The sequence below is a fragment of the Rhizobium sp. GR12 genome, from assembly GCF_036596185.1.
In the GTDB taxonomy this organism is placed as follows: Bacteria; Pseudomonadota; Alphaproteobacteria; order Rhizobiales; family Rhizobiaceae; genus Agrobacterium; species Agrobacterium nepotum.
Window position 1 is genome coordinate 57,672 of sequence record NZ_JASXTH010000004.1, and the last position, 57,671, is coordinate 115,342.

At 59.6% G+C, this 57,671-nt stretch carries 49 protein-coding genes (1 of these 49 only partly in view); 30 read left to right on the forward strand and 19 right to left on the reverse strand.

The genetic code is table 11. The features are described from left to right. The 5 genes from QSK43_RS08135 to ligD form a co-directional block, all read left to right on the forward strand. Positions 1-726 carry the final stretch of a bifunctional diguanylate cyclase/phosphodiesterase gene (locus tag QSK43_RS08135; protein WP_332303022.1) on the forward strand. Its footprint begins 1,617 nt before the window's first position, so the window shows 726 of its 2,343 coding nt (coding positions 1,618-2,343); its start codon lies off the left edge, out of view; it ends in the stop codon at positions 724-726. A 195-nt stretch (positions 727-921) separates the two neighbouring features. Continuing rightward, the gene (locus QSK43_RS08140; RefSeq protein ID WP_332303023.1) at positions 922-1,815 is read left to right on the forward strand and encodes an SDR family oxidoreductase; all 894 of its coding nucleotides are present in this window, start codon (positions 922-924) and stop codon (positions 1,813-1,815) included. A 32-nt stretch (positions 1,816-1,847) separates the two neighbouring features. Beyond that, the gene (locus tag QSK43_RS08145; RefSeq protein ID WP_332303024.1) at positions 1,848-2,135 is read left to right on the forward strand and encodes a hypothetical protein; all 288 of its coding nucleotides are present in this window, start codon (positions 1,848-1,850) and stop codon (positions 2,133-2,135) included. After that, the gene (gene ku / locus QSK43_RS08150; RefSeq protein ID WP_332303025.1) at positions 2,132-2,962 is read left to right on the forward strand and encodes a non-homologous end joining protein Ku; all 831 of its coding nucleotides are present in this window, start codon (positions 2,132-2,134) and stop codon (positions 2,960-2,962) included. The genes QSK43_RS08145 and ku (QSK43_RS08150) overlap by 4 nt, the downstream gene beginning before the upstream one ends. Positions 2,963-2,965: 3 nt before the next feature. After that, entirely contained in the window at positions 2,966-5,458 is a 2,493-nt protein-coding gene (ligD, locus tag QSK43_RS08155) for a DNA ligase D (protein ID WP_332303026.1), read from the forward strand. A gap of 4 nt (positions 5,459-5,462) precedes the next feature. On the opposite strand, the gene ku (QSK43_RS08160) is transcribed toward ligD, so the two are convergent. The 3 genes from ku (QSK43_RS08160) to QSK43_RS08170 form a co-directional block, all read right to left on the reverse strand. Continuing rightward, complete coding sequence (gene ku / locus QSK43_RS08160) at positions 5,463-6,254, reverse strand: non-homologous end joining protein Ku (protein ID WP_332303027.1); 792 nt, start codon at positions 6,252-6,254, stop codon at positions 5,463-5,465. 99 nt (positions 6,255-6,353) lie between these two features. After that, positions 6,354-7,358 (reverse strand): inorganic phosphate transporter, encoded by a 1,005-nt coding sequence (locus QSK43_RS08165; RefSeq protein ID WP_332303028.1) that lies wholly within the window; start codon positions 7,356-7,358, stop codon positions 6,354-6,356. Continuing rightward, on the reverse strand, positions 7,358-8,002 hold the full coding sequence (locus QSK43_RS08170) for a DUF47 domain-containing protein (protein WP_332303029.1): 645 nt from the start codon (positions 8,000-8,002) through the stop codon (positions 7,358-7,360). Before QSK43_RS08170 ends, QSK43_RS08165 begins: the two co-directional genes overlap by 1 nt. A 113-nt stretch (positions 8,003-8,115) precedes the next feature. On the opposite strand from QSK43_RS08170, the gene QSK43_RS08175 reads away from it, so the two are divergent. Continuing rightward, positions 8,116-8,652, forward strand: a complete 537-nt coding sequence (locus QSK43_RS08175) for an NUDIX hydrolase (protein ID WP_332303030.1) — start codon at positions 8,116-8,118, stop codon at positions 8,650-8,652. Between the two features lie 240 nt (positions 8,653-8,892). Here QSK43_RS08175 and QSK43_RS08180 read toward each other — a convergent pair whose 3' ends face one another. Continuing rightward, positions 8,893-12,051, reverse strand: a complete 3,159-nt coding sequence (locus tag QSK43_RS08180) for an efflux RND transporter permease subunit (RefSeq protein ID WP_332303031.1) — start codon at positions 12,049-12,051, stop codon at positions 8,893-8,895. A 1-nt stretch (position 12,052) separates the two neighbouring features. Then, positions 12,053-13,210 (reverse strand): efflux RND transporter periplasmic adaptor subunit, encoded by a 1,158-nt coding sequence (locus QSK43_RS08185; protein ID WP_332303032.1) that lies wholly within the window; start codon positions 13,208-13,210, stop codon positions 12,053-12,055. Between the two features lie 173 nt (positions 13,211-13,383). Here QSK43_RS08185 and QSK43_RS08190 point away from each other — a divergent pair, with 173 nt between their 5' ends. The 3 genes from QSK43_RS08190 (at position 13,384) to QSK43_RS08200 (ending at position 16,375) form a co-directional block, all read left to right on the forward strand. Continuing rightward, positions 13,384-14,055: a response regulator transcription factor gene (locus QSK43_RS08190; RefSeq protein WP_332303033.1), complete on the forward strand. Its 672-nt coding sequence runs from the start codon at positions 13,384-13,386 to the stop codon at positions 14,053-14,055. Continuing rightward, the gene (locus tag QSK43_RS08195) at positions 14,055-15,389 is read left to right on the forward strand and encodes a sensor histidine kinase (RefSeq protein ID WP_332303034.1); all 1,335 of its coding nucleotides are present in this window, start codon (positions 14,055-14,057) and stop codon (positions 15,387-15,389) included. Before QSK43_RS08190 ends, QSK43_RS08195 begins: the two co-directional genes overlap by 1 nt. A gap of 200 nt (positions 15,390-15,589) precedes the next feature. Continuing rightward, positions 15,590-16,375 carry a DUF3313 domain-containing protein gene (locus QSK43_RS08200; RefSeq protein WP_332303306.1) on the forward strand — a complete coding sequence of 262 codons (786 nt, stop codon included), beginning with the start codon at positions 15,590-15,592 and terminating at the stop codon, positions 16,373-16,375. A 41-nt stretch (positions 16,376-16,416) separates the two neighbouring features. Here QSK43_RS08200 and QSK43_RS08205 read toward each other — a convergent pair whose 3' ends face one another. After that, a complete protein-coding gene (locus QSK43_RS08205) occupies positions 16,417-17,325 on the reverse strand; it encodes a hydrogen peroxide-inducible genes activator (RefSeq protein WP_332303035.1) in 909 nt (302 codons plus the stop codon). Between the two features lie 219 nt (positions 17,326-17,544). On the opposite strand from QSK43_RS08205, the gene katG reads away from it, so the two are divergent. Beyond that, positions 17,545-19,716, forward strand: coding sequence for a catalase/peroxidase HPI (gene katG, locus QSK43_RS08210; RefSeq protein ID WP_332303036.1), 2,172 nt, complete (start codon positions 17,545-17,547; stop codon positions 19,714-19,716). A gap of 529 nt (positions 19,717-20,245) precedes the next feature. Here katG and QSK43_RS08215 read toward each other — a convergent pair. After that, on the reverse strand, positions 20,246-20,515 hold the full coding sequence (locus QSK43_RS08215; protein WP_442967799.1) for a helix-turn-helix domain-containing protein: 270 nt from the start codon (positions 20,513-20,515) through the stop codon (positions 20,246-20,248). 120 nt (positions 20,516-20,635) lie between these two features. On the opposite strand from QSK43_RS08215, the gene QSK43_RS08220 reads away from it, so the two are divergent. Further along, complete coding sequence (locus QSK43_RS08220) at positions 20,636-21,322, forward strand: hypothetical protein (protein WP_332303037.1); 687 nt, start codon at positions 20,636-20,638, stop codon at positions 21,320-21,322. Continuing rightward, a complete protein-coding gene (locus QSK43_RS08225; RefSeq protein WP_332303038.1) occupies positions 21,303-22,214 on the forward strand; it encodes a HEPN domain-containing protein in 912 nt (303 codons plus the stop codon). Before QSK43_RS08220 ends, QSK43_RS08225 begins: the two co-directional genes overlap by 20 nt. Before the next feature lie 140 nt (positions 22,215-22,354). Here the strand turns inward: QSK43_RS08225 and QSK43_RS08230 are convergent, their stop codons facing one another. Then, the gene (locus QSK43_RS08230) at positions 22,355-22,531 is read right to left on the reverse strand and encodes a hypothetical protein (protein WP_332303039.1); all 177 of its coding nucleotides are present in this window, start codon (positions 22,529-22,531) and stop codon (positions 22,355-22,357) included. A gap of 252 nt (positions 22,532-22,783) precedes the next feature. Here QSK43_RS08230 and QSK43_RS08235 point away from each other — a divergent pair, with 252 nt between their 5' ends. Further along, positions 22,784-23,677, forward strand: a complete 894-nt coding sequence (locus QSK43_RS08235) for a helix-turn-helix domain-containing protein (RefSeq protein WP_332303308.1) — start codon at positions 22,784-22,786, stop codon at positions 23,675-23,677. A gap of 144 nt (positions 23,678-23,821) precedes the next feature. Here the strand turns inward: QSK43_RS08235 and QSK43_RS08240 are convergent, their stop codons facing one another. Beyond that, entirely contained in the window at positions 23,822-25,942 is a 2,121-nt protein-coding gene (locus tag QSK43_RS08240; protein WP_332303040.1) for a TonB-dependent siderophore receptor, read from the reverse strand. A 223-nt stretch (positions 25,943-26,165) separates the two neighbouring features. On the opposite strand from QSK43_RS08240, the gene QSK43_RS08245 reads away from it, so the two are divergent. From QSK43_RS08245 to QSK43_RS08260, 4 genes are read left to right on the forward strand one after another with little or no spacing between them, the layout of a single operon-like run. Then, positions 26,166-27,176 carry an iron-siderophore ABC transporter substrate-binding protein gene (locus QSK43_RS08245; protein WP_332303041.1) on the forward strand — a complete coding sequence of 337 codons (1,011 nt, stop codon included), beginning with the start codon at positions 26,166-26,168 and terminating at the stop codon, positions 27,174-27,176. Then, positions 27,173-28,216: a FecCD family ABC transporter permease gene (locus tag QSK43_RS08250; protein WP_332303042.1), complete on the forward strand. Its 1,044-nt coding sequence runs from the start codon at positions 27,173-27,175 to the stop codon at positions 28,214-28,216. The genes QSK43_RS08245 and QSK43_RS08250 overlap by 4 nt, the downstream gene beginning before the upstream one ends. A 2-nt stretch (positions 28,217-28,218) precedes the next feature. Further along, positions 28,219-29,253 carry a FecCD family ABC transporter permease gene (locus QSK43_RS08255; protein ID WP_332303309.1) on the forward strand — a complete coding sequence of 345 codons (1,035 nt, stop codon included), beginning with the start codon at positions 28,219-28,221 and terminating at the stop codon, positions 29,251-29,253. Continuing rightward, a complete protein-coding gene (locus QSK43_RS08260) occupies positions 29,250-30,068 on the forward strand; it encodes an ABC transporter ATP-binding protein (protein ID WP_332303043.1) in 819 nt (272 codons plus the stop codon). The genes QSK43_RS08255 and QSK43_RS08260 overlap by 4 nt, the downstream gene beginning before the upstream one ends. Before the next feature lie 64 nt (positions 30,069-30,132). Here the strand turns inward: QSK43_RS08260 and QSK43_RS08265 are convergent, their stop codons facing one another. Next, positions 30,133-31,029 (reverse strand): choline sulfate utilization transcriptional regulator, encoded by an 897-nt coding sequence (locus QSK43_RS08265; RefSeq protein WP_332303044.1) that lies wholly within the window; start codon positions 31,027-31,029, stop codon positions 30,133-30,135. 94 nt (positions 31,030-31,123) lie between these two features. Between QSK43_RS08265 and QSK43_RS08270 the strand changes: the two genes are divergently transcribed. Then, positions 31,124-32,077, forward strand: a complete 954-nt coding sequence (locus tag QSK43_RS08270; protein ID WP_332303045.1) for a choline ABC transporter substrate-binding protein — start codon at positions 31,124-31,126, stop codon at positions 32,075-32,077. 14 nt (positions 32,078-32,091) lie between these two features. Further along, positions 32,092-33,606: a choline-sulfatase gene (betC, locus tag QSK43_RS08275; RefSeq protein ID WP_332303046.1), complete on the forward strand. Its 1,515-nt coding sequence runs from the start codon at positions 32,092-32,094 to the stop codon at positions 33,604-33,606. 16 nt (positions 33,607-33,622) lie between these two features. On the opposite strand, the gene QSK43_RS08280 is transcribed toward betC, so the two are convergent. Genes QSK43_RS08280 through QSK43_RS08305 form a run of 6 tightly spaced genes read right to left on the reverse strand, consistent with a single transcriptional unit; the run spans position 33,623 to position 40,140 of the window. Further along, complete coding sequence (locus QSK43_RS08280; protein ID WP_332303310.1) at positions 33,623-34,516, reverse strand: carbohydrate kinase family protein; 894 nt, start codon at positions 34,514-34,516, stop codon at positions 33,623-33,625. 2 nt (positions 34,517-34,518) lie between these two features. Next, entirely contained in the window at positions 34,519-35,559 is a 1,041-nt protein-coding gene (locus QSK43_RS08285) for an ABC transporter ATP-binding protein (RefSeq protein WP_332303047.1), read from the reverse strand. Further along, positions 35,559-37,073, reverse strand: coding sequence for an argininosuccinate lyase (argH, locus tag QSK43_RS08290; RefSeq protein WP_332303048.1), 1,515 nt, complete (start codon positions 37,071-37,073; stop codon positions 35,559-35,561). Before argH ends, QSK43_RS08285 begins: the two co-directional genes overlap by 1 nt. Positions 37,074-37,077: 4 nt before the next feature. After that, a complete protein-coding gene (locus tag QSK43_RS08295; protein WP_332303049.1) occupies positions 37,078-37,920 on the reverse strand; it encodes a carbohydrate ABC transporter permease in 843 nt (280 codons plus the stop codon). Further along, the gene (locus QSK43_RS08300; RefSeq protein WP_045021442.1) at positions 37,917-38,858 is read right to left on the reverse strand and encodes a carbohydrate ABC transporter permease; all 942 of its coding nucleotides are present in this window, start codon (positions 38,856-38,858) and stop codon (positions 37,917-37,919) included. The genes QSK43_RS08295 and QSK43_RS08300 overlap by 4 nt, the downstream gene beginning before the upstream one ends. Positions 38,859-38,874: 16 nt before the next feature. Continuing rightward, entirely contained in the window at positions 38,875-40,140 is a 1,266-nt protein-coding gene (locus QSK43_RS08305) for an extracellular solute-binding protein (protein ID WP_332303050.1), read from the reverse strand. A 245-nt stretch (positions 40,141-40,385) separates the two neighbouring features. Between QSK43_RS08305 and QSK43_RS08310 the strand changes: the two genes are divergently transcribed. From QSK43_RS08310 to QSK43_RS08320, 3 genes are read left to right on the forward strand one after another with little or no spacing between them, the layout of a single operon-like run. After that, positions 40,386-41,612: an ROK family transcriptional regulator gene (locus QSK43_RS08310; RefSeq protein WP_332303051.1), complete on the forward strand. Its 1,227-nt coding sequence runs from the start codon at positions 40,386-40,388 to the stop codon at positions 41,610-41,612. Between the two features lie 19 nt (positions 41,613-41,631). Next, on the forward strand, positions 41,632-44,031 hold the full coding sequence (locus QSK43_RS08315; RefSeq protein ID WP_332303052.1) for a PIG-L family deacetylase: 2,400 nt from the start codon (positions 41,632-41,634) through the stop codon (positions 44,029-44,031). Then, a complete protein-coding gene (locus QSK43_RS08320; protein WP_332303053.1) occupies positions 44,028-44,942 on the forward strand; it encodes a DMT family transporter in 915 nt (304 codons plus the stop codon). Before QSK43_RS08315 ends, QSK43_RS08320 begins: the two co-directional genes overlap by 4 nt. On the opposite strand, the gene QSK43_RS08325 is transcribed toward QSK43_RS08320, so the two are convergent. Both QSK43_RS08325 and QSK43_RS08330 read right to left on the reverse strand, forming a co-directional pair. Beyond that, entirely contained in the window at positions 44,939-45,400 is a 462-nt protein-coding gene (locus QSK43_RS08325; RefSeq protein WP_332303054.1) for a hypothetical protein, read from the reverse strand. The two genes, QSK43_RS08320 and QSK43_RS08325, sit on opposite strands and share 4 nt — an antisense overlap. An 83-nt stretch (positions 45,401-45,483) precedes the next feature. Beyond that, entirely contained in the window at positions 45,484-46,371 is an 888-nt protein-coding gene (locus tag QSK43_RS08330) for an AraC family transcriptional regulator (protein ID WP_332303055.1), read from the reverse strand. A gap of 198 nt (positions 46,372-46,569) precedes the next feature. Here QSK43_RS08330 and QSK43_RS08335 point away from each other — a divergent pair, with 198 nt between their 5' ends. The 8 genes from QSK43_RS08335 (at position 46,570) to QSK43_RS08370 (ending at position 56,718) form a co-directional block, all read left to right on the forward strand. Then, a complete protein-coding gene (locus QSK43_RS08335) occupies positions 46,570-48,036 on the forward strand; it encodes an alpha-glucosidase/alpha-galactosidase (protein WP_332303056.1) in 1,467 nt (488 codons plus the stop codon). Positions 48,037-48,142: 106 nt separating this feature from the next. Next, entirely contained in the window at positions 48,143-50,230 is a 2,088-nt protein-coding gene (locus QSK43_RS08340) for an ABC transporter substrate-binding protein (RefSeq protein ID WP_332303057.1), read from the forward strand. Positions 50,231-50,317: 87 nt separating this feature from the next. After that, the gene (locus tag QSK43_RS08345) at positions 50,318-51,325 is read left to right on the forward strand and encodes an ABC transporter permease (protein ID WP_332303058.1); all 1,008 of its coding nucleotides are present in this window, start codon (positions 50,318-50,320) and stop codon (positions 51,323-51,325) included. Between the two features lies 1 nt (position 51,326). Then, entirely contained in the window at positions 51,327-52,463 is a 1,137-nt protein-coding gene (locus tag QSK43_RS08350) for an ABC transporter permease (RefSeq protein ID WP_332303059.1), read from the forward strand. A gap of 12 nt (positions 52,464-52,475) precedes the next feature. Continuing rightward, the gene (locus QSK43_RS08355) at positions 52,476-54,143 is read left to right on the forward strand and encodes an ABC transporter ATP-binding protein (protein WP_332303060.1); all 1,668 of its coding nucleotides are present in this window, start codon (positions 52,476-52,478) and stop codon (positions 54,141-54,143) included. Positions 54,144-54,165: 22 nt separating this feature from the next. Further along, positions 54,166-55,539 (forward strand): alpha-glucosidase/alpha-galactosidase, encoded by a 1,374-nt coding sequence (locus QSK43_RS08360; protein WP_332303061.1) that lies wholly within the window; start codon positions 54,166-54,168, stop codon positions 55,537-55,539. Between the two features lie 217 nt (positions 55,540-55,756). After that, positions 55,757-56,356 carry a hypothetical protein gene (locus QSK43_RS08365; RefSeq protein WP_332303062.1) on the forward strand — a complete coding sequence of 200 codons (600 nt, stop codon included), beginning with the start codon at positions 55,757-55,759 and terminating at the stop codon, positions 56,354-56,356. A 215-nt stretch (positions 56,357-56,571) separates the two neighbouring features. Beyond that, complete coding sequence (locus QSK43_RS08370) at positions 56,572-56,718, forward strand: DUF1127 domain-containing protein (protein ID WP_006312411.1); 147 nt, start codon at positions 56,572-56,574, stop codon at positions 56,716-56,718. Positions 56,719-57,162: 444 nt separating this feature from the next. Here the strand turns inward: QSK43_RS08370 and QSK43_RS08375 are convergent, their stop codons facing one another. Continuing rightward, on the reverse strand, positions 57,163-57,606 hold the full coding sequence (locus QSK43_RS08375; protein WP_332303063.1) for a response regulator: 444 nt from the start codon (positions 57,604-57,606) through the stop codon (positions 57,163-57,165). Between the last annotated feature and the right edge of the window lie 65 nt (positions 57,607-57,671).

Here is a 57,671-nt window from a genome sequence, read left to right on the forward strand (position 1 = left end):
AATGAGTTGCTGCTGAACTACCAGCCGGTACTTTCCGTAGAATGCGGTCAGGTCGTCGGGTACGAGGCGCTGGTGCGCTGGCAGCATCCGACAAGGGGCGTGGTGCCGCCGGATATCTTCATTCCGATTGCCGAGGAAAGCGGGATCATCATCTCGCTCGGTGAATGGGTGCTGCGCGAGGCCTGCCGTCAGGCAAGCACCTGGGCGCCACATCTGAAAATCGCCGTCAATGTCTCGCCGTTGCAGTTCTCGCTGGCAAATCTCGGCCATGTCGTCTGCTCCGTCCTGATGCAGACCGGCCTCTCGCCGAACCGGCTGGAGCTCGAAATCACCGAAGCAGCGTTACTGAAGGACCGCAAAGCGACGCTGACCATTCTCAACCAGCTGAAGGCGCTCGGTGTCGCCATCGTCATGGACGATTTCGGCACCGGTTACTCCTCGCTCAGCAATTTGCAGAGTTTCCCCTTCGACAAGATAAAAATCGACCGCAGCTTCATCGCCGCCATGAGCGAGGATGACAATGCCCGCGCCATCGTGCGTGCGGTGATCGGCCTTGGCCGCAGCCTCGATCTGCCGGTGACGGCGGAGGGTATCGAAACCGATGAACAATACCGCATGGTGGTCGATGAGGGTTGCGCTCAGGCGCAGGGCTATCTCTTCGGCAAACCGGGTATGGTGCCCGCCGAGGCCAAAAGCGCTGCCAAGCGGAACAAATATTCCGTTTGAAGAAGAGTGCGGTGAGTTGACGCCGTTGCCGTCATTCCCAGAGCCCATGGAACGAGAGCCGGTCAAGATCGTTAGGTTAGCGTGTGGCGCGACCGTGTTGCGGGCGCCGGCCCGACACCAGACGACGGACCCGATCCGAGTACGTTTGTTACGGAACGCGCCACAGATGGACATTCTATCTATGGAGAAACCGCGATGACAGACCGCCTCGAGCCGCAGGATCCACGCAGCCAGTATCCGCGCCCGCCCTTTTCGACACCGGCACAGGAAATGCCGGGTCTGGTAACGAACATGACGCCTTTCCCGGATCACGGGGAAAAGACTTATCGTGGTACGGGTAAACTTGCCGGCCGCAAGGCGCTGATAACCGGCGGTGATTCCGGCATCGGCCGCGCTGTGGCCATCGCCTTTGCAAGAGAAGGCGCGGATGTGGCTATTTCCTATCTTCCGGAAGAGGAAAGCGACGCAGAGGAGGTCGTGGCGCTTATCGAGAAAGAGGGCAGGGTAGCGGTGGCATTGCCAGGCGACGTCACCAACGAATCCTGGTGCCGCGAACTGGTCGAAAAAGCCGTTGGCGATCTCAATGGCCTGGACATACTGGTGATCAACGCCGCAAGGCAACAATATCGCGAGGAGATAGACGAACTGTCGAGCGATGATTTCGATCGCACCATGAAAACCAATCTCTACGCGCTGCACTGGATTGCGCAGGCCGCTGTGCCCTATCTGAAGCCGGGAGCATCGGTCATCACCACGGCGTCCATCCAGGCATACGAGCCCTCCGCGATCCTGCTCGACTATGCGACCACCAAAGCCGGCATCGTCGCTTATACGAAAGCGCTTGCCAAACAGCTCATCGAAAGGGGAGTTCGGGCCAATGCGGTCGCGCCCGGTCCTTTCTGGACGGTTCTGCAGCCGAGTGGCGGACAACCGGATGAGAAGGTCAGGAATTTCGGCAAGGACAGCGATTTCGGCCGTCCGGGACAACCGGTGGAACTGGCGCCCGTTTATGTGCTGCTCGCCTCGCAGGATGCGAGCTTCATCAACGGCGAGGTTTACGGTGTGACCGGGGGCAAGGGCATCGCCTGAGGTGATGTTTCGTCCCCCTTTGAGGATTTGATATGAGACCGCAGGCAGAACGTTCAGACAGAGATGTAACGTCCTTCGATGTTCGTGACCGGCTGATACTTGCGCTTTACGCCCAGCTGAAGGCCGAGCGCCAAACGCGCGAGGCCATGGAATGGGTCATTCGCAACGGCGGGCTTTCACCGGAGGTACTGGAGGCGATAGTATCCGACCCGGTGCCGGTGCTGACGGAAGCGGACGTTCCCGCAATCGAGCGCATTCTCGCTGCCGACCGGGGTGGCGAACGTTTCTCCCGCAACGACGATCACGGACGGCGATCATGAACCGCAGGGCAAGCTGGAAAGGCCATCTGGCATTCGCCGATTTCAGCTGCGAAATCGGCCTTTATTCCGCGCTCACCTCATCCGAGAAGATCTCCTTCAACATCGTCAACCGCAAGACCGGGCACCGGGTGGAGCGGCAATATGTCGACGGTGATACCGGCGAGGCCGTCGATCGCGAAGATCAGGTCAAGGGATACGAACTCGACAACGGCGATCATATCGTCATTGAGGGAGACGAGATCGCAATGCTGATGCCGGAAAACGACAAGATCATTCGCGTCAGGCATTTTCTGGGCCGCGACGAGATCGACAAACTCTATTTCGACAAGCCCTATTATCTTGCGCCGACGCAGGAAGGCGGCGAGGAAGCCTTGACGCTGCTGGCAAAGGCCATGGACGACGAGGAGGTCGTCGCACTCGGCGAGGCGGTGCTTTTCCGCCGCAACCGCGTGGTGCTGATCCGGCCGAGCGGCAAGGCGCTCGTCGCGACGACGCTGAATTTCGGCTACGAGGTCCGTTCGCAAACCACTGTCTTCAAATCCATTCCCGATATTCAGTTCGATGACGAGATGCTGGAACTCGCCGGTCATATCATCGAGAAACGGGCGGGTACGTTCGATCCAGCGGAATATACCGACCGTTACAATGAAGCCCTGGCGGAGCTGGTGAAGGCCAAAATCGAAGGCCGGGAAATCCGCAAAACACCGCCGCGGAAAGAGGACAACGTCATCGATCTCAAGGAGGCCCTGCGTCGTAGCGCCGGTGTTGGAAAGAGCAGGAAATCCGCCTCTGGTACGAGACGTAAATCCTCCCGGAAAGCGGGCTGATCCATGGGCTTGCAGACCTATAACGCTAAGCGTCGCTTTGACAAAACGCCCGAACCCAGAGGGGCGAAAGCCGAAACGGAAGGGTCGAGCTTCGTTGTGCAAAAGCACGATGCTCGCCGGCTGCACTATGATTTCCGGCTGGAGATGGATGGCGTGCTGAAAAGCTGGGCGGTAACGCGCGGTCCAAGCCTCGATCCGGAGGACAAGCGCCTTGCCGTACATGTCGAGGACCATCCCTTGAGTTATGGCAGTTTTGAAGGTGTCATTCCGAAGGGCCAATATGGCGGCGGCACCGTCATTTTGTGGGATCGCGGCGTCTGGCATCCGATTGGTGACGCGAGGAAGGGCTATCGAAAAGGTCATCTGGAATTCGAACTGGAAGGCGAAAAGCTGAAAGGTCGCTGGCATCTGGTGCGCATGCATGGGAAACCCGGCGAAAACCGTGAGAACTGGCTTCTCATCAAGGGTGACGACGAAGAGGCAAGGCGCGATGGTGGTGCCGATATTCTGGAGGAACGGCCGGAATCCGTATCTACCGGACGCAGTGTCGAGGAGGTCGCCGCCAGGCCGAAAGACACCTGGAATTCGAAGCCCGTATCAAAAAAGGCTGTCGCTTCATCCTCCGGCAAAAAACAGGCGCATGCTCTGCCCAAAGGTGCGCGCAAACAGGCTATGCCGTCCTTCGTGCCGCCGGCGCTTGCAACATTGAAACCAAAGCCGCCCGATGGTTCGCGTTGGCTGCATGAAATCAAATTCGACGGCTATCGGCTGCAAGCCCGTCTCGATCACGCTGCGCTTCAGCTTCTGACGCGCAGCGGGCTGGACTGGACGGAGAAGTTCGGCGATGCGGTGGCAGGAGCGCTAAAGGCGCTTCCGGTGGAAACGGCGCTGGTCGACGGCGAAATCGTCGTGGAGCGCGATAGCGGCGCGTCCGATTTCTCGGCCCTGCAGCAGGATCTGAGCGAGGGGCGCAGCGACCGTTTCGTGTTTTACGCTTTCGACCTCCTGCATCTCGACGGAGCTGACCTGCGTGGCGCGGCGCTGAGCGACCGCAAGGCGCTGCTCGAAAAGCTGCTGCCAGCCGGTGACCCGCATCTCCGTTACAGCCAGCATTTCGAGGAAAGCGGTGCGCTTGTGCTTGATCATGCCTGCCGTCTCAGTCTCGAGGGTGTCATTTCCAAGGTCAGGAGCAGTAAATACGTCTCCGGCCGCAAGGGGGACTGGGTAAAGTCCAAATGCTCCATGCGGCAGGAATTCGTCATCGGCGGTTACACGCTGTCCTCGACCTCGGACCACGCCATCGGTTCGCTGGCCCTCGGCGTTTATGAGGAAGGCAAGCTGCGGCATGTCGGCCGTGTCGGCACCGGTTATTCCGGTGAAATGGCCGAGATGCTGCTCGGCCGCCTGAAGCCGCTGGAAAGCAGGGAAAGCCCCTTTGCCGAAAGGCTCACAGCACTTGCCCGCCGCGACCTCATTTTCGTCAAGCCGGAACTGGTGGCGGAAGTGGAGTTCCGTGCCTGGTCGGCGGATGGCAATCTGCGCCATTCATCTTTCCGGGGCTTGCGGGAAGACAAGCCGGCGGTTGAAATCGAACGCGAGGAAAAAGTTGTGTCCGAAACCAAGGCAGCGCAGAGCAACATCAAGTTCACCCATCCGGACCGCCTCTATTGGCCGAAGGATGGGGTGACCAAGGAAGGGCTGGCCGATTATTATGCGCAGGTCTGGCGCTACATGGCCCCCTTTGTCGTCAACCGTCCGCTGGCGCTGCTGCGCTGCCCGGAAGGCATCGATGGACCGCGTTTCTTCCAGAAACATGCATGGCGCGGGATCAACAAAGCGGTGGAGCAAATAGCCGATCCGAAGAACAAGGGCGGTGATCCGCTGATCCGCATCAGCGATTTCGACGGTGTCATGGCGCTGGTCCAATCCGCAGCACTTGAAATCCATCCCTGGGGTTCGACGACTGCGAGTTGGGAGAAACCCGATATCATCACCATGGACATCGATCCCGGCGAGGATGTTTCCTGGGAAGAGGTGATCGAAGCGGCGCTGGAACTGAAACGGCGTTTCGAAGATGCGGGACTTGCCGCCTTCGTGAAAACATCCGGCGGCAAGGGCCTGCATGTCGTCGCTCCGTTGAAACCACAGGCCAGCTGGGCCGCCGTAAAAGCCTTTGCCAAAGCCATGGCAGCCGACATGTCGAAGGCTGAACCCGATAAATATCTGGCGGTGGCGACGAAATCGAAGCGGACCGGCCGCATCTTCATTGACTATCTGCGCAACGGCAGGGGCAATACGGCGGTCGCGCCCTATTCGACCCGCGCCCGGCCGGGAGCCGCGATTTCAGCGCCGCTTGAGTGGCGGGAGCTGTCGTCGGAAATCGGCCCCGCATATTTCACCGTCAATAACTTTGGCGCCCGGCTTTCTGCTCTGAAGAAAGATCCATGGGACGGTTTTTTTGCGGCGGCCCGGCCGTTGCCGAAAAAGGCGCGCTGAACCTTCAGCGTCTTTTGTCTGCGGCAAGGCTTTTCTTCAGGGCATCCATGATGTTGATGACGTTGCCGCCTGTGCGCGCCTTCGTGCCGGTCTTCTTTTCGGGGGAAGGCGCCGTTTTACTCTTGGTTTTCAGCAAGGCGCTGATTTTTTTCTGGATCGGGTCCTGTACCAGCGCCGGTTTCCATGCCGTCATCTGTTTGCCGATGCGTTTTTCCATGGCCTCCAGCAGCGGCTTTTCTATTTTCGTCCTGGGGTCCAGCGCGTCGATGCTTTCGCGCACCTCCTCGCCATAATGCAGCGTCCACAGGATGATTCCCTTGCCGGAAGGTTCCAGCAGAACCGCCCGTTCGCGGCGGTAAATCACCAGTCGCGCAATGCCGAAAACGCCGTTCGCCGTCATGGCTTCGCGAATGACGCTGAAGGCTTCCGTGCCGATCTTGTCCTCCGGGCGCAGAAAATGCGGACGGTCGTACCAGATCCAGTCGATCGAACCGGCGGGAACGAAAGTCTTGATGTCGATGGTGCGGGTGCTTTCCAGCGCCACCGCGTCGATCTCGTCGTCTTCCAGCAGCACATAGTCATCCTCGGAACGGGGAAAACCCTTTACCTGATTTTTGACAGTCACCGGCTTGTGGGTGACGCTGTCGACATAGCGGCTTTCGACGCGATTGCCGGTTTTTCGGTTGAGAATGTGGAAGCGGTATTTGTTGCTTTCGGTGGTGGCGGGCGTCAGCGAAACGGCGGCCGTTACCAGCGACAGCTTCAGATAGCCTTTCCAGAAAACCTGCCGTGCCATGATCTGCGATCCGCTTCGTCGCCAGTGGTCTCCCGGATCAAACGGCCGCAGGGCGGGTTTTGTTCCGGGAGCACTGTCAAATCCGGCGAGGTCAGCGTGTCAGCCGAACAGCGACGTCAGCCCATAGACGGCTGCGGATATGAGGGCGGCGGCCGGCATGGTCACGATCCAGGCGATGACGATGTTGCCGGCAAGGCCCCAACGCACTGCTGACACACGGCGGGCGGCACCGACGCCGATGATGGCGCCCGTGATGGTGTGGGTGGTCGATACCGGAATGCCGAGCCAGGTCGCGCCGAACAGCGTCAGCGCACCGCCGGTTTCAGCGCAAAAACCCTGCATCGGGTTCAATCTGGTGATTTTCGAGCCCATGGTGTGCACGATCCGCCAGCCGCCGAACAGTGTGCCGAGCGCCATGGCTGACTGGCACGAGATGACGACCCAGAACGGCACGTAAAAGCTCTCTCCCAGATACCCCTGGCTGAAGAGCAGCACAGCGATGATGCCCATGGTTTTCTGTGCGTCGTTGCCGCCATGGCCCAGCGAATAGAGCGAGGCGGAGATGAACTGCATGACGCGGAAAGTGCGGTCCACCGCGAAGGGCGTCTGGCGCACGAACAGCCAGGAAACGGCGAGCACCAGCAGCAGCGCCAGGAAGAAGCCGATTGCCGGCGACATGAAGATCGCGCCGACGGTTTTCAGAAGACCCGACCAGACGATGGAATTGAAACCGACCTTTGCAAATCCCGCACCGACGAGACCGCCGATCAGCGCGTGCGACGAGCTGGAGGGGATGCCGAAAACCCAGGTGACGATATTCCAGACGATAGCGCCCATCAGCGCCGCAAAGATGATCTGCGGAGAAACGATGGCCGGATCGATGATGCCGGTGCCGAGCGTTTCGGCCACATGCAGGCCGAAAAACAGGAAGGCGATGAAATTGAAGAAGGCTGCCCATGCCACGGCATATTGCGGGCGCAACACGCGGGTGGAGACGATGGTGGCGATGGAGTTTGCGGCGTCGTGGAGACCGTTCAGAAAATCGAAGAACAGGGCGATGGCTATGAGGCCGATAAGCAGCGGCAGTGCAAGCGCGACATCCATCAGACGTTCTCGATAACGATGCCGCTGATCTCGTTCGCCACGTCCTCGAAGCGGTCGACGACCTTTTCGAGTTCGCCGTAGATCTCGCTGCCGATCATATAGGCCATGGCATTGCCGGCGACGCCGTGGCACCGGAAGAGGTCTTTCAGACCCTGATCATAAAGTTCGTCGGAACGGCCTTCGACACGGGTGACTTCTTCGGCAATGACGGACAGGCGATGCGCATTGGTGCCGACCTTTTCCAGGAGCGGAATGGCTTCGGCAATCAGGTTTGCGGCGCGCACGATCTCATGGCCCATCTCCTGCATCAGCGGGTCGAATTCCGTTTGCTCGAACAGACGGATGGTCTTGACGGTCTTGTGCATCATGTCGATCGCATCATCCATGGACTGGATGAGATCCTTGATGTCGCCGCGGTCGAAGGGGGTGATGAAGCTGCGCCGCACCGCAAGCAGCACATCGCGGGTAATATCGTCCGCCTGATGTTCCAGCGCGACGATGAGGTCGCAATTCTTCTCGACGTCGACGCCGCTCAATAGGTGGTCCAGAGCGGCGGCGGCTTTGACGACGGTTTCCGAATGTTTGCTAAACATGTCGAAGAAACGGTCCTCGCGCGGCATCAGCTTGCGAAAAATGCTCATCATGCGAATTGGCCCTCAATGGCGCTTTATCGGTTGTGGGGGGTGATTGTCATAAAACTGTCATAAATGCACGCGGGGCATTGATGCAACCCGGAAAATCAGCACTATCAACGGATATGAAATCCACGAAGAAAAGCCGGAAAGCCCGTCCGGCCCGTTCCCTGACATTGCTCCAGCAGCTTGCTGCGGTTCCAGAAAAGCTTTTCACCGGGGCTTTCCGGCAGCAATATGCTGCTTTGTGCTTCCGTTATGCCGGCAGCGGCGAAGATATCGAAATCCTCGTCGTCACCTCCCGCATCAGTGGCCGCTGGATCATTCCGCGCGGCTGGCCGATGAAACGCAAGCGGCCGCATGAGGCCGCCGCGATTGAGGCGCGGGAAGAAGCCGGCGTGCGCGGCCGGGTAAGAAAGGATGCGGTCGGCCGCTACACCTATCTTAAGATGCTCGACAATGGCGATGTCGCGCCCTGCATCGTCGATGTCTTCCAGATCGAGGTGACGGGAGCGGAAACAAGTTTCAAGGAGCGCGGCGAACGCCTGATGGAGTGGGTTCGCCCGGATGAGGCGGCAAGGCGCGTTCGCGAAATCGAGCTGAAGTCGCTTCTGGTCGACTTCCGCCCGAAGGGCAAAAGAAAGCGCCCGGCCGACGAGTGACAGCGGCCTGCGGGGTTGGAGCACCATCTCCGGGCAAAAGCTGTAATGCCGCCGTAATACGCCATGCTCAACCTTGCCCGATGAATTTTCGTCAGGTGCAATCATATGCGTTTACGTCGTGTCGTTCTCGCCTTTCTCGTACGCTATATCCATCCCGTTATCGTCTTTGCCGTACTGTTGGCTGGACCGGCCGTCATACTTTTGCTGAGGTGATAAGGTCCGCCACGGCAGGAAAAGTCATCAGTGCGGAGCCTGGGAAGGTTGCGCCGGGCTGTCCGCCAGCCCCGCTTCATCTGCCTCGTCCGGTGCTTTCGGCAGGAAGCGGGCGAGGCGTCGGGTGATGCTGTCGATATAGGACAGGATCGTCGGCACGACGATCAGCGTGAGAAGGGTGGAGCTGATGAGGCCGCCGATCACCGCATGCGCCATCGGCGCGCGCTGCGCCCCGCCGCCGCCGACCGCCATGCCAAGCGGGATCATGCCGAAAATCATCGCAAGCGTCGTCATGATGATCGGCCTGAAGCGGATGATGCCGGCGTTTGCCAGCGCCTCGTTCAGCGGCAGTCCGCGCTTCCTTTCCCGATTGGCGAAATCGACCAGCAGGATGCCGTTCTTGGTGACGAGGCCCATCAGCATGATGAAGCCGATCAGTGAGAACATGTTGATCGTGCTGCCGGCCACTATCAGCCCGATAAGGACGCCGACAAGCGACAGCGGCAGTGACGCCATGATGGCGAGCGGCTGCAGGAAGCTGCCGAATTGCGAGGCGAGCACGATGTAGATGAAGATGACCGCCATAACGAGCGCGGTGACCATGTGGCCGATGGTCTCCTGCATGGTTTCGGCATCGCCGCCGAAGCGGATGCGATAACCGTCCGGCAGGTCGCGGGCGTCGGTGAGGTTCTTCAACTCCTCCGTCACCTCGCCAAGCGACGGCCCGGCGATATTGGCCGAAACCAGCACCTCGCGGTGATTGTCGATGCGGCGGATTTCGGCGGGCGCTTTTACGGTGTCGATACCGGCGACCTGATCGAGACGCACCATGAAGGGCGCACCGTTCGATGCCGTGCGGCCGGTCGCGATCATCAATTCACTAAGCGCCGTCGTATCGGAACGCCGCTCACCGGGCAGGCGCACCACGATATCGTAGCTGTTGCCGCCTGCATCCGTCCATTTCGACACGTCTTCGCCGCCGACGAGGGGCTGGAGCGCCGCTGCCAGATCGGATCGGGCAATGCCGAGGTCGCTCGCCGCCTCGCGCTTCAGGCGGATCGAAAGGACCGAGGTCAGGTCCCCGGCGCTCGACGTCACGTCCACGAGGCCGGGGATCTTTTTCATCTCCTCCACGAGACTGGCGGCGGTTTTTTCGAGAATCGCGCGGTCGTCACCAAGGATACTGAGCTGCACCGGGCTTTCGTCACCGCCAAAACCGCTCTGCAGGATCGCGATCTCTATGCCGGGTATGGCGGACAGGCGCTTGCGGATCGGATCGGCCAGCGTGACCGGGGTCCGGGTCCGGGCCGAAAGCGGCACCAGCCCTACGAGAACGGCGGCACGGTGTTTGCCGACGGTGGCTCCGGTGTTGACGGTGGAATAAAGTGTTTCGACCTCAGGAAACTCCTTGAGCGCCTTTTCGACCTGCCGCACCTTGGCGGTGGTGTAATCCAGCGAGGAGCCGACCGGTGCCCTGACGTCGATCTGGAAGCGGCCTTCATCCGTATTCGGCACGAATTCCGCACCGACCAGCGGCACCATGAACAGGCTGCCGATAAAGATGCCTGATGTGACGAGCAGGGTGACAAGCCGGTGGCGCAATGTCCAACCGATCACATATCGGTACCTGTCGGCCAGCCATTCGAAGCCAAGGTCGAAACGCGCGATCAGCCGACCGATCGGCCCGCGCCTGATATCGGGTTGCGCATCCGGATCGAACCAGACGCTCGACAGCATCGGATCGAGCGTGAAGGCGACGAAGAGCGAGATCAGCACGGCGGCGGAAACGGTGACGCCGAACTCGTAGAAAAACCGGCCGACGATGCCATCCATGAAGGCTACCGGCAGAAAGACCGCGACGATCGTCGCCGTCGTGGCGATCACCGCAAGCCCGATTTCGTTCGTGCCGTCGAGTGCGGCGCGGATGTGGGATTTTCCCATGTGCAGGTGGCGGGTGATGTTTTCGCGCACGACGATGGCGTCGTCCACCAGAATGCCGATGGAGAGCGTCAGCGCCAGCAGGCTGAGCGTATTGAGCGTGAAGCCGAGAACATCGATGACCGCGAGCGTGCCGATGATCGCGATCGGCAATGTCAGCCCGGTGATGACCGTGCTGCGCCAGGAATTGAGAAACAGGAAAACGATGGCAACGGCGAGCGCCGCCCCCTCGATCAGCGTCGTCTGCACCTGGGTGACGGATTCCAGGATGGGTATGGACGTGTCCGTAATGATGCGCAATTGCACGTTTTGCGGGGCAAGTTCGGCATTGAGAAGCGTCAGATGTTTCCTCACATCCGCCACGACCTGAACCGTGTTGGCGTCCTGAACCTTGACGATGTCGATTGCCAACGCGGCCTGGCCATTATAGAGGGCGCGGGTTTCGGGATCGGCGGCCCCTTCGGAAAGCGTGGCGACGTCGCGAAGATAGATGGCAGCACCACCGCGTCTTGCGACGACGATCTCCAGCAGGGCCTTTGGCTCGTCGATAAGACCCTGCACCTGGATCGTGCGTTCGGAGACGGCGTCGATGAGGCTTCCGGCCGGGCTGTTGCTGTTGCCGGAGCGCAGCGCGTTCACCACCTCGTTGATGCCAACCTCGAGCGCGCGCATCCGCACATCGTCGATCGTGATATCGATCTGCCGCTTGCGGGCGCCCACCAGCGTTGCCTGGCCGACGCCCGTAACGGTCGTCAGTTGCCGCAGTACCCGTTGGTCGGCAAGGGTGGTGAGTGCGGGCACGTCGAGCGAGGTCGAACTGATCGCCACCGACAGGATCGGTTCGGCGGCGGGATCGAACCGGGAAATGGCCGGCTTCCTGGCGTCGTCTGGAAAATTGGCCTCGATGGCGGCGATCTTGTCCCGCACGTCCTGTGCCGCAGTCGCGCCCTGAACCTCGAGCTTGAATTTCGCGATGACGACGGAGCGCGCCCCGTAGGAGGTCGATGTGATCTCGTCGAGACCGCCAATCGCGTTCAGCGCATCCTCGACCGGGCGCGTCAATTCCGTCTCCACCGTTTCCGGCGTCGCACCGGGATAGGCGGTGACCACCACCACGACCGGAATGTCGACATTGGGGTAGAGGTCCAGCCCCAGCCGCTGCAACGAGAAAAGACCCATCACCAGAAGCGCCACCATCATCATGGTGGCGAAAACGGGGTGGGTGACGGATATGCGGGTCAGAAACATCTCAGCCTGCCTTGTCGACGGTCACGGCCATATCGGGCTGCAATTCGGGGAGCGGGGCGGTCAGGATCGTCTCGCCATCCGCAAGACCCGCACCGATCTCAATCAGGTTGCCGCCGTTCCAGCGCGGTCCCACCGCCACCGCCTGGCGGCGGAGATGGCCGTTCAGCACCTTGAGGACATGATATCCGTTCTCGTCCTTCCGGAGTGCGATGGCGGGAACGACAAGCGCATCGTTTTTTTCACGAACAAGGATAGAGCCGCTGGCGAACATTCCACCCCACAGCCGGCCGTTGTTATTGGCAAGCCGCAGATAGACGGCGACGAAGCGCGTGCCGTCCTCGGCAACCGGGCTGATGCGGTCGACGGTGCTTCTGACGATCTGGCCGCCCATGCCGTCAATCTCCAGTTCCGCCGTCTGGCCGAGGGCAACACGCGGAATATCGCGGGTGGCCACGAGAACCTTCGCCTCCAGTACACCTGTATCGACGAGGGTGAGAAGTTCGCCATCAGCACTGACGCGCGAACCCGCCTCGGCCTGTCGGCGGGTGATTGTGCCAGTAAAAGGCGCGCGGATTTCGGCGTTGCGAAGCGCAAGGTGGGCGATATCCGCCTGCGCCGAAAGGCTCTGGAGCCTCGCCGTCTTCACCACGACATCGCTTTTGGCTTTGTCGAACTGCTCTGCCGATGCGATGTTCTTCGAGGCAAGTTGTTCGGTTCGGGCGAGAGCCTGCGTTGCCAGCGCCAGTTCGGCCTCGGCCGCATCCCGGTCGCTCTTCCGTTGCAGCAGCGACGATTGCAGTTCTTCGGTTTCGAAACGCACGAGCATATCGCCCGCCCGCACGGCCTGTCCTTCCCTGACATTCATCTCGAGAATTTTTCCGGCCTCGCGGGCACGGATCACGACACGGCTGATCGGCTGAAGCTCGCCGCCAATGCTGAGCCGCTCCACCATCGCTGTCGGTTTGAGCCGTATCATCTCGGCCTGTGTCAGCTCAAGCGGCCTGCTTGTTCCAATCGTCGGGACCGAGGCCACGACATCCTTCACACGCTCGTTCGCATCGACAGTTCCCCCGGCTGGGTCGAAATAGATGAATGCCAGCGTGCAGCCTCCAGCAAGAAGACCAGCTTTTAGCAAACCCGTCGCGCATTTGAACGCCATAGCCTCTATCCTTTTGAGCGGATGCGAGGATGAGTGCTCGCGGCGATCTCATCTCTCAGGCTGTTTGTTTAGGCGTCGACAATTGCAACAGCATTACCTGGTTGCGGCCCGGTTCCGTAATCCTGCCGCAACGTTGATGCTAAAGAAGCAGGAAATAAATGACGGTGAGCGGCATGAGACTTCTACTGGTCGAGGATGAAAAAGAGCTGGGTGCCGCACTGGGTGTCACGCTCGGCAAGCAGGGGATCGTTATCGATCATGCGATGCTGCTGGCAGACGCCTACGAACTTACGCTTCAGAACACGTATGACGCCGTCCTTCTCGATCGCCGCTTGCCTGACGGGGAGGGACTGACATTTATCCCCACGCTCAGGCGCTCCGGCGTCCTGACGCCCGTGATCGTGCTGACGGCGCGAAACGAACCCAGGGAGCGGATTGAAGGCCTTGACGGCGGTGCGGACGATTATCTCGGAAAGCCGTTTCTGGTGGAGGAATTACTGGCGCGGTTACGCGCGGTCCTGCGCCGTCCCGCCGCCATCGTTGAGAAGAACATATGTGTCGGAGGGATCGTCATCGATCCGCTCCACATGAGTGTTACCATTGGCGCCGCCGCCCTCGATCTGCCACGCCGTGAATTGGTCGTTCTCATCGCGCTGGCCAAGCGTAAAGAGAGAACGGTGCTTCGTTCCACACTTGAGGCGGCGGTTTACAACTACGAGGAAGAAATTCAGTCCAATGCGCTCGATGCGCATATTTCCAGACTGCGCAAGCGCCTGACCGAAGCGTCTGCCGGGGTGTCGATCTACAACGTCCGTGGTGTCGGATATCTCCTGAGGGAAGGTTGATGGTCACGGCGACACAATCCAATCCATCGCTCCGTTTCAGATTGAGCTGGCAACTCAGCGCCGTATTTCTCGGGGTGGTCGCCACGGTCATTGTCGGCCTTTGCGTCTACGGCGTGATGATCCTGTCACCGAATGCCGGTTTGCAGACGAAATTGACGGCTGCGCTCGATGAAGCTCTACGAAAAGACGAGGGCGGCAGGTCTGTCATATCCGAGGGCCCGTTGCTTAGGGCTTTCAAGGCGCAGAACGACAAGCTCTGGTTCGTCGTAACGGCGGATGGCCAGACGCTTTCCTATGGCGAGGTGCCTGCGCGTTTTCGCAATCTTTCGCCTTTTGTCCATCTGATCAAGGAGGCCGATATACGCGAGGCGGTGCAGGATGTTGAAACCGCCTCGATCGACAGCATTACGACCTCGGTCGGCGACGTCAGGGTGATGTATGGCGGCAATGGCAGCCGCACCGCAACCTTCCTTACACTGTTGATGGGCACCTACCCCATTTATGTTCCCCTGTTGCTGATCGCCCTGCCGGCGGTTTTCCTGACCGTGCCGCGCATAGTTCGCGGCGCACTCACCGGTCTCGACGCCGTGGTGCGCAGGGCGCCGGAGATCGATCCACGCCATGCGGGTTCCCGCCTTCCGGTCGAGAATGTGCCCAGGGAAGTTCTACCGTTGATCGTTTCTTTCAACAGCATCCTTACGCGCCTCGAGGATCAATTCCAGGCGAGGCAACGGTTCCTCATCGATGCCGCTCACGAGCTACGGACGCCGATCACCATCCTGCAAACCCGCATCGAAGGCATGGACGAGGGGGATGAGCAGCGCAAGCTTCTCAGCGATGTGGCACGCCTGGCCGAGGCCGCCGAACAGCTTCTCGCCTTCGAGCGCAACGAGCAGGCCGCGGACCTGTGGGAACCTCTGGACATTGTCGATATCGCGCGGTCGGTCGTGGCGGATCTGGCTCCTGTCGCTGTTGCCGCCGGCTACGATATCTCCTTCGAGAGCGATGTCGAGACCTTGAGAGGCCATGGCGAACCAACCGCTCTTTCTCGCGCGATTGCCAATCTCGTACGCAATGCAATCGATCACGCCGGCAACAGAGGCGCAATCTCGGTCAGCGTATCGGCGGACGGGCGGATCGCCGTTGCCGATGAAGGTCCGGGAATCCCGGCCGATCAGCAGGAACTCGTCTTTGAACCTTTTTACCGTGTGACACCAAGCAGCAAGGGTGCCGGTCTGGGTCTGGCGCTGGTCAGGCAAATCGCCGCCAATCATGGCGGCAAGGTCACTCTGGACAGCACTTCGTCGGGCACGACATTCGAAATCCATCTATGATCCGGGCGCGTTTCGCCAACATCCGCCGAAAGGCTTTCCTGTAATACTGCCGCAATTCTCCCTGCTCATCCTGGCCCAACGACATCAACAAAGGAGCCGGCATCGTGGGCCTTCGACATTATCGGGACGTTTTGTTTTTGAGGATCGACACCGCAAATATTCATAGATCGGGTTTCGCTGCACTTGTCCTGCCTCTGGCAATGCAGCTGTCCGGCTGTACCTCCGTTCCCCTGCAAGAGGGAGGGACGCTGACATCCTACGATCAGCTCAGCCCGGCCAAGGGAAAATACACCAGGTCACGGACTTTCGTGGATGCGCAAGGGCTTGCAGGTGTCAAAACCATATCGATCCTGCCAACGACCTTCTCGTTTGGAGCGTCATCGCGCATCAGCAATCAGCAAGACAGGGCGCTCGTCACCAACGCGCTTGATCGCGCCGTCTGTGTTTCACTGAGCGACAAATACCGGATCGTGCCGATCGGGTCTCCGGCCGATCTGACTGTCAGGACCGTGGTAACCGACATCGTTGCGACAGACAAAACGATAGCGGGGGTTTCGACGGCGGTATCGCTTGGCAGCAGCTTTGTGCTGCCCGTGGGAATTCCGCGCCTGCCGGCGGGCCTCGGCGGCCTTGCCGTGGAGGCCGAGGCGGTCGATGCCGGAGGAACACAGAGAGCGGCGATCGTCTGGTCGAAGGGGGCGAATTCGATTACCAACAAGCCGCGGGTTTCGGAAGTCGGCGATGCCTACAGCCTTGCCGGCAATTTCGGAAAATACTTCTCCCGCATGATTGCCGCCGGCAAGGTACCTGACGGGCTCGACATTTCGTTACCCTCGGGGCAACGCATCAATTCCGCGCTCGGCGGAAAGCCGAAATATATGGCGTGCGATGCTTTTGGCCGTTCACCCGGTCTGGCCGGCATGGTGGCGGATAAATTCGGCGCGCCGCCGCAATGGACGGACAAACAACCGAAATCGTTGCCTTAATAGAACTGGATGGCGCGGCGGGGGGGGGCCTCCGCTCGCCTTCATGCCGCGATGCCGAGTTTTTGCAGGCCGCATTCGCGGACGATCTCGGCAATATGGGCGAATTGCGCCGAAAGCGGATTCGTCTTGCGCCACACCATGCCGATTGTGCGGGACGGCCGTGGTTCCGCCAGCCGAAACACCGAGACGGTGGATTGCCGTGTTTCCATATCGACGGCCATCTGCGGAATGAGCGTGACGCCGATGCCGGCGCCGACCATCTGCACCAGCGTCGAGAGCGAACTGCCCTCCATCAGCACGCGCGGCGGCGCGTTCGTCGTGCTGCAAAAGGAGAGCGCCTGATTGCGGAAGCAATGGCCTTCCTCAAGCAGCAGCAGGCGCATTTCCCCGAGCTTGTCGGCGCTTGGCACCGGCATTCCTGCATCCTCCATCGGTCGGACCAGAATGAATTCCTCCGAAAACAGCGGCACCTCTTCCAGCGACGGTTCCGACACGGGCAAGGCGACGATCGCCATATCCAGCCTCGCTTCCAGAAGGTCTTCGATGAGTTTCTGCGTCACCGCCTCGCGCGGGCGCGTTTCCAGTCCGGGATAGTGCCGGGTGAGCGTCTTTATGACCTGCGGTAAAAGATAGGGTGCCACGGTCGGAATGACGCCAATGCGCAGGCGGCCGCTGAGCGGACCATGCCTTGCCCGCGCCAGATCCTGCAACTCATCCACGGAGCGCAGGATCAGGCGGGTGCGTTCGGCAAATTCATCGCCGAGCGCAGTCAGCCGGATGCGGCGGCTGCCCCGTTCGACAAGCGGCGCGCCGATAAGCTCTTCCAGTTCCCTGATCTGCAGCGAAAGCGCCGGTTGGGAAATGGCGCAGGCCTCCGCCGCCCGCCCGAAATGGCCGATCTTGGCCAGAGCGTCGAAATAACGGAGGTGTTTCATGGAGAGCGCAATCATAAGCTCAGCATATCGCAGCCTTTAGAATATACAATTGGAAATTATGGAACCCGACTGTTAGTCATCTTCATGACAGGAAGAAGATGTAGATGTGAAAGATCATCAACCTCGCTGCATGGTTCTTGCGTTGCGATGACCCTGCTGTGAGCTCCGGTTTCAACATGCTGCACATGTCGAATTGATTATTTTGTTTAATTGCCAAACCCATCGGAGGGCGAAATGGACGCAACTTCAAAACCGGCCGGCAAGTGTCCCGTAATGCATGGAGGCAATACAGCCTCCGGAAAATCGGTGACTGAGTGGTGGCCGAACGCGCTGAACCTCGATATCCTGCATCAGCACGACACCAAGACCAATCCGCTCGGCACCTCCTTCAACTACCGCGAAGCGCTGAAGACGCTCGACGTCGAAGCCCTCAAAGCCGATCTACGCGCTTTGATGACGGAAAGCCAGGACTGGTGGCCGGCCGACTGGGGCAGCTATGTCGGCATGATGGCGCGCGTTACCTGGCACGCGGCGGGTTCTTACCGTGTAACCGATGGCCGTGGCGGCGCCAACACCGGCAACCAGCGCTTTGCACCGCTTAATTCCTGGCCTGATAATGTGAACACCGACAAGGGCCGCCGCCTGCTGTGGCCGATCAAGAAGAAATACGGCAACAAGATTTCGTGGGCCGATCTCATCGCTCTGGCCGGCACGATCGCCTATGACGTCGCCGGTCTGAAGACCTTCGGCTTCGCCTTCGGCCGCGAGGATATCTGGGCTCCCGAAAAGGACACCTATTGGGGTGACGAAAAGGAATGGCTTGCGCCGAGCGATGGCCGTTACGGCGACGTGACCAAGCCCTGGACGCTGGAAAACCCGCTTGCCGCCGTGCAGATGGGTCTCATCTACGTCAACCCTGAAGGCGTCAACGGTAAATCCGATCCTTTGGCGACGGCGGCGCAGATGCGTGAGACCTTCGCCCGCATGGGCATGGATGACGAGGAAACCGTGGCGCTGACCGCCGGCGGCCACACCATCGGCAAATCGCACGGCAATGGCAGCGCCGCCAACCTCAGCCCTGACCCGGAAGCCGCAGGCCCCGAATATCAGGGCCTCGGCTGGATCAATACCAAGGGCCGCGGCATCGGCCGCGACACTGTGGTGTCGGGTATCGAAGGCGCGTGGACGAGCGAGCCCACCAAGTGGGACAACGGCTTCTTCGACATGCTGTTCAAGCACGAGTGGACATTGACGCACAGCCCCGCCGGTGCATCGCAATGGGCGCCGATCACCATCGCCGAGGAAGACAAGCCTGTTGACGTCGAGGATCCCTCGATCCGCACCATCCCGATGATGACCGATGCCGACATGGCCCTGAAGGTCGATCCGATCTACCGCGAGATTTCGCTGAAGTTCAAGAACGATCAGGACCACTTCTCCGACGTTTTCGCTCGCGCCTGGTTCAAGCTGACCCACCGCGACATGGGCCCGAAGGCCCGTTACATCGGACCCGATGTTCCGGCTGAAGACCTGATCTGGCAGGATCCGATCCCGGCAGGCTCCACAAGCTACGATGTCGCTGCCGTCAAGGCGAAGATCGCGGCTTCCGGTCTGGCGGTTGCCGATCTGGTCTCCACGGCCTGGGACAGCGCGCGCACCTTCCGTGGTTCGGATAATCGCGGCGGCGCCAATGGCGCGCGTATCCGCCTTGCGCCGCAGAAAGACTGGGAAGGTAACGAGCCCGTCCGTCTCGCCCGCGTACTCTCGGTTCTGGAGCCTATCGCCCGCGAAACGGGCGCCAGCATCGCGGATGTGATCGTTCTCGCCGGTAATTACGGTGTGGAACAGGCGGCGAAAGCGGCTGGCTTCGACATTGCCGTTCCTTTCGCACCCGGCCGTGGTGACGCCTCCGCCGAACAGACGGATGCGGACAGCTTTGCGCCGCTCGAGCCGCTGGCGGATGGTTTCCGCAACTGGGTAAAGAAGGACTACGTCGTCAGCCCGGAGGAGCTCCTGCTGGACCGTGCACAGCTTATGGGCCTGACTGCGCCGGAGCTGACGGTTCTCGTTGGCGGCCTGCGTGTCATCGGCGCCAATTACGGCGGCGCGGCGCATGGCGTGTTCACGCAAAAGCCCGGCGCGCTGACAACCGACTTCTTCGCGACGCTGACGGATATGTCCTTCACCTGGGTCCCGACCGGCGGTAATCTCTACGAGATTCGCGATCGCAAGTCCGGTGCAACGCAGTACATGGCTACCCGCGTGGACCTCGTGATCGGCTCCAACTCGATCCTGCGTGCCTATGCGGAAGTTTACGCACAGGACGACAACAGAGAGAAATTCGTTCGCGACTTCATCGCCGCCTGGACGAAGGTGATGAACGCCGACCGTTTCGATCTTCTGTAACGGGAGAATCTACGACCTAAAGGCACCTTCCTTAGCGATAGGGGAGGTGCCTTTTTATGAGATCTTGTCGAGGGTGGTGCCACCCGGCACCCGCCTCGGGTCGAGCCCGAGCGATGCTGACAAACGGGATTTAGCTTGTCACCAGTTTTTCGGAGCGGCCGGTCCAATTGAGGACGGTTCCTGCTCGCCAGTAGGATGAGCGGTCGCTGCCGCATTTCGCCAGTACACCGATACAAAACGCTCCATGCCGAACCCGCTCTTCTTCAACCAGCGATGATGGCGTGCGAAGTCGAATTTCCATATGACATGGGCAACAGCTCTGCCCTTTGCTTCTGATTGTGCGCGAGCCACTCAATGCGGGGAATCATCTTTTGCGGAGGTGCTTGGCTGTCATCCTGAGGTGGCGCAGGGAGCAATGAAAAAGGAAAACCTCGCGCCCGTGATACAAATCGGAGGCCTCGCGACCGAAGAATCGGTGAATTGCGGTCTGCCACCCGCATGCCAGGTTTCGTCCAACCTCGCCTTGTCTTTACAGACGTGTGTTCCTTTTCGCCATTCGTACACCCGGACCGCCACCGTTCTCAGCGATAAATTCGAGACCCTCAGCTTCGAATGCGGCACGCAGGGCTGCAACTGTGGTGCTTTTTAAGTTCTCCCCACGTTCGAAACGGGCCACGGTGTCGGGCGAAACATTCGCATTTCGAGCGAGATCCCGGGTTCCCCAACCTAGAGCAGCTCGTGCCATCCGGCACTGAATACTATCAATTTCGTTACGGTGATACGATTTCTCTTGATCCATGAGTCAGCCTGCATTATCGTATCTGTGGTACGATTTTGTATGTCTGAAAGAACGGCTGCCAAGGATGTCGCGACCATCGTTAGCAGCCTAACCACAATCAAGCTATACGGAGCTCAGATGATGGCTGATTCTGACAATAGCACGACTTTGTCCTCCGTCACCCACAGGACCATGCTTGCGGGGATGGCTGTCATAGTAGAAGCATGGAGCTCCAGTGCCTTCGCTGGTAAAAAAATAAGCGGGGAAGCGTTCTCTGACCCGGCCGTGATACTTTGGCAACGATGGCAGGATGCTCACTGCCAGACAGAGAACCTTCGCCGCCAGCAGCAGGAGCTCGAACGGAAACTCGCAAAAACGGTGGGCTTTCCTCGCGCATCGATCCGGCTGTCCGGCGGCAAGTGCGTAACTGCCCATTCTCCAGAGGCCATCCATGAGGTGTATCGTCTTGCGCCCGAGGAAGCAGTGGCCTGCGCCAAGGCCGAAGAAGAATTTGCGGTTCACAAGTCACGATGGGAGACGGCTGACCAGGAAATCGGATATTCCGCCGCTGTGCGGGCGGAGCGGGAAGCTGGTGACCGGGCCGGACACCTGCTCGACGCCATGGCTGCCACATCCGCTACGACACTTGTGGGCGTAGCGGCCAAGCTGGACGCCCTGCTGCGTGAAATGCACGAATGGAGAGGCCCCGTGAACCACCCGCTCGGGCGTCGCTGGAATCAGTGGAAAAGCACCGACCTGAGGGGGAGGCGACAACGCCTTTTACCATGCGCCTGCACTGGAGATTGCCGTGTATGCGACGCTCCCTGAACGCTTGGGCTACCTTCCCGAAAACAGGGAGCGTGAACTGGTGCGGGTCGCACGAATCCTCTTTGATGAGTTCGACGAGGCGCAAAAGGGCAAGCTATCGGATAAGAGGAAGAGGGGCCGCATCCTCAAATTGGTGCTCTTTGGCCCCTATGTCCGGGGCGACCTGCTCGGAGTCTGCGAAGAAGGTTGTGGCTGCGAATATAACCTTCTTGTGGTCGTCGGTACCAATACCTTTACGGACCCCAGTTATTGGTTACGGGCGGAGGATCGCCTCCTGCGCGAATTGACGGTTACCCGACATCTGACGACGCCTGTCAACTTCATCGTTCATTCGATCATGGACCTCAACAACCATCTCGCGTGGGGCCGACCTTTCTTCACAGATATCGCCCGCGACGGCGTCATGCTCTACGAGGCGCCAGGCTTTCCTCTTATCGAGCCAAGGCAGCTTGACCCGGAGCTCGCCCGGGCTGAGGCGTGCAGGCACTTCTGTTACTGGTTCAAAAGCGCCACCCGTCGCTTTGAATTGGCAAAGGAGGCCATCGGGCGCGGCTATGGCATGGAAGCGGCCTTTGACCTGCATCAGACCGTCGAACGGCTTTATCATTGCATCCTGCAAGTTTTGACCCTTTATCGCCTTAAATCCCATCGGCTGACCATTTTACGTGCTCACGCGGAACGGGTCGCGCCTACGTTGATTGCGATCTGGTCCCATGACAGCCGTTTCACCAAGCAGTGCTTCGCACGTCTGGATGCGGCCTATGTTAAGGCTCGCTACTCCCACCATTACAGAATCGCCGACGAAGAACTGTTGTGGCTGGTCGAGCGTGTGGAGGTACTACAGGACACCGTCGCTGCAATCTGCGCTGCACGGCTCGATAGGCGGGCGTGAACATACAGATCAAGGCTCGCCACATTCACGGGAAAGACCTGAGCGGTAATCGTAGTAAGGTTTGGGCGCGACCAGCGTCCTTCCCTGGCACGACCGACGGCCCTCCCGCAGAAGTGAAGATCGAACATACCTCCGCTGTCTCAGCGACGGTCCGAGGAGGGAACCGGTCGGGTAGGAGAGGGTTTTTCGACACCTCCCGGTGGCGTCTTGCCACCTTTTTCATTTTCATGTGCATCCGGCCCTGCGACGATCACGCCGCGACCCTGCTCTTCGCGCTTCTTTTCGGCGAAATCGCCTGGTTCCCTTTTGTCATTCATAGTGATTTTCCTTCGTGATTCCATTCGTCCGAAGATCAACGGATGGACGGGGCGGAGGTTCCAGGGTTGCCGTTGTTGCAAGATCGCTCGCTGCTGCGGCAATGTTTTGCATTACAACCATCTTTGCTATTAACATGAATTCATAAGTCATGTTATTGGGGCTTCACATGATGGAGTTTGCGGCAGTCGTTATCATGGCGCGCATGTCTTCCATGGCTTCAACCTCGGCCCGACAACCGGATGGTACCCGCATTGAGTTTCTGGCATTCCATGACCTGGCACACGGAAGGGATCAGTGTCACTGCGCCGGTGAAATGGCGTCAGTTTGACGGGCTGGTCAGCGCTTTCTGGGAGGCCGAGAGCCAGATGGGGGCCAAAGGTTATTATCTGGCCGCCGATCCCCGTATCATGATATTTTTCAACGACGTCTCGTCGCGCATCAGGATTTCCAATCGCGACGGTGAATTCGCGCAGCATTCCCGTCCCATGACCCGGGCGGTTTATGTGCCGGCCGGTGTTCCGATGTGGACGAGTAGCAACGCCGCACACCGGTTTTCACATCTCAACCTGCATATTCACAAAGACCGGCTGCTGCGCTTCCTGTCGCCGTCGGTCGGCGGTTCAGCGGCGATGACGGCCTTGCGCCGTCCGGTCGAGATACAGGACATCGGTGCGGTCGAAACTCTGGCGGGGCTGCTTGTTGATGAACTGGCCGAGCCTTCGAAGCACGCGGTCTATGCGGAAAGCCTTGTCGGCAGCATCGTCGCGGGTCTTCTGGATATTCCCGGACCTTCGCCGGAGCAGGCGAATTGCAGGCTGACGCAGGCGCAGATGAACAAGCTGCTCGCCCGTGTCGAAAAGCGCGGCGACGACCGAATGACGGTTGCTGAAATGGCTGACATCGTCGGGCTTTCGGAAAGCTGGTTCGCAACCGTGTTCCGCCATACGACGGGCAAGACGCCGCTGCAATGGCAACTGGAGCGCCGGATCAATCTCGCCCAGAAACTGTTGCTGGGTGGCGATCTCACCGTGGCCGATATCGCCGCCCAGCTCGGGTTTTCAGATCAGGCCCATTTGACCAAAGCCTTCCGCCAGTCGGTGGGCAACACGCCGGCCGCCTGGCGGCGCATGCACAGGCTGCTTTGAGCCTGGCTGAGACCGGTACCCTGATGCGCGGGGTTTGGTGAAGCGTACAACCCACCTGTTGTCATCCTCGGGTCAACCCCGAGGATGAGGCGAAGCATTCGGAAAACTATGCAATAATCTGAAAATCATTGCTAATCCTTACCGTTACCATGTCTTGCGCAGCGTAGCCGAAAACGCCCGGCCGGGATTGTAGAAGTCTGCGCCAAAACCGCCGTAGGAGACATGCTTTTCGTTGAAGAGGTTGGAGACATTTACCTCAAGCGACGTGGTTTCCTGGATCTTGTAGCTGAACGCCGCATCCATGGTCACGCTGCTTCCGGTCGAGACCTTGTTGGCGTTGTCGAAATAATAGGAGCCGGTGAAGCGGCCGCCGAGCCCAAAGGTCATGTCGCCGCGATGGTCGGTGCCGGCAAGCGTATAGTTCACCCAAAGCGAAGCCTGATGTTCCGGCACGAATTGCGGGCGGTTGCCGACATTGCCGCCGGTGCCGTTTTCGGTGATTTCCGCATTGAGATAGGAATAGGCCGCCGTCAGGCTCAGATTGTCAGTCACTTCCGCCTTGGCCTCAAGATCGAGACCGCGCACGCGCACCTCACCGATGGTTGTCGGCAGGCTGGTGATCGGGCTGGTGACGGTGATGTTGTTTTTCTTCAGGTCGTAGATCGATGCCGTGAACAGGGCAGGGAATGCATCCGGCCGGTACTTCACGCCAAGCTCGATCTGTTCGCCGCGTTCGGGCTCGACAGTCAGGCCCGAGGCCGGCACCACGGACTCGGCATAGCTGAGATAGGGCGCGATTTCGTTGGTGATCTTGTAGGACACGCCGATGCGCTTGGTCAGTTCGCTGATGTCGCCGCTTGCGGTCGTGCCATTCAGCCGATTCGTCTGGTCGGTGTCGATCCAGTCATTGCGCAGGCCGGCGCTGACAGTGAGCTTGTCGAAGAAGGTCAGGTCCTGCTGAAGATAGATCGCCTTCGTTTTTTGATCCGTCAGCGAATTGGTGAAGAGCGGCACAGAAGCGGGTGCGCCGGTAAAGACCGGGTTCATCCAGTCGATGCTCGGTGCGGAACCGAAGTAGTTTTTGCTGCCGGACGAGTAGTCATTGTAAAAAACGCCAACGAGGCTGCGGCTTTCGACGCTTTCGAACGTCGTGTCATATTGCAGCCGCGTATCGATCAGGAAATTCTCGGTTTCGGTCTCGTTGCCGAAAAAGGCGCGGTTGGCGATAGTCGAGCCATTGGTCGGCGTAGACGAGATATAGGCGTAGCCGAAATCGGTGTTCGCCTTGCTGTAGCGTGCGTTCGAACTCAGCGTCAGGCCAGAGCCAAAATCATGGTCGAACATCACGCTCAGCGAATTGCGGTTGGTGCCGCGGTAGTTATAGTCCGGCTCGCCGAAGAAACGACTTCTGTCGAAATGCGAGCCGACGGGATGGCCGCCGCCGCCTGGAACGCCGTCCTTGTTGAGATGATCGTAAACGACGGTGAAGCTGGTGACATCGGTGGGTCGCCATGTCAGGCCGCCCATGAAGAATTTCTCATCATCGCGGGAATAGTCATATTCCGCATCGGCATTCCTGAGCTTGCCGGTCAGGCGGTATGACAGGGTGTCGTCGCTGGTGATGTTGTCACCGAAATCGAATCCGGTTTCGGCGCGGCTATAGGAACCACCGGTCACATAGGCCTCACCGAAGCGGCCGCGTTTCGGTACCTTGGTGGCGTAGTTCACCGAGCCGCCGGGGTCCGACACGCCGAAGGTGGTGGAATTGCCACCCTTCAGCACTTCCACGCGCTCATAGGCATAGGTTTCTTCGCGCAGCGCGCCGAAGGGGCGGCCGAGAGTCAGCCCGTCGCGATAGGTGTAGGCGTCGAAACCGCGAATCTTGAAATAGTCGAAACGGTCGTCCGAACCGTAGAAATCCGTGGACACGCCGGCCGTATATTGCAGCGCTTCCTCCACCGTCTGAACGCCACGCTGCTGCATTTCCTTGGCGGTGATGACGGAAACCGAAGCTGGCGTGTCGAGAATGTCGGTCGCCATCTTACTGCCGCTCGTGGTGCGGGTTGCGACGATCGACTTCTGGTCATTGTCGCCGCTGTCTATGGTAATCCGTTCCAGAACCGTGCCGCCGCTCGTGCCCGCCGCCTCCTGCGCCAGTGATCGGCCCGGCATCGTGGCCACAAGTGCGGTGCAGGCAAGAAGTGCCGCCTGTCCGTAGCGCAGCTGCGCGGCCCTGCGGTTTTCGCCTCTTATTTCGATTTCCATAGACAGGTTCCAGAAGTTGATGTCCCGATCGCCGCATTGACGGCTCACTCTCGAAAAGCCCAATAACTTGAGAAAGTTTGTCCGGTATTGTAACTTTTTGTGGTTTTGTACAAAACCCCGGAAATTTCACCGCTGTTCGCGTGGCATTTTCTTCTCGGGCTTGACTGGGGGATATGAAGCTGAGAGTTCAAGTCCACTTTTGATGTTTTTGAAAGCTTTGCCCATGCTTCGCCTGTTTCGTGGCCTTGTGCCAGCGCTTGTGCTTTTCCTGTCGATGGTCGCGCCGCACACTGCCTCGGCGGATGAGGCGACGGTTTATCCCGTCGTCATCACGCACGCTTTCGGCACGACGACGATTGCCAGGAAGCCGCAGAGGGTGGCGACCGTCGCTTGGGCGAACCATGAGGTTCCGCTGGCGCTCGGCATCGTACCCGTCGGTTTTGCGGCAGCCAATTTCGGCGATGATGACCGTGATGGCTTGCTGCCGTGGGTGGCGAAGCGGCTTTCCGAGCTCGGCGCGGCAAAGCCGGTGCTGTTTGATGAGGGCGACGGCATCGATTTCGAGGCCGTGGCGGCAACGCAGCCGGATGTCATCCTTGCCGCCTATTCCGGCCTCAGCCAGTCTGACTACGACAGCCTGAGCCAGATTGCGCCTGTTGTCGCCTATCCCGTTTCCCCCTGGGCAACCGACTGGCGCGAGATGATCCGGCTGAACAGTGCAGGGCTTGGCATGGCGGCGGAAGGCGAAGCGCTCATCAGCCGCATCGAGGGCGAGATCGCGCAGGTGGTCGCGGGGCATCCGCAGCTGAAGGGCAAGTCGGCGATGTTCGTCACCCATCTCGACGCCACCAATCTCAGTGTCGTCAATTTTTATACCGCCAATGACAGCCGTGTAAAGTTTTTCACCGATCTCGGGCTGACCTCGCCGAAGAGCGTGGCGGAGGCGACGAAACCGGGGCAATTTGCGGCTGGCGTCAGCGCCGAGCGCGTCGATGCCTTCGACGATGTCGATATCGTCGTTACCTATGGCAGCCAGCCTCTGCTCAAGGCGATGCGGGCCGATCCGCTTCTTGCCCTCATGCCCGCCGTTGCCAATGACGCCATCGTCATGCTCGGGCGTGATCCACTGGGCACCGCATCCAACCCAACGCCACTGTCGATTTCCTGGGTTTTGAAGGATTATGCCGATCTTCTGGCGAAAGCAGCGGACAAATCCTCCGGTAAAGCGAAATGACAATGGAGGGACCCGTCAAAGGTCCGGCCGTGCTGCCTTATGGCCGCTCCAACCGCGTGCGAGGCGCATGGCTCAGCGCCGTGCTGGCACTTCTGGCCCTGCTATGTGCGCTATCCGTTGCGATCGGCACCCGTGAGGTCACATTCACGGATATTACGGCAGCACTTGCAGGTCGCGTCGAGACGGTGGCGGAAGCGGCTGTCGCGGTTCGCCTGCCACGCACATTGCTTGCGCTGCTCTGCGGGTCAGCACTCGGGCTGGCGGGCGCGATCATGCAGGGCGTTACGCGCAATCCGCTTGCCGATCCCGGTATTCTCGGCATCAATATGGGGGCGTCGCTTGCCGTCGTCATCGCCATTGTCTGGTTCGGCATCGCCTCGTCGCAGGCCTTCATCCTCGCGGCCATTGTCGGGGCCGGGGCATCTGCGGTTTTCGTCTATGTCGTCGGCTCGCTGGGGCGTGGAGGGGCCACCCCGCTAAAACTGGCGCTTGCCGGTGCCGCCACATCGGTCGCTTTCTCATCGCTCGTCATTGCCGTGGTGCTGCCGCGCAGCGACATTGCCGGCGGCATCCGCTCCTGGCAGATCGGCGGTGTCGGTGGTGCGACCTTTGAGCGTATCGAGACAGTGCTGCCGTTTCTCGCTGCCGGTTTCGCCATCAGCCTCCTTTCAGCCCGCAAGCTGAATTCTCTGGCGCTTGGAGATGAGTTGGCCGCCGGACTTGGCGAGAATGTCGCTGTCGCCAGAGCCGTGGCGTCTTTCGGCGCCATTCTCCTGTGCGGCGCGGCGACCGCCATCTGCGGGCCGATCGGTTTTGTCGGGCTGGTCGTTCCGCATCTTTGCCGTCTGCTCGTCGGTGTGGACAATCGCTGGCTTCTGCCGTTTTCCGCGCTCGGTGGCGCCTGCCTGCTGCTTGCCGCCGATATTGTCGGGCGCATGGTGGCACGGCCGTCCGAACTCGATGTCGGCATCGTCACCGCGCTCGTCGGCGCGCCGTTCTTCATCTGGATCGTCAGGCGGCAGCGGGTGCGCGAACTGTGACCATGCATGCTCCCGTCATCGAAAGCCTCGTTTTCAATCGCCACGCCCGCCAGCGCCGGCGTCGCCTCGTTATCGCAACCCTGTCGGTGCTTTTGATCGCCGCTTTCGCATTGACGCTGATGCTGGGACAATCCTTTACGCCACCCGGCGATGTCCTGCGCGTACTGCTCGGCGAGGACATTGCTGGCGTCACCTTCACCGTCGGGCAATTACGTCTGCCGCGCGCGCTGCTCTCGGTTCTCGCGGGTCTGAGCTTCGGGCTCGGCGGCGTCGCTTTCCAGATCATGCTGCGCAACCCGCTCGCCAGCCCCGATATTATCGGCATCAGTTCCGGTGCCAGTGCTGCGGCCGTGTTCGCCATCGTCGTCCTGCATCTGAACGGGCCGCTCGTCTCGGTCGTCGCTGTCGTCGCCGGCCTTGGCGTCGCACTTCTGGTCTATCTCTTGTCCTTCCGCAACGGGGTGGCCGGAACGCGGCTGATCCTTGTCGGCATCGGCGTTTCCGCCATGCTGGAAAGTTTCGTCGCCTATACGCTCTCGGTTGCGCCGGCATGGACCTTGCAGGAAGCGATGCGCTGGCTGACGGGCAGCGTCAACGGCGCGAAGCTTGCCCAGACGCTGCCGCTCTCCGTTGCACTTATCCTGTTCGGTGGCCTGCTTCTGAGCCGCGCGCGCGATCTGGACGCGCTGAGGCTCGGCGATGATACGGCTTCCGCGCTCGGCGTGCGGGTGGGGCGAACCCGCATCATCGTCATCATCGCCGCAGTGGGCATGATCGCCTTTGCCACGGCGGTGTCGGGGCCGATTGCTTTCGTTGCTTTTCTGTCCGGGCCGATTGCCGCGCGCATCATCGGCAGTAATGGTTCGCTGCTCATTCCTGCCGCGCTGGTTGGGGCGGTGCTGGTGCTGGTGGGCGATTATTGCGGCCAGTTCCTGCTGCCGGGCCGTTATCCGGTCGGCGTCGTTACCGGTGCTCTCGGTGCGCCCTATCTGATTTACCTTATCGTGCGGGTAAACCGCAGCGGAGGCTCGTTATGACCAGCCATTCTCTTTCCGTAAAAGGTCTTTCGGCCGGATACGGCGAAAACCTCATCATCGAAGGGCTGGACCTTGTCGTTCCGCGTGGCAGGATCACGGTCATCGTCGGCGCCAATGCCTGCGGCAAGTCCACGCTCCTTCGCAGCATGTCGCGGCTCATCGCGCCGCGTGCCGGCCAGGTCCTGCTTGACGGAAAGTCGATCCACAGCCTTCCTTCGCGGGAACTCGCGCGCCGCATGGGCCTTCTGCCGCAGTCGCCGATCGCGCCGGAGGGCATCGTCGTCGCCGATCTCGTCAGCCGTGGCCGGCACCCGCATCACGGTCTTTTCGCGCGCTGGTCGCGACAGGACGACGAGGCCATCGCCGCCGCACTTGTCGCCACTGATACGGTCGAACTTGCCGACCGGCCGGTGGACGAACTCTCCGGCGGGCAGCGGCAACGTGTCTGGATCGCCATGGCGCTTGCGCAGCAGACCGACATCTTGCTGCTCGACGAACCCACGACCTTCCTCGACATCAGCCATCAGATCGAAGTGCTGGATCTTCTGACAGACCTCAATCACGCCCGCCAGACCACCATCGTCATGGTGCTGCATGATCTCAATCTTGCCGCACGATACGGGGATCATCTCGTCGCCATGACAGGCGGAAGGCTGCATGTCTGCGGCACGCCGGAGGAAGTCTTGACGGAAGCGAATGTGCGCGAGGTTTTCGGCATCGAAAGCCGGGTCATCGGAGACCCGACGTCGGGCAAACCGATGATGCTGCCGATCGGCCGGCATCGTATCGCTCGCGAATCGCATAAGATGATTTAATATCAATATATTGATTGTAAATCCTGAAGTTATCTGGAGATAGATTTCCGTAAATACGGCATGATTATCGCTTCTCGTCGATGAGCCAACCGGTGAGTTTTCTGACTGCGCTGTCGGTGCTTTTCGGCCTCAGCAACCAGTAACCGCGTCCCGGCGCGTCGAGGCTCGGGCCTGCGGTCACCAGCACGCCGGCCTCGACCAGCGGATCGACCAGCCCCGCCCAGCCGAGCGCGAAACCCTGCTCGCCGATCGTTGCCTGAACCACCATGGTGTAATTGTTGAAGCTGATGTCGCCGCTGTCGTTTTCCGGGCTTCGATGCACGCCGAAATGCTTGAAATAGGAAGGCCAGTCGAACCAGTGCGTCTGTGAGGTGTTTTCGAGGTGGATGAGTTTCAGCCGCGAGAAATCCGCGACTGTTGCAGGCGCCGACGTCTCCGCAAGCAGCGCCGGTGAACAGACGGGCGTGACTTTTTCTGAAAGCAGCAGCACCGCGCCGTCGCCCGCATCCTGCCGCGTTCCGAAGATGATCATCACGTCGCTATCGTGTTTTCCTTGCCCCAACGGATCCTGCGTGGCGACGATCTGGATGTTGATATCCGGGTTGAGCACACGAAAACCGTGCATGCGCGGGATCAGCCATAGCGACGAGAAGGCATAGTCCGTGTGCAGGCGGATCGTTTGACGTTCCTCCGTGCGGCGGAGTTGCTGCGCCAGAAGGTCGATGGCGTCGACATTGCGTGAGACGATATCGAACAGTCTTTGCCCCTCGGCCGTCAGTTCGATGCCGCGATGTTTCCGCCTGACGAGCGCGACGCCGAGGTCGTCTTCCAGCCGGCGGATCTGGTAGCTGACGGCGGGTTGCGTCAGTCGCAGGGACCCTGCCGCCGCCGTAAGGCTACCGCGCCGGGCGACCTCGGTAAAAATGCGCATCCATCCAAGGTCGAGTGGCCTCTCTGTCATAGAAAATCCTTATGTCAGTCATCGAAAAATACCTGCTTCACAGGCAAAAACAATGTGGTGTTCAATAAACTGGACTAATAAAAGGGGAGCCGCAATGATAACCGTTTCTCGCATGCACCGCATCGCCGCCGGTCTGTTTTTGTCCGTGGCGGCCTTCTCCACCCCGCTTCACGCAGCCGATGACGCCGCCTGCAAGACGGTTCGCCTCAGCGATCCGGGCTGGACGGACATCACAGCCACCAATGGGGTCGCCTCGGTTCTGCTCGATGCGCTGGGCTATGAAGCCGACGTCAAGACGTTGTCGGTGCCGATCGGCTATCAGGCCATGAAAAACGGCGAGATCGACGTCTTTCTCGGCAACTGGATGCCGGCCCAGAAATCCTTCGTTGACGACCTGAACGCCGCCAAGGCCGCCGAGGTAATGACGAAGAACCTCGAGGGCGCCAAGTTCACACTGGCGGTACCTTCCTACATGGCCGAAAAGGGTGTGAAGGATTTTTCCGATCTCGCTAAACACGCGGACGAGTTCGAAAGCAAGATTTACGGCATCGAGCCGGGTGCGCCTGCCAACCAGAATATCCAGAAGATCATCGATGCCAATGATTTCGGCCTGAAGGGCTGGCAGCTTGTCGAATCAGGCGAACAGGCCATGCTGGCGCAGGTGGAACGGGCGGGCAGGGACAAAAAGGCGGTGGTCTTCCTTGCCTGGGCGCCGCATCCGATGAACGAGAAGATCGATATCGCTTATCTCTCGGGCGGTGACGCCTATTTCGGTCCGAATTTCGGCGGGGCGGAGGTCTACACTCTTGCCCGCACCGGCTGGCCGCAGCAGTGCCCGAACGCGGCAACTCTGTTCAAGAACATGACGTTCGATATCGGCATGGAAAACGCCCTGATGGGCTCCATTCTCGGCGGAGAGGATGCAAAGGCAGCGGCGATGGCGTGGCTGAAGGCCAATCCGAAAGTGCTGGCTGGCTGGCTGCAAGGCGTCACCACGCTGGATGGCAAGCCGGGTGATGCCGCCGTCAAAGGCAAACTTGGCCTCTGAGACGGTAGAACCAGATGCCGCATCCTAATATTCTGATCGTGATGGCCGACCAGTTCAACGGGACATTCTTTCCCGATGGTCCGGCCGATTTTCTCCATGCCCCGCATCTGAAAGCGCTGGCGGAGCGGTCCGTCCGTTTCGCCAATACTTATACGGCAAGCCCGCTTTGCGCGCCGGCCCGCGCTTCCTTCATGTCCGGGCAATTGCCGAGCCGGACGCGGGTTTACGACAATGCCGCCGAATTTGCTTCCGATATCCCGACCTATGCGCATCATTTGCGGGCGGCGGGTTATTACACCGGTCTTTCGGGAAAGATGCATTTTGTCGGGCCGGACCAGTTGCACGGCTTCGAGGAACGTCTGACGACGGATATATATCCCGCAGATTTCGGCTGGACGCCTGATTATACCAGGCCGGGCGAGCGGATCGACTGGTGGTATCACAATCTCGGTTCGGTGACCGGCGCGGGCGTTGCCGAAATAACCAACCAGATGGAATATGACGACGAGGTTGCCTATCACGCGACCCGCAAGCTCTACGATCTGTCGCGCCGGCTCGATGATCGCCCCTGGTGCCTGACTGTCAGCTTCACCCACCCGCATGACCCCTATGTGGCGCGGCGGAAGTTCTGGGATCTCTATGAGGATTGCCCGGCGCTCGACCCTCAGACACAGGCGCTTCCCTTCGATGAACAGGACCCGCATTCGAAACGGTTGCTGGAAGCCTGCGACCATCAGGCCTTCGGTATCTCGCCCGAAGAGATACGCCGGGCGCGGCGCGGTTATTTCGCCAATATTTCCTATATCGACGAAAAGGTCGGCGAAATTCTCGACGTGCTGAAGGCGACGCGGATGGAGGAGGACACGATCATCCTGTTCCTGTCCGATCATGGCGATATGCTGGGCGAGCGCGGCCTGTGGTTCAAGATGTGCTTTTTCGAGGGCTCGGCCCGCGTGCCACTGATGATTGCCGCACCCGGTTGGCAACCGGCGCTCATCAACGCGCCGGTTTCGACGCTGGACGTCACGCCGACGCTTTGCGGTCTGGCCGGTCTCGACATCACCTCGCTCAAACGCTGGACGGATGGCGAAGATTTGTCGGCGTTGGCTGCGGGAACAGGCAAGCGAGGCCCGGTGCCGATGGAATATGCGGCCGAAGGTTCGATCGCACCACTCGTCGCCATCAGGGACGGCCGCTACAAGCTCTCGGTCTGCGAAGCCGATCCGCCGCTGCTCTACGATCTTGAGACGGACCCGGACGAGCGGGTAAACCTTGCCGGCAAGCCTGAATTCGCCGACGTGCTGTCATCGCTTACCGCTGAGATCGATCGGCGCTGGCAACTGCCCGTCTTCGATGCGTCGGTGCGGGAAAGCCAGGCGCGGCGGTGGGTGGTCTACAAGGCGCTGCGTAACGGCGCCTATTATCCGTGGGATTATCAGCCGTTGCAGAAGGCGTCGGAGCGCTACATGCGCAACCACATGGACCTCAACGTGCTGGAGGAAAACCAGCGTTTTCCGCGCGGGGAGTGAAGCGGGCAGGCCGGGATCAAGCGGCGGCGGTAGCTCTCGGGGCACCGCCCGTGGCCTGTACGGCAAGGCTGCCCGCCGCGACACCGGCCTCCAGGCATTGTTTTTCGCCATCCCGCCGAAGCCAGGCGTTGATGAAACCGGCATTGAACGCGTCACCTGCGCCTGTCGTATCAACAACGGGGACGTTCTTCGCCGCCGCATGGTAAAGGCCTCTCTGCGAGGAGACCCACGCGCCCTGCGCGCCACCCTTCAGCGCCACGACGGGAAACGCCCCGGACAAGGCGCTGATCGCCGCCTCAGGGTCGGAATGACCCGTGATCGCTTCGGCTTCTTCGAAGTTGGGCAAAAACACGTCGACGCCCGAACAGGCGTTGAGCAGGCCCTTGTCATAGATCAGCGAGGCATCCCAGCTAGGATCGAGCGAGACGGTCAATCCGCTGTCCCTGGCGCGGGAAACGAGGTCGGGAATTTCGTGCAGGGTGGCGAACTCGGCGATGTGCAGATGGCAGGCCCTGTTCCACGCAAAAGCGGCATCGAGGGTCGATGGTCGGGCGGCACCGGCGCGCCGCGTCAGAAACGCCCTGTCGTGGCCAACCACCGTCGCGACGGTGACCTGAGGCCCCGCATCCGCCGAATGTTCCAGAAATTGCAGGTCCACACCGCTTTGCTGCATCTTCTCGCCGATGGCGCGCGAGAACGTGTCGGTGCCGAGCCTTGCCAGCAGCGTGGCCGTGCGGCCGATATGCGCGAAATGTGCAGCCGCGATGAAAGCCCCGCCACCGGCGGCGATTTCCATATCGCGGGCAAACAGCTCCCTGCCGAGCACCGGTAGTTCGTCAAGTCCGGTGAAAATGAGATCGCAATAAATCCGGCCGATACTGATGACCGCTGATTTGTCCGTGACTGTCATCATCATGCGCGGCCCAGCAGCTTTTCCGTCCTGGCGTCGAAAAGATAGAGTGCGCCCGTCTCCGCCTGGCATTGCAGCCGGCTGCCCACAGTGGGGATGGATTTGCCGCGTGCCGTCGCAATCACGGAGGTCGTGGGTGTGTCCAGATGAACCAGCGTTTCGGGGCCAAGCGGCTCCACAGCCGTTACCGTTCCCTCCAGCGAGAACGCACCGTGGGCGGCGTCAGTTTCTCCGACAAGCAGATCATGGGGGCGAATGCCAATCAGCAGGTCGCCATTGGCGGACTGCACAACGCTGTTCGTCGTTCTTTTGCCCCGCAGCAGGTTCATCGAGGGGCTGCCGATGAAACGCGCCGTGAAGACGTCCACCGGCGTTTCGTAAAGTTCGGACGGCGTGCCGACCTGGAGAATATGGCCGTCCTTCATCACGACGATCCGGTCCGCCATGGTCATGGCCTCGACCTGATCGTGGGTAACGTAAACGGTGGTCGTCTTAAGACGTTGGTGCAAGCGCTTGATTTCAATGCGCATCTGTGATCGCAACTGAGCGTCGAGGTTGGAGAGCGGCTCATCGAAAAGAAAGGCTGAGGGATCGCGTACCATGGCGCGGCCGATGGCGACGCGCTGCCTCTGGCCGCCGGACAAGGCGGCAGGTCGGCGGTCGAGCAACGCCTCGAGCCCAAGCACCCGCCCGGCCTCTTCGATGCGCCGGTTCTTTTCCGTCTTGTCGAGTTTTGCGGTGTATAGCCCGAAGCCGATGTTCTGGCGAACCGTCATGTGCGGGTAAATCGCATAGTTCTGGAAGACCATGGCGATGTTGCGCTGTTTAGGTTCTTTCTCGTTGACGACATTTCCGGCGATTTTCAGCGTCCCGCCCGAAATCTCCTCCAGACCTGCAATCATTCTGAGCGTGGTGGATTTGCCGCAGCCGGAAGGGCCGACGAAAACGACGAATTCGCCGTCTTCAATGGCAAGGTCGATGCCTTTGACCGCCTCGATCTTGCCGTAGCGCTTCACGAGTTGATTGAGTTCGATTGTCGCCATTATCGCGCTCCCGTCAGGGCAGTAAATTTCTCTGCAAGTTCGGCCGCTTTCGACGCTTCGTAGTCGGCAGATCGTTGTGCTTCGGCCTCGAGCGCGCCAAGCTTGTCGCGATAGGCCGCAATCGCCTCCCGCATCGGTTCGGGGGCCGGGCCGCCGAAACGGCTGCGCACCGCAACGAAGTGCTCCGGCGAAACGATCTGCCTGAACTTTTCCTCGTCGATGCTGGTGTCGCGGCCTGCCAGTTCCTCGAACGCCTTGCGGAATGGAACGAAACCGTCGTTTGGCAGATCACCTTTCAGCGCGACGACGCTTTTGGCGACGGTCGCGGCAATTTCATGAGCCTGCCGGAACGACAGGTCTTCGATGCGGACAAGCGAATCCGCCAGTTCCGTGATGGTGATGCAGGAACGGCGAATGTTCTGGTCGACCCTTTCCGGATCGATGCTGATCTTGCCGACAAGACTCGCGAGGAGATCGAGCACCCGACCGGCCGAGGCGAAGGCTTCGTAACCTACGCCCTGCGTTTCGCCCTCGCTGTCGTTCATATCGGTGAAGGGCGTGTTGTGCATCACGTCGAGCATGGTTCGCGCCCGTCCGAATGTCTGGCTGGCGAGGTGGCGCAGATGTTCGATCGGGACAGGATTTCGTTTCTGCGGCATGATGGAGGAGATCTGCACCAGCGAATTCGGCACGTAGATCTGCCCGACTTCGAAACTCGTCCAGAACTGAAAGTCCTGAATGAGCCTGCCGAGATGCAGGAACATCAATTCGATCGCGCCATAGGTCGCCGTCGTATAGTCGACGGCGGCGATGCAGGAATAGGAATTGCGCAAGGGTGCCGCAAAGCCGAGAAGTTCGGCGACACGCGCCCGATCGATGGGAAAGCCTGACGTCGTGATGGCGGCAGCGCCCATCGGAGACAGATCGACAATGCGCCGCGCCTCGGCGAAGCGGTCAATATCCCGGATCAGCACTTCGATGGCAGCCGAGAGATAGTGGCCGAAAGTGGTGGGCTGGGCCGGTTGCCCGTGCGTATAGGCCACGATCAACGTCTTTGCATTGCGCTCGGCAGCGTCGATCAGGGCTTCCAGCAGAAGCCGCGCCTTGGCGGTGAGCGTGTCGATCCTGTCTTTCAGGCCAAGCTTGAAAAGCGTGTGGTCTATGTCGTTGCGCGAGCGGGCCGTGTGCAGTCGGCCCGCCAGATCAACGCCGATGCGGGCTTTCAGCTCCTTTTCGATCAGGAAGAAGAAGTCCTCGACCTCACCGGTATAGACCAGTTCCGAGGGGTTGATCGTCCTGTCGATGTCGTCAAGCGCCATTGCGATTTTTGCCGCTGTGCCTGCATCCAGAATGCCGGTTTCTTGCAGCATGACGAGATGCGCGCGGTCAATGCGGCGGAAACCGTCGACATGGTGGTTTTTGGCTCCGTCGAACAAAGGGCGCAGAACCGTTTCCTTGTAAACAGGATCGGGAAACTTGCTGGTATCCGACAGGCGGGGGTTCATATCGGCCATGATGTTATCCTTTCAGACCCGCCAGCATTACACCGCGAACGATGTAGCGTTGCAGGACGATGAAGACGATAAGGGTTGGGATGGTCGCGATGGCAGCGCCCGTCATGATCATTTCCCACTGGATCTGCTGTTCCACCGCAAAGCTCGATAGGCCGACCGGCAGGGTGTAGAGTTCCTTGCTGGTGGTGACGATCAGCGGCCAGAAGAACGCCGTCCAGTTACCGAGGAAAGTGAAGATCGCAAGCGCTGAAAGAGCAGGCGTCACCAGCGGCAGGGCTACCTTCCACCAGATCTGGAATTCATTTAGCCCGTCGACACGCGCCGCCTCCAGGAAGTCGTTCGGCACGGTCTCGAAGAACTGTTTCATCAGGAAGGTGCCGAAGGCCGTCATCATGCCCGGGAACATGATGCCCCAGTAGCTGTCGAGCCAGCCAAGCTGGCTGGACATCAGATACCACGGGATAACAAGCATTTCGGTAGGGATCATCAGCGTGGAGAGGATCGCAAGGAAGATGAAATAGCGACCACGGAACTCGAATTTAGCCAGCGTATAACCGACGAGACTGTCGAAGAAGCAGTTGGAAATGGTGACGATGACCGCAACGAAGATCGAGTTGAAGAACCATCTGAGAAAACGGCCGTCGGCCATCACAGTCATATAATTCGTAAGCGTTGGCGCAGCGGGGATAAGCCGGAGATCATAGACCTGATCCGCAGTCTTGAACGAGGTCGAAAACATGAAGAGCAGCGGCGAGACCATGATCAGGCCGCCGATAAACAGCAGCGTCCAAGTAAGGATGCGGCCGGGGCGGATGCGGGCGTGGGAGAGTGGCAACGCTTCGCTCATTTCTTTTCCCTCAGGACCCAGAGCTGGACCAGCGATACGACAAGAAGAATGGTGAACAGGACGACCGTCTGGGCTGCGGCATAACCCATCGCATAGGAATTGAACGCGGTCTGGTAGATCATAAGCACCAGCGGTTTGGTTGAGCCGAGCGGTCCGCCCGGATCGTTGGTGGTCATGTTGTAGACCTGATCGAAAATCCGCAGGAAGCCGATCGAAGAAAACACCACGAGGAAAACGGTGGTTGGTTTCAAGAGCGGAAGCGTGATCTTGCGAAGGATCGCCCACTCGCCAAGGCCATCGATGCGTGCGGCCTCATAAAATGTCGTCGGAATGGAGCGCAGACCCGCCATGAAGATGATGATCTGGAAACCAAGCCCCGCCCAGATGGAGGTCACCATGACCGAATAAAGCGCCTGATTGGTGGAGCGGATGAACGGCTGCTGGGGAATTCCGATCATCCCGAGCACGTCATTGATGATGCCGATCGGCGGCGGTTGATAAAACCAGCGCCAGACCCAGGCCATCGCGGCTGCCGTTGTCAGATAGGGCAGGAAATAAAGCGCGCGGATGAAACCGTGCAGGATCCGCACCCGGTCGAGATAAAAAGCGATGACAAAAGCCAGAACGAGGCTGATGGGCGTGCCGATGACGAGATAGGTGAAGGTGTTCCTGAAGACCTTCCAGAATTGCGGGTCCTTGAACAGCTTGACGTAATTGGCAACGCCGATGAACTTTGCCGGCCGCAGCAGGTCCCAGTTGGTGAAGGACAGCCAGAAGGCCTGCAGCGTCGGGTAAAAACGGATGATGCTGTAAAACAGGATCGGGATAGCCAGAAAGCTCCAGATCCACACAAGCCGTTTTGTGCGCATGGAAAAGCGATCCCCGAAGGAGCCGCCGGGGCGGCCGGATGCCGCCCCCTGTTGATCGATCGCTGTCATGATTGGACCTGCCGTTTTAAGGTTTGGCCGCGTCGATGATTTCCTGCTCGGCCCCGGCGGCCTGCTTGAGGGAGTCCTCGACGGATTGGCCCTCGAGCAAAATCCGGTTCGTCATGTCAATGGCGTTCTGCCGCTGGGCGGCCTCGTCCATGAACCGCGTCGTATGGGCATATTCGAGCCCCTTCAGGAACGGTGCGTAGACCGGGTCTTTCAGGTTCTCTTCGGTCAGTGCCGCCGCACGCCGCGCAGGCAGCTCGCCCACGGTCTTCAGCCAGATGGCCATGGCTTCCGGGGAAGAGATGTAGGCGAGGAATTTCTTCGACGCTTCAAGCTCTTCGCCGCTCGTCTTGGCGCTGAGGCCGTTTGCGAAATAGCTGGCATAATTGGAGCGGATATTCTTGTCATTGGTGGGAAGCTCGGTTACGCCCCACTCGAAGTCCTTGATGGTTCTGAACGATCCTAGCCGGAACGTTCCGTCGATGGTCATGCCCGCCTTGCCGGCCCGGAAGGCGGCCTGGCCTTCATCCATGAAGCCCACCTGACCGATCTTCTTTTCAAGCTGCAGACTGGTGTAGAACTTCAGGGCCTGGACGCCCGCCTCGCTGTCATAGGTGACTTTCTGGTCATTGTCGGTGTAGGGTTCGCCGCCATATTGGCGGATGAGAACCTCGCGCCACCACTGGTGGTCCTGACCGCCCATATCGAGCGTGGAGCCAGCGACGGTGAGGTTTCCGGCCGCGTCATGCTTGGCGATCTTTTCGGCCGCGGCAACAAATTCGTCCAGCGTTTTCGGCGGATTGGCGGCATCCAGACCCGCCTCGGTGAAGAGCTTCTTGTTGTAGAAAAGCGCCAGCGAGCGAACGGCCGTCGGCAGGCCGTAATAATCGTCGCCCCGCTTCATGGCGCTGACGATTGGGAAGAAATCGCTTTCGATCTTGTCATGCGGGAAAGTATCGCTGGGCAGTGGCTGCAAGATGCCGCCGGCTACGAATTTATCCAGCCAGCCGTAGAAGAGCTGCATGACGTCGGGACCCTTGCCGGACATGTTGGCGGCGATGACGCGCGTCTGGTAGTCGGCGTAAGGAAAGGTCACCTGTTTGACGGTAATATCGGGATTGGCCTTCTGAAACTCCGCGATAAGCTCATCCATCGCTTTGACGCGTGTGTCGAAGACATATTGCCAATATTCGATTTCAACCGCCTGCGCGGCGTTGAATGCAAATGTACTGAAACCGGCGACCAAGCCGGCGAACAAAGTTGTCCTGCGCATGTAAGCCTCCATTTCCTCCGTCCGGTCTTCCGGATGCGGAGTGATCGTTCCCTTTATCCGCGCTTTCGCGCGCGCTCATTGATTTGCCGGCAGCGGGATTTTCCTCGTTCTGCCTCTTGCAATCCTGACCCCCCGGTCGCTCTCTACGGTTCTCTGAAGACGGGCGTTTGTCAATAAGATAATTTACTTGAATTATTATATTGCGCTTATCGTCATTTGGACGTTATGAATTTTCTAACGGACGGGAAGTTGAAGAGATGACGGTGCACACGGTGGATGCCTATCCCGTAGCAATCGGAAAAAATCCTGAGCGGAGCCGCGAGCACAACCGGCGAGTCGTGCTCGATATCGTCCGGCGGCACGGCACGCTCGGTCGCGCCCAGATCGCCAAGATCACGCATCTCACCGCCCAGGCCGTCGCCAATATCGTTGATGAGCTTGTGGGCGAGGAGCTTTTGAAGGAACTGGGCCGCCGCCGCACCGGCAGAGGCCAGCCGCCGATACAATTTTCCGTCAATCCGGACGGCGGCGCGACGATCGGCGTGGAAATTGCCGCCGACCATATGGTGACTGTCGGTCTCGATCTGGCCGGCGTATTGCGCACCCATCGTATTACCCCGCTCAAGGACACCACGCCGGAGGCCATATTCAAAACCTTTGCGGCGGAGCATGCCGCAGTTGCCAAAAATGTCGGGTGCCGGCTGCTCGGCACCGGCGTTGTCATGCCCGGACCTTTCGAGATCGAAGGCATGACCTCCGTGGGACCGACGACGCTCTCCGGCTGGGGCGGTATCGATGCCCGCCAGATGCTGAGCGACGCCTGCGGCCAACAGGTCGTGGTTGAAAACGATGCAACGGCCGCAGCCGTCGGAGAGCGCCTGTTCGGCGCGGGGCTGGCTATCCCGAATTTCTGCATGATCTATTTCGGCGTCGGCATCGGTCTCGGCATCATTCAGGACGGTTCGCCCTATCGCGGCGCATTCGGAAACGCCGGTGAAATTGGCCATGTGACCGTGTCGCCGAAGGGAAGACCTTGCCCCTCCTGCGGGCAGAGAGGTTGCCTGGAGGCCTATGCTTCCGTCTACGTGCTCAAGGAGAAGCTCGTCTGCGCCGGTGTTGCGGATACGGAGCTTGACGATCTTGAAGCCCTGTTCAGGGCGGCCAATCCGGTCGTGATGGAATGGATCGACGAGGCCGCTATCCATCTGGCGCCCATGGTTGCGATGCTCGAGAACATTCTCGATCCGCAGACGGTCATTCTCGGCGGCGCACTGCCTGAAATCATCATCAGCGAGATCATTGCGCGGATGGGAAATCTGCCGACTTCGGTCGCGAGCCGGCGGCAAAGGGAATTGCCGCGCGTCATCCACGGCAAGTCCGGACAATTGACGGCAGCGCTCGGTGCCGCCGCCTTGCCGCTGTTCGACATCGTAACACCAAAACTCGAGACGTCTTTGGGCGCCGCAGCGCAGGTGCCCGGCTGAATATTGGAGGAGACCGTCCATGCTTGAACCCCGCGAGCGCATCGAACGGCAGATGGCCGATCCATGGCTTGTGCGCCTGCACCGCAAACTGAGCGCGCTGAAATCCACTGTTACCGTCATGCACACCGGTGCGCATCCGGACGACGAGCAGAACGGACTTCTCGCCTATTTCCGAATGGAACTGGGCATGCGGATCATCATCGCCTGCTCGACGCGCGGTGAAGGTGGGCAAAATGCGCTTGGGCCGGAGCGGCTGGGTGCGCTTGGTGTCATCCGTTCGCGGGAACTGGAGGAGGCCGCCCGCGTCATCGATGCGGACATAAGCTGGCTCGGCCATGGTCCTGAAGATGTCATCCACGATTTCGGTTTCTCCAAGGATGGCGACAGGACGTTTGATCGTTGGGGGCAGCAGCGCATCGTCGAACGGCTGGTGCGTGCCTACCGCAAGGAACGGCCTGATATCGTCATTCCGACATTTCTCGATGTGCCGGGACAACACGGGCACCACCGGGCCATGACGCGCGCGGCGAAAAGTGCGGTCGCACTGGCGGCCGATCCTGCCGCCTATCCCGAGCATTTCTCCGAGGGGCTGAAACCTTGGAAGGTGGCCAAATATTATCTTCCCGCATGGTCGGGCGGTGGCGATACCTATGATGACGAAGTGCCTCCGCCTGAGACGACGCTGACAGTAAATGCGGTGGGCAGGGAGCAGGCAACGGGCGCACAATTTGACCGCATCGGTGAATGGTCGCGTTATTATCATGCGTCTCAGGGGATGGGGCATTGGCCGAAGCGGGCGCAGGAAGTCTGGCCGCTGCATCTCGAACTCTCCAACGTCGCTGGTGAGGAAAGCTCGATCACCGACGGGTTGCCGTCGTCGCTAACCGATCTCGCGGCTTTTCCGGGTCTGGACGCCGAATTGGCAAAGGCGCTGGTTGAGGCCGAGCAGGCAATTGCTGACGCAATCACGGCCTTTCCCGACACGCAGCGGATCACGACGTCACTTCTGACGGCGGCAGCTCTTTTGCAGAAGGTTGATGAGGCCGCAGCCCGGAATTTCAAGGAGTTGCACGGGCATCGGATCACGCGCAAGCGGGCGCAGGTCGATGCTGCTATTCTCACGGCACTCGATCTTTTCGAACGGGCCTATGCCGAGCCGGCCGAGATTGTTCCGGGCGGAACGTCCTCTCTGTATGTGGAGCTCGCCGGCAAAGCGGCTGAATTTGACATTGAAGTCACCCCGGTCCTTCCCGCTGGCGTTTCGTCATCAGTTCAGTCGCGCGGCCAGACGCTGGTTTTCGCGCTTGAAGCTGATCCAGATGCCGTCGTTTCCGGGCTTTACCAGCCCGACTGGAAAGCCTTAGGCGGCAATGGCCATGCCTCGGTGGGCGTTTCCGCAAGGGTTGAGGGCCGGAAGGTTTCGGCCACGTTCGATCTGGAGGAGCCGTTTTTTGTCACGCCCGCGCAGTCGCTGGCGATCTCGCCCGACGCGCTTCTGGTTCCGCTTGGAAACGGGCCGGATACTCATGTTTTTCAGGCGCAGATAAAGGGTGCCGCGGCGCTGCTATCGTTCAGGAATACGGGCGGCTGGAACCTGCGCAAGGCCGGTGGCGACTGGATTGCGGAACGTACAGGCGATGCTGCGGCGGGCCTTGCCCAGATCGACGCGCTCGTTGGTTCGCAGCCGGCTTTCCAGGTCACGCCCATCGCCTATCCACATATCGGCCGGGCGCGGTTTCTGGCGCCTTCCGCTCTGAAAATCCTGTCGCTGGACCTCAAACTGCCGGAGGGCGCGCGCATAGGTTATGTCGGTGGCGGTGCCGACAGGGTCGGTTCATGGCTGTCTCGCATGGGGCTGGATGTCACCGAACTGGATGCGCACGCGCTTGGTGGTGATCTCTCGTTCTTTACGACGATTGTTGTCGGCATCTTCGCCTTCGGCATCCGCAAGGATCTGGCTGCGGCAACGGAAAGGCTTCACCGCTTCGTCGAAGAGGGTGGCCATCTTGTCACGCTCTATCACCGGCCGACCGACGGATGGAACCCGGAGACGACGCCGGTTAGGCGACTCGAAATCGGCAAGCCTTCCCTGCGCTGGCGCGTGACGGACCCGCAGGCGGAGGTGACGGTGCTGTTGCCCGATCATCCATTGCTTGTCGGCCCCAATACGATCAATGCTGCCGACTGGACGGGCTGGGACAAGGAGCGGGGGCTGTATTTCGCGTCGCGTTGGGATGAAGCCTACGAGCCTCTGCTTGCCATGCACGATATCGACGAACAGCCTCTCAAGGGCGCGCTGGTCTCGGCGGCCATTGGCAAGGGGCGGCATACGCATACGAGCCTCGTGCTGCACCACCAGATGGACAAGGTGGTGCCGGGGGCGTTCCGCCTCATGGCAAACCTTGTGCAACCCGCGTGAATGGCGAAGACCAGAGTGAAAAACAGGAAAACCCGCGCGAAACCGATGCTCGCGCGGGCATCGGTTGGCTGCTCATGGATATGGCCCTCGTTTCGGGTGGAATGACGGCCCTCGTCAAGGCGCAGGGCGTTACCTATCCGGCATTCCAGCTCGTCTTCATCAGAGCGATGATCGGCCTGATCTTCATCCTGCCGCTCATCTGGCGACACAGGATGGAAATGGTGCGCGTCAAATATCCCTGGCGCAATATTTTCCGGATCTGCTGCAACGCCATTGCACTCACCAGCAACTTTGTCGCCATCACTTTGCTGCCGCTCGCCACCGTCAACGCCGTCGGTTTTTCCCGGCCGCTGGTGACGATGGCGATGGCGGTTGCCTTTCTCGGCGAAAGGGTGAGCCGATATCGCTGGGTTGGCGCCTGCCTCGCATTTGTTGGCGTTCTTGTTGTCATTGGGCCGGGCGGCGCGGAGATTAATGCAGGCGTGCTCGTCGTCCTCGTCTCGGTGGTATTCGGTGCTCTGGCGGTGATCCAGACCCGGGCGCTCCGGCAGGAGAACACCACTGTGATGATGGTGTTCTACACGGTCGGCCTCGCCGTGATTACTGCCGTTCCCGCGATCTGGACATGGAAGCCAGTCGCGCCGCTCGACTGGGGGCCATTGCTCGCCATCGGCCTGCTCGCACAGCTCGGGCAATATTGCTTCCTGCGGGCCTATCGCATTGCCGATGCGAGTGTGCTCGCACCCGTCGGCTATCTGTCGATCCTGTTTGTCACCGCTGTCGGGTTCTTCCTGTTTGACGAGGTGCCCGAAGCCCGTGTCATACTGGGCATCGCGATCATCCTCGTTTCTTTGCAGGCAACCGTGCTTGCGGAGTATCTTTTGAAGACGTTGCGCCAAAAACGACGTTAGCGGGCCAGAACCCGGAGCCGGACCCAGTTCAACACCGAGGATCTGACACGATCGTAAAAGGAGCGGGCGTAACGCACATATCGCATGATCCATGCGAACCAGGCATAGGTGAGGAGCTTCTCCCGACCCGCGTGATAAATGCGCTCAACGATCAGGAACGTGGCGAGATGGGCGAGGATCGTCAGGGCGAGTCCTGTCTTGACCGCACCTTGTGCAATGAGGATCAGACCGATGATTTTCATGGGCTCGGCGATGGCGAATGGCACCGCAAGCAAAAGAAGAATCGCCAGACGGGGTAATCTGCTAATCCGGTTTTCCAGTCGCCTGATGAATGTCAGTCTGGATATGGCCTTGATGATCGGTCGATAGAGCGGGCGGAAAATACCATCGAGGATCAAGGCGAACACGATGAGTGCCCGAATCGGAAAGATGAGGATCATCCGGATTTTGTTCTTCATCTCGGCCGGTCTCCAGAAAGTGCCGCAAAGTCATCCGTTCTTAGTCGCCTGAAACGTGGCGAAACGAAGTTTCCGAACCCCGTTCAATTCTGTCTAACACTCGCATACATGCCGGTGGTACGGAATTCACTTGGATTGATGCCGTAAAGCCTGCGGAAGACTTTGGAGAAGTAGTTCGGATCCTCGAAGCCGCACAGCACGGAAACTTCCTTGATCGGGATATTTCCGGCAGTGGTGAGAAGCTTGGCTGCCCGCCGTAACCGTCGTTGCAAAACGAATTCGGCTGGCGGCAGTCCTTCGCTCGCGGTGAAGATGCGGGAGAAATGCGCGCGGCTGAGGCCGGCGACGGCGGCGAGATCGCTGACGGAAAGACGTTCGCCGAGATGCCCGTCAATATAGCTCAGCACCTGCTGCATGGTGCGATATTCGCCGCCGAAGGAGGGGTGCGAGCCGAAGACATCGTCATAAAGCGTCATCGCCGCCTCATAGGCAACGGCGGAGGCCGCACCCGGTGTTTCCGCGCCGTTGACGAGACGTGAGCAACATTCCGCGAGATGATCGACGGTCTCCGGCTGGAGCTTCAGGATAGGGCCGGTGACGGAGAGAATATTGCGATGAATGCGCAAAGCTTCCTCGCCATTCATGGAGATCCAGAAAAACTCCCATTCCTTGCCCTCTTCCAGCCAGTAGCGGTGGTTGTGGGGGATGAGCAGAAGCAGGGTCTCGCCTGGCTTCACCACATAATGACGGTTTTCGTAACGCAGGTTGCCCTGTCCGGCGATGCAATATTGCAGCACGGTGAACGGCGTCTGTCCGCGCCTTCGCCCGTCCCAATCGTAATTGCCGTCACGGCGGATTTCATAACCGCTGCTGGTGGGCATGGTGTGCAGGGTCTGGCGGCCGCGCGGTAGAGAAACCGTGCGCATGCCCGGTCCCTGATCGATCAAATCGCGAAGCACAAAATTACCCATTAAAGCATAATCCTTCTCTGGTCCTATCCGTCATTATACGCATAATCTCGATCCGAGGAGACAGCCAGCGGGATTTTGTTGCCGAAATTTTTGGGAGGAGTGCCGGTTTTACGGGATTCTTACGGGTATTTTTCTGCAGCGCTATTTTACGATCCTTCGGCCCGTTTCACCCGTTCGATTTGCAATAGAGGTGGCGTCATGAGTTTCAAAATCGCTATAATCGGCGCCGGCAGCGTCGGATTCACGAAAAAACTGTTTACCGATCTTTTGTGCGTGCCGGAGTTTCGCGACATCGAGGTCGCACTGACGGATATCAGCCAGCACAATCTCGATATGATCAGGGCGATCCTCGACAAGGTCGTTGACGCCAACGGTTTTCCGGTGAAGGTGACGGCGCATACCGACCGCAGGCGCGCGCTTGAAGGGGCGAAATATATCATCAGCTGCGTGCGGGTCGGTGGCCTGGAGGCCTATGCGGACGATATCCGCATTCCTCTGAAATACGGGATCGACCAGTGCGTCGGCGACACGATCTGCGCCGGCGGCATTCTCTACGGCCAGCGCAACATTCCGGTCATTCTGGATTTCTGCAAGGATATCCGCGAGGTCGCGGCACCCGGCGCAAAATTCCTCAATTATGCCAACCCCATGGCCATGAACACATGGGCCGCCATCGAATATGGCAAGGTGGACACGGTTGGTCTCTGCCACGGCGTGCAGCATGGGGCCGAACAGATTGCCGAAATTCTCGGCGCGAAAAGCGTTTCCGAACTGGACTACATCTGCTCCGGCATCAACCACCAGACATGGTTCATCGATCTGAGGCTCAATGGCCGCAAGATCGAAAAGGATGAGCTGGTGGCGGCTTTCGAGGCGCATCCGGTTTTCTCGCAGCAGGAGAAGCTGCGCATCGACGTGCTGAAACGCTTTGGCGTCTATTCGACGGAAAGCAACGGCCATCTGTCGGAGTATCTGCCGTGGTATCGCAAGCGGCCGGATGAAATCGCCCGCTGGATCGACATGTCCGACTGGATTCACGGGGAAACCGGCGGTTATCTGCGCCATTCCACCGAGACACGGAACTGGTTCGAAACGGAATTCCCACAATTTCTGGCGTCTGCCGACAAGCCGATCGATCCGACGAAGCGCTCGAATGAACATGCCAGCCACATTCTGGAGGCGCTGGAGACGGGGCGTGTCTATCGTGGCCACTTCAACGTCAAGAACAATGGCGTCATCAGCAATTTGCCTTCCGATGCGATCATTGAATCGCCCGGTTTCGTGGACCGTTTCGGCATCAACATGGTCTCGGGCGTAACCCTGCCGGAAGCCTGCGCGGCCACCTGCATGGCCTCCATAAACGTGCAGCGCATGTCGGTGCATGCGGCGGTCAGCGGCGATATCGATCTCTTGAAGCTTGCAGTGCTGCACGATCCGCTGGTGGGCGCCGTCGCCACGCCGGAGGAAGTCTGGCAGATGGTAGACGAAATGGTCGTCGCGCAGGCGCGCTGGCTGCCGCAATATGCGGATGCCGTGCCGGCGGCGAAGGAGCGCCTTGCAAAATCAAGTGTCAAGACCCGCGACTGGGCGGGGGCTGCGCGCCGAAGCGTGCGCTCCATTGAGGAATTGCGGGCCGAAAAGTCGGCGTTGAAAAAGGCTGTTTGAGGAAAGAGCATGGAAACAGGCCGGCGGCGGAAGGGAGTTCGCCGTCGGAATTACCGCGATCACACAGGGTGGGTGGTCGAAGAGCTGCCATTTGGGAGGAATGACGATGCAACTTCAACGCAAGATCGGTATCATCTCGGCACTGGGTCTCGGTGTTTCGATGATCGCACTCAGTGCGAATGCCTTCGAGACCACCACGCCGCCGGAGCCGCCGCAATTTCCGGCTGAAGGCAAGATCAATTATGTGGCGCGGGACTCGATCCTCGAATTCAAGGCGCTGCCGAACTATAGCGAGCCTGACTGGGTCACCGAGAAGTTTGAAAAGACCGGGAAGCTGCCGCCGCTCAAGGAACGCCTGCCGGAAGAGCCGCTTGTCTACAAGACCGGCAACATGCCCGATGGCGTTGGTCTCTATGGCGATACCATGCGCCATGTGGTGGGTGGCCGCCCTGAGGGCTGGAATTACATTGCCGGCCAGAGCCAGGGCTGGGGCGGTATCGATATCGCGCTTTCCGAATGCCTGACGCGCACGGCGCCGCTGTTTCAGGTGGATGCCAAGGATACCGAACCGCTGCCCAATCTGGCCAAAAGCTGGGAATGGTCGGAAGACGGCCATAAGCTGACGATGCATCTGGTCAAGGGTGCTAAATGGTCGGATGGCGAAGCCTTCAATGCCGATGACGTGATGTTCTACTGGGAGGATGCGGTTCTCGATCCGAATGTCTCGCCGCTCGGCGGCGGGGCGTCGCCGGAGGCTTTCGGCGAGGGCACTACGCTCAAGAAGATCGACGACTATACGGTGGAATGGGCCTTCAAGAGCGCCTTTCCCAAGCAATATCTCTACACCATGGCCTATCCGAGCTTTTGCCCGGGACCATCGCATATTCTGAAGCCGCAGCATCCGAAATATTCCAAGAACACCTATAACCAGTTCAAGAATGCCTTTCCGCCGGAATACATGAACATGCCTGTCATGGGCGCCTGGGTGCCGGTGGAATATCGCCCCGACGACATTATCGTGCTCAGGCGCAATCCCTATTACTGGAAAGTCGACGAGAAGGGCCAGCAGCTGCCCTACCTCAACGAACTTCATTACAAGCTTTCCACCTGGGCCGATCGCGATGTGCAGGCCGTGGCGGGATCGGGCGATTTCTCCAATCTCGAGCAGCCGGAAAACTTCGTCGCATCGCTCAAACGCGCCGCCGATCCGAATGCTCCGGCACGTCTTGCCTTCGGGCCGCGCCTGATCGGTTATAATCTGCAGATGAACTTTTCCGCCAATGGCTGGGGCAACCCGGACGAGCGCGGACAGGCCGTTCGTGAACTGAACCGCAACGAGGTGTTCCGCAAGGCCGTGACCTCCGCCATCGACCGCAAGGCGATCGGCGATTCACTCGTCAAAGGCCCCTTCACGGCGATCTATCCCGGTGGAGTTTCCTCCGGCACCAGCTTCTATGACCGCAATTCCACGGTCTATTACCCCTTCGACCTTGAAGCCGCCAAGGTCGCACTTGCGGAAATCGGCCTGAAAGATACCGATGGCGACGGTTTCCTGAACTTCCCGAAGGAGACGCTTGGCGGCCGTAACGTCGAGATCATTCTTCTGGTCAATAATGGCTACACGACGGATAAGAGCCTTGCGGAAGGCCTCGTCGGCCAGATGGCGAAACTCGGCCTGCGCCTCGTCATCAACAGCCTCGATTCCAATCAGCGAGACGCGGCCCATTATGGCGGTCAGTTCGACTGGCTGGTGCGGCGTAATTCCACCGAGCTGTCGTCGGTGGTGCAGAACACCGAGCAACTGGCGCCCGTTGGCCCGCGTACCAGCTGGAACCACCGTGCGCCGGAAGGCAAGGAACTGGATCTGATGCCGTTCGAAAAAGAGATGGCCGATCTCGTGCGCAAGTTCATCTCCTCGCAGGATAATGCCGAGCGGGCGGAACTGATGAAGCAATATCAGAAGGTCTATACGCAGAACCTCTACACGATTGGCCTCACCGAATATCCGGGCGCGCTGATCGTCAACAAGCGCTTCTCCAACGTGCCGCAGGGAACGCCGATCTTCATGTTCAACTGGGCCGAAGACGCCGTCATCCGCGAACGCCTGTGGGTCGCGGCCGACAAACAGGGCAAATACGAACTTTATCCCCAGCAACTTCCCGGCAAGCCCGGCGAGGGTGGCCCGATCAACTAGAACTCCTCCCGGAGAAAACCTGGTACCGGTCGCGCGTGAAGCGCGGCCGGAAACACACGGCCCGCCCAAACGGAGGAAAACCGTTCGATGCTGAGATTCCTGACGATACGCATAGGCTCCGCCATTCCAGTGCTGTTGATCCTGAGCGTGGTGACGTTCGCCATCATCCAGGCGCCGCCCGGCGATTATGCCGACTACATCCGTTCGCAACTGATGAACCAGGGCGGTGCGTCGTTCGAGCAGGCGGAAGCGCAGGCGCGGGCCTACCGTATCGAACACGGTCTCGATAAGCCGCTCGTCGTGCAATATTTCAACTGGATCAGTGGCATCGTCACACGCGGCGATTTCGGCTACAGCTTCTATTACAACAAGCCGGTCGCCGATGTGGTTGGCGAACGCCTGCCGCGTACCATTGCACTGGCGCTGGTCTGCCACATCCTCGCATCGCTTCTCGGCATCGGTTTCGGCATCTGGGCCGCCACAAGGCAATATTCCTGGATCGACAATCTGCTATCGACCGTCGCCTTCCTCGGCATGACCATTCCGCGTTTTCTGATGGCGCTGATCCTCGTCTACCTGATGGTGTTTCATTTCGACGTGTCGGAAATCGGCAGTTTCTTCTCACCCCAATATGGCGGTGCGCCGTGGTCGTGGGCGAAATTCGTCGATCTCGTCAGACATGTCTGGCCGGTGGTCGCCATCGCCGTCTTCGGCGGGCTGGCCTATAATATGCGGGTCATGCGCGGCAACCTTCTGGATACGCTGAACGCGCAGTATGTGGAGACGGCACGCGCCAAAGGACTTTCGGAGGGCGCCGTGATCCTGCGCCACGCGGTGCCGAACGCCGTGCATCCGCTCGTCATGTATCAGGGTGTCGTGCTGCCCTATATGCTGAGCGGCGAGATCGAAACGGCGATTATCTTCGCGCTTCCGACCGTCGGTCCCGCCATTGTCGGGTCCATGGCGGTGGGCGATGTCTATGTCACCGCAACCTTCATGATGGTGCTCGCCGCCACGCTCATCATCGGCAATATCGTCGCTGACATGCTGCTCGCCATGCTCGACCCGCGTGTGCGCGAATTCGGGAGGGCTTGAGATGGTGGCAGTTGACGAACTCAAGAATGAAACGGCCGTCGCACCGAAGCCCGAGCGTGGCGTTCAAGGCAATGAGAGCTATCTCGCACTCGTATGGCGGCGTCTGAGACGCTCGTTCACCGGTATGGTGGGGCTGGTGCTTGTGGTGCTTTTGATTACGATCTCCGTCTTCGCCGATTTTTTCGCGCCGATGAATCCGCTTGAAACCCATGACAGTTTCTCGCCGCCGCAGGTGGTGCATTTCTCCGACAGGGACGGCAATATCAGCCTTTTGCCTCGGGTCTACGCTACGGCGGAAACGGACGAACTCGATCCGGTAACATTCCAGCCCATTGTCGGTCCCGACTATGACAACCCCGTCCATCTCGGCTTTTTCGTAAAAGGCGCAGAATACCGGCTGCTCGGTCTCATTCCGGCAAACCGTCATTTCTTCGGCTCCACCGATGGTCAGCCGGTGCATTTTCTCGGCACCGACAAGTTCGGGCGTGACGTGCTGTCGCGCGCTATTTACGGCTCACGCATCTCGCTGGCCATCGCGCTCAGCGTCGTGACCATCGTTACCGTCATCGGCACCAGCGTCGGGCTGATATCAGGATATTTTGGCGGCCCGTTGGATTCCTGGGTACAGCGTTTCGTAGAAGTCGTTCTGGCCTTCCCGCAATTGCCGCTCTATCTCGCGCTGACCTCGCTCATCCCGGTCACTGCGCCAACCACGGTCTTTCTCGTGTTCGTCGTCGGTGTCATGTCGGCGCTCGGCTGGGCGCAGATGTCGCGTGAGGTGCGCGGCAAGACGCTGGCGCTGGCGCGGATCGATTATGTCCGCGCGGCAATTGCCGTGGGGGCTACGGATCGGCGCATCATCTTCCAGCACATCCTGCCGAATGTGATGAGTCACGTCATCGTCGCCGTCACCCTGCATATCCCAAGCGTTGTGCTGCTGGAATCCTTCCTCGGTTTCCTCGGTTTCGCGGTCAAGCCGCCGCTGATTTCCTGGGGGCTGATGTTGCAGGATACGGCCACGTATTCCGTCATCGGTTCCTATCCGTGGATTCTCGCCCCGGTCGGTTTCGTGCTGGTCACCGTTTTCGCCTTCAACGCGCTGGGCGATGGCCTTCGCGATGCTGTCGATCCCTATTGAGAGGAGCGTGCCATGGTTGCTGCACAAAAGAACGCCTACGCGCCCGCCATCCGCTTCGATGCCGATGATCGAAACGACGACGCCATCATCGACGCGCGCAACATCGCCGTGACCTTCAAGGTGGAGCACGGCACGGTAGAGGCGGTGAAGGATATCTCCTTCCAGCTTTACCGGGGAGAGACCATCGCCATCGTCGGCGAATCCGGCTCGGGAAAATCCGTCACGGCCCGCACAATCATGGGGCTCTTGACGAAGCGGGCTTCGGTTTCGAAATCCGCGATCGTGCGTTTCAACGGCGACAATATTCTGAAATTTTCGGGCCGCCAAAGGCGGGCGCTACGCGGCAATCGCATCTCGATGATCTTTCAGGAGCCGATGAGTTCGCTGAACCCGATCTACACGATCGGCAGCCAGATCGTCGAGGCGATCCGTGTTCACTCGAAACTGAGCAGGAAGCAGGCTGAGGCGAGGGCGCTCGATCTTTTACGGCAGGTGCAGATACCCGAGCCGGAGGCGCGGCTGAAGCAATATCCGCATCAGCTTTCCGGCGGTCAGCGGCAGCGCGTGATGATCGCTATGGCGCTCTCCAACGATCCGGACGTGCTGATCGCCGATGAACCGACCACCGCACTCGATGTCACGGTGCAGGCGCAGATCCTCAATCTCATTCGCGACCTTCAGAAAAAACGCGGCATGGCCGTGGTGCTCATCACCCATGACCTGACGATCGTGAAGCAGTTTTCCGATTACGTCTACGTCATGCAGCATGGCGAGATGCGCGAGCACAACACCACGCAACGGCTGTTCGAAGCGCCTAACGATCCCTACACGAAAAAGCTCCTTGCCTCCGAGCCGCATGGCACGGCCAGACCGCTGCCGGAAAATTCCGGCGTCCTTCTGACGGCGAGTGGCGTGCGTGTCTCTTTCATGATGCGGTACGGCGGGTTGTTCAAACCGGAGCTGAAGGAACTCATAGCCGTCGACAGTCTGGGGCTCACCCTCAATCGGCATGAGACGCTGGGGCTCGTCGGCGAATCCGGTTCCGGCAAGACGACGTTCGGGCAATCCCTGCTGCGGCTGAACGAGCCGGTGGCAGGCGACATCATATTTGATGGCGAGAAGGTCAATGGCCGCTCCCGCGCTGAAATGCGGCCTTTGCGGTCACGCATGCAGGTCGTCTTTCAGGATCCCTTCGCCTCGCTCAATCCCCGCATGACCATCGGCCAGATAATCGAGGAAGGGCTGGTCATCAACAGGCTCGGCACAAACAAGGCCGAAAGGCTGGAGCGGGTGCGCGACGCGCTGGAGGCGGCCGGCATGCCCGGCAGCATCCTCTCGCGTTTCCCGCATGAGTTCTCCGGCGGCCAGCGCCAGCGCATCGCCATTGCGCGTGCAGTTGCGCTGGAGCCGGAATTCATTCTGCTCGATGAGCCGACCTCCGCGCTCGACCTTTCCGTCCAGGCGCAGATCATCGATCTGTTGCGCAAGCTGCAGGACGAGCGGGGCTTAAGCTACCTGTTCATCTCGCACGACCTGAAGGTCGTCCGCGCGCTCTGCCACCGCGTCATCGTCATGCAGCGCGGCAGGATCGTAGAGGAAGGCCCCGTCGAGGACGTGCTGACCCGTCCGAAAACCGAGTACACTCAGCGGCTCGTCCGGGCCGCCTTTGAAATCGCATGAATGCCAAATGCCGGAGGTAGAAATGGCAAGAGATCCCAAGATCACATTTATCGGCGCAGGTTCCACGGTGTTCATGAAGAACATCATCGGTGACGTGCTGCAACGTCCGGCCCTTTCGGGCGCCAACATCGCGCTGATGGACATCAACCGCGAAAGGCTGGAAGAAAGTGCCATCGTCGTCAACAAGCTGATTTCGACGCTGGGGGTGAAGGCGAAAGCCGAGACCTTCACGGACCAGAAAAAGGCACTTGCCGGTGCCGATTTCGTCGTCGTCGCCTTCCAGATCGGCGGATATGAGCCCTGCACGATCACCGATTTCGAAGTGCCGCGCAAATATGGCCTGCGCCAGACCATCGCCGATACGCTGGGTGTTGGCGGTATCATGCGGGGCCTGCGCACCGTGCCGCATTTGTGGAAAATCTGCGAGGACATACTGGCTGTGTGCCCCAACGCGATCATGCTGCAATATGTCAACCCGATGGCGATCAACACCTGGGCGATTGCTGAAAAATACCCGACGATCCGTCAGGTCGGGCTGTGCCATTCCGTGCAGGGCACGGCCATGGAACTCGCTCACGATCTCGATATTCCCTATGAGGAAATCCGCTATCGTTCGGCCGGTATCAACCACATGGCGTTTTTCCTGGAGTTCGAACACCGCCAGCCTGATGGCAGCTACAAGAACCTCTATCCCGATCTCGTGCGCGGCTATCGCGAAGGCCGCGCACCCAAACCGGGCTGGAACCCCCGCTGCCCCAACAAGGTGCGTTACGAGATGCTGACCCGGCTCGGTTATTTCGTTACCGAAAGCTCCGAGCATTTCGCCGAATACACGCCCTATTTCATCAAGGAGGGACGTGAGGACCTGATCGAGAAATTCGGCATTCCGCTCGATGAATATCCCAAGCGCTGCATCGAGCAGATCGAGCGTTGGAAGGGGCAGGCGGCGGCCTATCGTTCGGCCGAGAAGATCGAGGTCAAGCAATCCAAGGAATATGCCTCCTCCATTATCAATTCGGTCTGGACCGGCGAACCATCGGTGATCTACGGCAACCAGCGCAACAATGGCTGCATCACCTCGCTGCCGGCCGATTGCGCGGCAGAAGTACCTTGCCTTGTCGACCATAACGGCGTGCAGCCGACCTTCATCGGCGAATTGCCGCCGCAACTGACGGCGTTGATGCGCACCAACATCAATGTGCAGGAGCTGACGGTGCGGGCGCTGATGAGCGAAAACCGCGAGCATATCTTCCATGCGGCGATGATGGACCCGCATACGGCGGCGGAACTCGATCTTGACCAGATCTGGTCCCTCGTGGACGACCTTCTCGTTGCACATCGCGACTGGCTGCCGGAATGGACGCAGGTGGAAGTGAAGCGGGCGCGGGCGGTGTAACCCGATCTTCGCCAGACCTGTTGACAGACGAAAGGCCGTGGGTTTCATCCACGGCCTTTTTTTGGTGTCGCCTATATCGCCCATGTCCGCAGCGGAGGCCAGTTTTGGGTCCATTTCCGGATGTGTTAAATTAATTGTGTTCGGTAAGGGTATGTTCGCCTTACATGAATACCCTTATGAGGGCGGGTGTAAGCGGCCATGTTCAGGAGTAGCAAAAATGAATATCGCACGTCTGTCGTTGGCAGCCATGATCGCCCTGGTCGCGACGCCGTCTTTTTCTTCGGAAGATGTGGCCTCGGAAACGAGCGAGGCGATATTCGGTTTTGGGGGCGCTCTCACCACGCAAGATATGCTGAAAAGCGCGGCCCTCATTCCGGTGCACTATGAGAGAAACGCCATTCTGGGGGGCGGTTATCAGTTTTATCCCTATCGCATCGGCAATGTGAAACTGGGCGGCGAAATCGGGGTTGCTGTCAGGTTTGGCAAAGGCTTCACCGGCGAAGTTTGGGCGGGGCCTGTCGCGCGCTATGATGAGATCAGGTTTGGGGAGCGGCTGTTCATTACGCCAGGCTTCACTGCAGGCTTGAGCCTCGTGACGGATGCGCAGCCGGGTCGTGAGCGGGCGGAGGAAATCAAGGATGACGGCAATGCCAATGCCCTGTTTTATCTCGGCCCGGAAATCAACGTGTCCTTCAGCGAGGATTCCTCGACGGAATTCTTCTGGCGGCTCCACCATCGTTCAGGTGGTGGCAAGACGCTGGGCAATATGAAGGGTGCGACGAATGCCAATGTGTTCGGCGCCCGCTACAAGTTCTAGGGGCCGGGGCGCGTGAAGCTCCTGCGATCTGACTGAATTTGCGCCATGCTTTTTGTTTTCCTGGGAACCTCAGACGCCACCCTTGCGTCCAGCGCATGGGTGTATTGCCTTATTCTGTCTGTTCATTGGGCACGGCAAGGTCCATATAGGAGCCATTGAAGGACGCCGGAACGAAAACGTTACTGACGTCGCCAACACCTTGAAAGGGTTATGTCATGAACGTTACACGCAGCTTCAACAACTGGCGCAAATATCGTCAGACCATCAACGAACTGGGCCGCATGAGCACCCGCGAACTGCATGATCTCGGTATCGACCGCAGCCAGATCACAAGCGTCGCACGCGCCGCTGTCGGCAAATAATCAAGGCGATATCGTCGCTTTTGAATGCCTTAACGCCCGCTTTGCGGGCGTTTTTGTTTTTGGCGAACCGCAGACGCTTTCGTGTCTCCTCGGGACAGGCCCGGCATTAGGCGGCTGCACATCTCGTATTGACGTTTTGGGTCGGGAAATTCGCCATGCGCTTAGTGCATGTCTGGGCTGCAAGCTTGTGCCTGTGAAATGCGCAGGAAGATGGTATCTTCCAATCATCGAAGCGGATGTACCTCCTCCCACATCCTTTCGGTAATGCGGGCGATCCTACTCCTCCTCCCAGGGGTTGCCCCAGGGACAGCGGTTTCCTCCTCCCATATCGCTGTTCATTTTTTCAGAAAGCCTGCCGCACCTCCTCCCGCGGCAGGCTTTTTTGTTTTCAGCACCAAGTCCTGCGCTCGGGCGTTTGTTTCACTTTTTCATTCAGGAAACGGCTCAGTCAAAAACCATCATGCCTATGGGGATTATGGCGCGCGTACCCGCGAGCCGTGCAAGCGCGTAGGCGAGGCATTGTTCCACGGCATCCTGCGGTACGGGTTTGGCAATCACACCCGCGCCGATGCCGAGATTGAGGACGGCTTCCGGATTTGCCGTCATGAAAATCACCACAACGCCGTGATCCTGCGAAAGCCGCCGCCCGATCTCGGGGCCGGTCCGGCCGTCGGCAAGATTGACGTCAACGAAGGCGATATCGGCGTGGCTACCCATTGCTACTGCCTCGTCCAGCCGGTTGGCGATGCCTATGACATTCGCTTCCTCTTCCGCCTGCAGAATGGAATCCTCGATATCCATGGCGATGAGGAACTCGTCCTCCACGATCAGTACGCGCGGTTGTGCCGTGTGGAAACCCTGTTCGATTTGCAAGACGTCTGCGGCCATATACCTGCCTCCATTCCATGCGCTTTAGCGCGGCTGGCAAGCAAACACCTGTCGACGCAACTCGT

What these genes read in the sequence shown, in the direction of transcription:
- QSK43_RS08370 (WP_006312411.1), top strand. Translation starts at nt 56,572, where the DNA reads ATGAACGTTACACGCAGCTTCAACAACTGGCGCAAATATCGTCAGACC.
- argH (WP_332303048.1), bottom strand. Translation starts at nt 37,073, where the DNA reads ATGGCCGATATGAACCCCCGCCTGTCGGATACCAGCAAGTTTCCCGAT.
- QSK43_RS08305 (WP_332303050.1), bottom strand. Translation starts at nt 40,140, where the DNA reads ATGGAGGCTTACATGCGCAGGACAACTTTGTTCGCCGGCTTGGTCGCC.
- QSK43_RS08195 (WP_332303034.1), top strand. Translation starts at nt 14,055, where the DNA reads ATGGTCACGGCGACACAATCCAATCCATCGCTCCGTTTCAGATTGAGC.
- QSK43_RS08280 (WP_332303310.1), bottom strand. Translation starts at nt 34,516, where the DNA reads ATGACAGTCACGGACAAATCAGCGGTCATCAGTATCGGCCGGATTTAT.
- QSK43_RS08215 (WP_442967799.1), bottom strand. Translation starts at nt 20,515, where the DNA reads ATGGATCAAGAGAAATCGTATCACCGTAACGAAATTGATAGTATTCAG.
- QSK43_RS08265 (WP_332303044.1), bottom strand. Translation starts at nt 31,029, where the DNA reads ATGACAGAGAGGCCACTCGACCTTGGATGGATGCGCATTTTTACCGAG.
- QSK43_RS08360 (WP_332303061.1), top strand. Translation starts at nt 54,166, where the DNA reads ATGGCAAGAGATCCCAAGATCACATTTATCGGCGCAGGTTCCACGGTG.
- QSK43_RS08375 (WP_332303063.1), bottom strand. Translation starts at nt 57,606, where the DNA reads ATGGCCGCAGACGTCTTGCAAATCGAACAGGGTTTCCACACGGCACAA.
- QSK43_RS08140 (WP_332303023.1), top strand. Translation starts at nt 922, where the DNA reads ATGACAGACCGCCTCGAGCCGCAGGATCCACGCAGCCAGTATCCGCGC.
- QSK43_RS08250 (WP_332303042.1), top strand. Translation starts at nt 27,173, where the DNA reads ATGACAATGGAGGGACCCGTCAAAGGTCCGGCCGTGCTGCCTTATGGC.
- QSK43_RS08220 (WP_332303037.1), top strand. Translation starts at nt 20,636, where the DNA reads ATGGCTGATTCTGACAATAGCACGACTTTGTCCTCCGTCACCCACAGG.
- ligD (WP_332303026.1), top strand. Translation starts at nt 2,966, where the DNA reads ATGGGCTTGCAGACCTATAACGCTAAGCGTCGCTTTGACAAAACGCCC.
- QSK43_RS08300 (WP_045021442.1), bottom strand. Translation starts at nt 38,858, where the DNA reads ATGACAGCGATCGATCAACAGGGGGCGGCATCCGGCCGCCCCGGCGGC.
- QSK43_RS08310 (WP_332303051.1), top strand. Translation starts at nt 40,386, where the DNA reads ATGACGGTGCACACGGTGGATGCCTATCCCGTAGCAATCGGAAAAAAT.
- QSK43_RS08270 (WP_332303045.1), top strand. Translation starts at nt 31,124, where the DNA reads ATGATAACCGTTTCTCGCATGCACCGCATCGCCGCCGGTCTGTTTTTG.
- QSK43_RS08345 (WP_332303058.1), top strand. Translation starts at nt 50,318, where the DNA reads ATGCTGAGATTCCTGACGATACGCATAGGCTCCGCCATTCCAGTGCTG.
- QSK43_RS08200 (WP_332303306.1), top strand. Translation starts at nt 15,590, where the DNA reads ATGCAGCTGTCCGGCTGTACCTCCGTTCCCCTGCAAGAGGGAGGGACG.
- QSK43_RS08175 (WP_332303030.1), top strand. Translation starts at nt 8,116, where the DNA reads ATGAAATCCACGAAGAAAAGCCGGAAAGCCCGTCCGGCCCGTTCCCTG.
- QSK43_RS08340 (WP_332303057.1), top strand. Translation starts at nt 48,143, where the DNA reads ATGCAACTTCAACGCAAGATCGGTATCATCTCGGCACTGGGTCTCGGT.
- QSK43_RS08295 (WP_332303049.1), bottom strand. Translation starts at nt 37,920, where the DNA reads ATGAGCGAAGCGTTGCCACTCTCCCACGCCCGCATCCGCCCCGGCCGC.
- katG (WP_332303036.1), top strand. Translation starts at nt 17,545, where the DNA reads ATGGACGCAACTTCAAAACCGGCCGGCAAGTGTCCCGTAATGCATGGA.
- QSK43_RS08255 (WP_332303309.1), top strand. Translation starts at nt 28,219, where the DNA reads ATGCATGCTCCCGTCATCGAAAGCCTCGTTTTCAATCGCCACGCCCGC.
- QSK43_RS08350 (WP_332303059.1), top strand. Translation starts at nt 51,327, where the DNA reads ATGGTGGCAGTTGACGAACTCAAGAATGAAACGGCCGTCGCACCGAAG.
- QSK43_RS08165 (WP_332303028.1), bottom strand. Translation starts at nt 7,358, where the DNA reads ATGGATGTCGCGCTTGCACTGCCGCTGCTTATCGGCCTCATAGCCATC.
- QSK43_RS08355 (WP_332303060.1), top strand. Translation starts at nt 52,476, where the DNA reads ATGGTTGCTGCACAAAAGAACGCCTACGCGCCCGCCATCCGCTTCGAT.
- QSK43_RS08205 (WP_332303035.1), bottom strand. Translation starts at nt 17,325, where the DNA reads ATGATTGCGCTCTCCATGAAACACCTCCGTTATTTCGACGCTCTGGCC.
- QSK43_RS08365 (WP_332303062.1), top strand. Translation starts at nt 55,757, where the DNA reads ATGAATATCGCACGTCTGTCGTTGGCAGCCATGATCGCCCTGGTCGCG.
- QSK43_RS08330 (WP_332303055.1), bottom strand. Translation starts at nt 46,371, where the DNA reads ATGGGTAATTTTGTGCTTCGCGATTTGATCGATCAGGGACCGGGCATG.
- QSK43_RS08260 (WP_332303043.1), top strand. Translation starts at nt 29,250, where the DNA reads ATGACCAGCCATTCTCTTTCCGTAAAAGGTCTTTCGGCCGGATACGGC.
- QSK43_RS08240 (WP_332303040.1), bottom strand. Translation starts at nt 25,942, where the DNA reads ATGGAAATCGAAATAAGAGGCGAAAACCGCAGGGCCGCGCAGCTGCGC.
- QSK43_RS08185 (WP_332303032.1), bottom strand. Translation starts at nt 13,210, where the DNA reads ATGGCGTTCAAATGCGCGACGGGTTTGCTAAAAGCTGGTCTTCTTGCT.
- QSK43_RS08145 (WP_332303024.1), top strand. Translation starts at nt 1,848, where the DNA reads ATGAGACCGCAGGCAGAACGTTCAGACAGAGATGTAACGTCCTTCGAT.
- QSK43_RS08180 (WP_332303031.1), bottom strand. Translation starts at nt 12,051, where the DNA reads ATGTTTCTGACCCGCATATCCGTCACCCACCCCGTTTTCGCCACCATG.
- ku (WP_332303027.1), bottom strand. Translation starts at nt 6,254, where the DNA reads ATGGCACGGCAGGTTTTCTGGAAAGGCTATCTGAAGCTGTCGCTGGTA.
- QSK43_RS08325 (WP_332303054.1), bottom strand. Translation starts at nt 45,400, where the DNA reads ATGAAGAACAAAATCCGGATGATCCTCATCTTTCCGATTCGGGCACTC.
- QSK43_RS08285 (WP_332303047.1), bottom strand. Translation starts at nt 35,559, where the DNA reads ATGGCGACAATCGAACTCAATCAACTCGTGAAGCGCTACGGCAAGATC.
- ku (WP_332303025.1), top strand. Translation starts at nt 2,132, where the DNA reads ATGAACCGCAGGGCAAGCTGGAAAGGCCATCTGGCATTCGCCGATTTC.
- QSK43_RS08315 (WP_332303052.1), top strand. Translation starts at nt 41,632, where the DNA reads ATGCTTGAACCCCGCGAGCGCATCGAACGGCAGATGGCCGATCCATGG.
- QSK43_RS08190 (WP_332303033.1), top strand. Translation starts at nt 13,384, where the DNA reads ATGAGACTTCTACTGGTCGAGGATGAAAAAGAGCTGGGTGCCGCACTG.
- QSK43_RS08230 (WP_332303039.1), bottom strand. Translation starts at nt 22,531, where the DNA reads ATGAATGACAAAAGGGAACCAGGCGATTTCGCCGAAAAGAAGCGCGAA.
- QSK43_RS08170 (WP_332303029.1), bottom strand. Translation starts at nt 8,002, where the DNA reads ATGATGAGCATTTTTCGCAAGCTGATGCCGCGCGAGGACCGTTTCTTC.
- QSK43_RS08245 (WP_332303041.1), top strand. Translation starts at nt 26,166, where the DNA reads ATGCTTCGCCTGTTTCGTGGCCTTGTGCCAGCGCTTGTGCTTTTCCTG.
- QSK43_RS08335 (WP_332303056.1), top strand. Translation starts at nt 46,570, where the DNA reads ATGAGTTTCAAAATCGCTATAATCGGCGCCGGCAGCGTCGGATTCACG.
- betC (WP_332303046.1), top strand. Translation starts at nt 32,092, where the DNA reads ATGCCGCATCCTAATATTCTGATCGTGATGGCCGACCAGTTCAACGGG.